Here is a 51,248-nt window from a genome sequence, read left to right on the forward strand (position 1 = left end):
AGGCGCCCGTCGGCGTCGCCCGCGTAAGTGCCCGTCGGCATCGCCCGCGTAAGTGCCCGTCGGCCCCGCCCGCGAGATTGAATCTATGCAGGGTGCTTCTCGCTCTTTTCCTGCATATTTTCACTTTCGCGGCGGCGCCGACGGGTGCTTTCGCGGGCGATGCCGACGGGCACTTACGCGGGCGATGCCGACGGGCACTTACGCGGGCGACGCCGACGGGCGCCTTCGCGGCGGTGCCGACGGGTCACCGCATTCGCGCGGGACCCGCTGAAACGCAAGATCCCCGCACCGAAGTGCGGGGATCTCAGCGTCGGCCGGTGGCTACAGCTCGGTGGCGGTACCGCCGGCGGCGGTGATCTTCTCCCGCGCGCTGCCGCTGAACTTGTGTGCGGTGACGTCGACCTTGACGGTGAGCTTGCCGTCGCCGAGCACCTTGACCAGCGTGTTCTTGCGGACGGCGCCCTTGGCGACGAGTTCGTCGACACCGATGGTGCCGCCCTCGGGGAACAGCCGGTTCAGGTCGCCGACGTTGACCGGGGCGTACTCGGTGCGGAACCGGTTGCGGAACCCCTTCAGCTTGGGCAGCCGCATGTGGATCGGCATCTGGCCACCCTCGAAGGTGACCGGCACGTTCTTGCGGGCCTTGGTGCCCTTGGTGCCGCGACCCGCGGTCTTGCCCCGGTTGGAGCCGTCACCGCGGCCGACACGGGTCCGGGCGGTCTTGGAACCGGGCGCCGGGCTCAGGTCATGCAGTTTGATGGTCATCAGGCATCCTCCACCTGGACGAGATGGTGCACGGTCGCGATGAGCCCCCGGGTCTGCGGGGTGTCATCGCGGATCACCGACTGCCGGATCTTGCGCAGCCCGAGGGTGCGCAGGCTCTCCCGCTGGCGCCACCGGGCGCCGATGGTGCTGCGCACCTGGGTGATCTTGAGCTGGTTCGTCTTCGCTTCGGCCATGGCTACGCGTTTCCTTCGTGCGCGGTGGCGGCCAGGGCTTCACTCTCCCGGCGGGCCTTGAGCATCCGCGCCGGCGCCACATCCTCGATCGGCAGGCCACGGCGCGCGGCGACCTCCTCGGGCCGCTGCAGCATCTTCAGCGCGGTCACCGTGGCGTGCACCACGTTGATCGCGTTGTCGCTGCCCAGCGACTTCGACAGGACGTCGCGCACCCCGGCGCATTCCAGCACGGCACGCACCGCGCCGCCGGCGATCACACCGGTACCGGCGCTGGCCGGGCGCAGCAGCACCACGCCGGCGGCCTCTTCGCCCTGCACCGGGTGGGTGATGGTGCCGCCGATCAGCGGCACCCGGAAGAAGTTCTTGCGGGCCTCCTCGACGCCCTTGGCGATCGCGGCGGGCACCTCCTTGGCCTTGCCGTAGCCGACACCGACCATGCCGTTGCCGTCACCGACGATGACCAGGGCGGTGAAGCTGAACCGCCGACCACCCTTGACCACCTTGGATACCCGGTTGATCGCGACGACGCGCTCCAGGTAGTTGCTCTTGTCGTCGCGGTCCCGGCCACGGCCGCCGTCGCGGCGGCGGCCGCGCGTGTCCGCGCCGCCCTGGGCGGTCGCGCCGCCCGGCTGTTCCGCCATCATGCGGTCCTCTCGTTGCTGTCCGTCATCAGAAGGTCAATCCGTTCTCGCGCGCGGCGTCGGCCAGCGCGGCGATCCGTCCGCCGTAGGTGTAGCCACCGCGGTCGAAGACCACGGTGTCGATCCCGGCGGCCTTGGCCCGCTCGGCGATGAGCTGGCCGACCCGCACACTGTGGGCTTTCTTGTCGCCGTCCACCGCCCGCACGTCGGCTTCGATCGACGACGCCGCGGCCAGGGTGGTGCCGGTGAGGTCGTCGACCAGCTGCACGTGGATGTGCCGCGAGGAGCGGTGCACGACCAGCCGCGGCCGCTCGGCGGTGCCGGAGATGTGCTTGCGCAGCCGGGCGTGCCGACGCTTGCGGGCGATGCGCCGCGCTGCGGAGATGTTCTGCCCCACCGGCTTCCGCTCGGTGGCGGTCGAGGGTGTCTGCGCCATGACTACTTACCTGTCTTTCCGACCTTGCGGCGAATCTGCTCACCCCGGTAGCGCACACCCTTGCCCTTGTAGGGGTCGGGGCGGCGCAGCCGGCGGATGTTCGCCGAGATCTGGCCGACCTTCTGCTTGTCGATGCCCGAGATCGAGAACTTCGTCGGGCTCTCCACCGCGAACGTGATCCCGTCGGGCGGCTCGATCACGACCGGGTGGCTGAAGCCGAGCGCGAACTCCAGGTTCGAGCCCTTCAACTGCACGCGGTAGCCGACGCCGTGGATCTCCATGTTGGTGGTGTAGCCCTCGGTGACACCGGTGATCAGGTTGGCCACCAGGGTGCGGTTCAGCCCGTGCAGCGCCCGGTTGTCCCGGTGGTCGTCGGGCCGGCTGACCACGATCTGACCGTCGTCGTTGCGGCTGACCCCGAGCGGCTCGGAGACCAGGAGCTCAAGGGTGCCCTTGGGGCCCTTGACCGACACGTGGCGGCCGTCGATGTTGACGTCCACCCCGTTCGGGACGGGGACCGGGTCTTTACCAATTCGTGACATTGTTCTCCGCCCCTCTCACCACACGTACGCGAGGACTTCGCCGCCCACGCGCTGTCTGGCGGCCTGCCGGTCGGTGACCAGGCCCGAGGACGTGGAGATGATCGCCACCCCTAGGCCGCCGAGCACCCGCGGCAGCTTGGTCGATTTCGCATACACCCGCAGCCCCGGCTTGGAGATACGGCGCAGCCCGGCGAGGCTGCGCTCCCGGTTCGGGCCGTACTTCAGCTCGACCACCAGCGTCTTGCCCACCCGGGCGTCCTCGACGTGGAAGTCGGTGATGTAGCCCTCCTGCTTGAGGATCTCGGCGATGTTCGCCTTGAGCTTCGAGTGCGGCAGGCTCACCTCGTCGTGGTACGCCGAGTTGGCGTTGCGCAGACGGGTGAGAAAGTCTGCGATCGGATCCGACATCGTCATGACAGCCGGTTCCCCTTCCTTGCGACGGTTCCCGGTCGGGCCTGCCGCAGCTGTGCGGTACGGGTCGTGGGGGCGTGGGTCATCGGATCACCAGCTGCTCTTCTGCACGCCGGGCAGCTCGCCGGCGTGCGCCATGTCGCGCAGGCAGATCCGGCACAGCCCGAACTTGCGGTAGACCGAACGCGGCCGGCCGCACTTGTTGCAGCGGGTGTAACCGCGCACCGCGAACTTGGGCTTGCGGCGCGCCTTGTTGACCAGTGCTTTCTTCGCCATCTGTTCAGTTCTCCTTGAACGGAAAGCCGAGGGCCCGCAGCAGCGCTCGTCCTTCTTCATCGGTTGTCGCCGAGGTGACGACGGAAATGTTCATGCCGCGGGGACGGTCGATGGAGTCGACGTCGATCTCGTGGAACACCGACTGCTCGGAGAGCCCGAAGGTGTAGTTGCCGGTGCCGTCGAACTGCTTGGGCGACAGGCCGCGGAAGTCGCGGATACGCGGCAGCGCGATCGAGGTGAGCCGGTCGAGGAACTCCCACATCCGGTCGCCGCGCAGGGTGACCCGCGCACCGATCGGCATGCCCTCGCGCAGCTTGAACTGGGCGATCGACTTGCGCGCCCGGCGGATCTCCGGCCGCTGGCCGGTGATCAGCGACAGGTCGTTGACCGCACCGTTGATCAGTTTGCCGTCGCGGGCCGCGTCGCCGACGCCCATGTTCACCACGACCTTGACCACGGTCGGGATCTGCATGACGTTGGCGTAGGCGAACTCGGTGTTCAGCGCGTCGCGGATCTCCTCGCGGTAGCGCACCTTCAACCGGGGCTGCACCTTGGTGGTCTCGGTAGTGGTCATCAGATGTCCTCGCCGTTGCGCTTGGAGACCCGCACCTTCTTGCCGCTCTCCTCGTCGATGCGGTAGCCGACGCGGGTCGGGTTGCCGTCGGAGTCGACGACCATCACGTTGGAGACGTGGATGGAGGCCTCCTGGGTGACGATGCCGCCGGACTGGGCACCGCGCTCGTTGGTCGAGACCGCGGTGTGCTTCTTGATCCGGTTGACACCCTCGACCAGGACCCGGTTGCGGGTCGGGTAGGCCTGGATGACCTTGCCCTTGGCGCCCTTGTCCTTGCCGGCGATCACCAGCACCGTGTCGCCCTTGTGCACCTTCATTTACAGCACCTCCGGGGCCAGCGAGATGATCTTCATGAAGCGCTTCTCCCGCAGCTCGCGCCCGACCGGGCCGAAGATGCGGGTACCGCGCGGGTCGTTGTCGGGCTTGATGATGACCGCGGCGTTCTCGTCGAACTTGATGTAGCTGCCGTCGGGCCGGCGGCGCTCCTTGGCGGTCCGCACGATCACCGCCTTGACGACATCGCCGCGGCTGACGTTGCCGCCGGGGATGGCGTCTTTGACGGTGGCGACGATGACGTCACCGATGCCGGCGTAGCGCCGCCCGGAGCCGCCCAGCACGCGGATGCACAAGATCTCCTTGGCGCCGGTGTTGTCGGCAACCTTGAGCCGCGATTCCTGCTGAATCACTCGATCTCCTGACCTGGTTTTACGGGCACGCCAGATACCGACCTGGTCGTGCACGGTCTTCGTTGTCCGGGGGCACGCGGGGCCGACGCGGACGCCGGCCGAGGTCTGCCCTAGGCAACCCCTACATACTAGGTGAGCACCGGCAGCAGACCAAATTAGCGACGGTCACCGCCCCCGGGCCCGCGGCCGGGGGCGCGTCACGAGCCGGGGCCTTACGAGTCGTAGCCCTCCTCGGCCGCCAGCGGCGGCGGCAGCGGGGTCGACGGGGTGGGGGTGTCGGCGGGGGTGGCCGCCGGGGTCGCGGCGGTCTCCGGGGCGGTGTCGTGGACGTCGACCAGCGGTTCCTCGCGCAGCACGGTGTCGCCGTCGCTGACCCGCAGCGCCGAGGCGGACACCGTGTAGGTGACCCCGTCGTTGGTGGCGACGTAGGCGCCGTTCTTCGCGGTGGCCGGCAGCCTCAGCGCGGCACCGTCGGACAGCCGCACCCCGCGGTACTCGTAGTCGCCGTCGCCGTCGCGGCAGATGGCCACCCGCGATGAGGAGGTGCTGCCGAACAGCACCGCGGTGCCGTCGCAGCGCGCCGAGGAGTGCAGGTAGCCCCGCTCGTCAGCGGCCGGGGCGGCGCCCACCGACGCGGTTTCGGACAGGAGCGGCAGTGCCACCGCGATGGCGATGGCCGGCATCCAGAACATGACGCGGTTCATCGTCCCCACCTGACCATGCCTGGCCGGCGGCGGCCAGGCCGCCACGCCGCGGCGCCGGAATCGTTAGGGATCCGAGACGACCCCGAACGCACACATCGCACCGGACCGGTCTCGGACGGTGCGATGTGAGTGCGGCGGTGACGCGTCGGCTACTTGGCCTTCTGCAGGATCTCGACCAGCCGCCAGCGCTTGGTGGCCGACAGCGGACGGGTCTCCATCAGCGACACCCGGTCGCCGACGCCCGCGGTGCTGTTCTCGTCGTGCGCCTTCACCTTGGTGGTGGTGCGGATGATCTTGCCGTAGAGCGGGTGCCGCACCCGGTCCTCGAGCTCGACCACGATGGTCTTCTGCATCTTGTCGCTGACGACGTAGCCGATGCGGGTCTTGCGCCGGCCGCGCGGCTTCTCGGTGCGCGGGGTGTGCTTGGGCCCCTTGGCCTTCTGGTCCTGCTTCGCGTCTGCCATTACGACTCCTCACCATCCGGGCCGGAAGCCAGACCCAGCTCACGTTCCTGTAGCACGGTGTGGACCCGCGCGATCTCCCGACGCACGACCCGAAGCCGGCGGTTGTTGCTCAGCTGCCCGGTGGCGAGCTGGAAGCGGAGGTTGAACAGCTCCTCCTTGGCCTCCCGCAGCCGCTCGGTTAGTTCCTCGTCGGTGAGTTCACGCAGTTCACCGGCGGAGACTCCCACTGCCATCAGAACTGCTCCTCTCGGGTGACGATGCGCGCCTTGAGCGGCAGCTTGTGCATCGCCCTGGTCAGCGCGGCCCGGGCGACCGCCTCGTTGGGGTAGCTGAGCTCGAACAGCACCCGGCCCGGCTTGACGTTGGCGACCCACCATTCCGGCGAGCCCTTACCGGACCCCATCCGGGTCTCGGCGGGCTTCTTGGTCAGCGGACGGTCCGGGAAGATGTTGATCCAGACCTTGCCGCCACGCTTGATGTGCCGGTTGATCGCGATACGCGCCGACTCGATCTGGCGGTTGGTCACGTAGGCGTGGGTCAGCGCCTGGATGCCGTAGTCACCGAAGGTCACCTCGGTGCCGCCGCTGGCGATGCCGCGCTGGCGGGGGTGGTGCTGCTTGCGGTGTTTGACCCTGCGGGGAAACAACATGGTTTCAGCTCTCCGTGCTCTGCGGTTCGGCCGCCGGTTCGGTGGCCGTCGCGGTGGCCGGCGCCTCCTCGGCGCCGGTGGCGGCGCGACCGGCGTCGGTGCTGGTCGCCGTGGTGCCCGAGGCGCCGCTGCGCCGCGGCCGGGTGCCCGACGGACCCCGGCGGGGCCGGTCGGCGCCGGCCGGTGCGGCGGCCAGCTCGCGCTTGCCCCCGACGACGTCGCCCTTGTAGATCCAGACCTTCACGCCGATCCGGCCGAAGGTGGTCCGGGCCTCGTAGAGGCCGTAGTCGATGTCGGCGCGCAGCGTGTGCAGCGGGACCCGGCCCTCGCGGTAGAACTCCGAGCGGCTCATCTCGGCGCCGCCCAGCCGGCCCGAGCACTGCACCCGGATGCCCTTGACGTTGGGCTGGCGCATCGCGGACTGGATGGCCTTGCGCATGGCGCGACGGAACGCGACGCGGTTGCTGAGCTGCTCGGCGACGCCCTGCGCCACCAGCTGGGCGCGCGACTCGGGGTTCTTGACCTCGAGGATGTTCAGCTGCACCTGCTTGCCGGTGAGCTTCTCCAGGTCACCGCGGATGCGCTCGGCCTCGGTGCCGCGACGGCCGATGACGATGCCCGGGCGCGCGGTGTGGATGTCGACCCGGACCCGGTCGCGGGTGCGCTCGATCTCGACGTCGGCGATCCCGGCGCGCTCGAGCCCGGTGGACAGCAGCCGCCGGATCGCCACGTCCTCCTTGACGTAGTCGGCGTACTGCTTGTCGGCGTACCAGCGGGACTTCCAGTCGGTGGTGATGCCCAGCCGGAAACCGTGCGGGTTGATCTTCTGGCCCACTACTGCGAGCCTCCCTTCGCGTCAGGGGTCTCGGAGGTTTCGGCCTGCCCCGAATCGGCCTTGCTCGCCGCCTTCTTCGCAGGCGCCTTCTTCGCGGCGTCCTTGCTGGCCTGCGCGCGGCGGGCCCGCGCGCTGCTGGCGGACTGCCCGCCGCGGCCCTTCTGGCTCGGCCGACTCTCCACCAGGACCGTGATGTGGCTGGTGCGACGACGGATCCGGAAGGCCCGGCCCTGCGCGCGCGGACGGATCCGCTTGGCGGTGGGGCCCTCGTCGGCGTAGATCTCGGCCACCACGAGGGTGTCGGGGTCCAGGCCGTCGTTGTTCTGCGCGTTGGCCGCGGCGCTGGCGATGACCTTGGCCACCGGCTCGCTGGCCTGCTGCGGCGCCCAGCGCAGGATGTCCAGCGCCTCGGCCACCGACTTGCCGCGCACCAGGTCGATCACCCGGCGGGCCTTGGTCGCCGACACCCGCACGAAGCGGGCCTTGGCGACCGCGGAGGGATATTCAGTGGAAACACTCATCGGCGCTTGCTCTTCCGGTCGTCCTTGATGTGGCCCTTGAACGTGCGGGTCGGCGCGAACTCACCGAGTTTGTGACCCACCATCGACTCGGTGACGAACACCGGGATGTGCTTGCGGCCGTCGTGCACGGCGAAGGTGTGGCCGATGAAGTCCGGGATGATCGTCGATCGGCGCGACCAGGTCTTGATGACCTGTTTGGTGTTCTTCTCGTTCTGGACGTCCACCTTCTTGAGCAGGTGGTCGTCGACGAACGGACCCTTTTTCAGGCTGCGTGGCATCGCTTTCTCTCCGCTTCCTAGCGCTTCTTGCCGGTGCGCCGGCGTCGGACGATGAGCTTGTCGCTCGGCTTGTTGGGTTTACGGGTGCGGCCTTCGAGCTTGCCCCACGGGCTCACCGGGTGGCGGCCACCGGAGGTCTTGCCCTCACCACCACCGTGCGGGTGGTCGACCGGGTTCATCACCACACCGCGCACGCTGGGGCGCTTGCCCTTCCAGCGCATGCGGCCGGCCTTGCCCCAGTTGATGTTGATCTGCTCGGCGTTGCCGACCTCGCCGACGGTGGCGCGGCAGCGCACGTCGACGCGCCGGATCTCCCCCGACGGCATGCGCAGTGAGGCGTAGGCGCCTTCCTTGCCCAGCAGCTGGATGCTCGATCCGGCCGAGCGGGCCAGCTTGGCACCGCCGCCGGGCCGCAGCTCCACGGCGTGCACGACGGTACCGGCCGGGATGTTGCGCAGCGGCAGGTTGTTGCCGGGCTTGATGTCGGCGTTGGGACCGGACTCGATCACCGCGCCCTGCTTGAGGCCCTGCGGGGCGATGATGTACCGCTTCTCGCCGTCCAGGTAGTGCAGCAGCGCGATGTTCGCGGTGCGGTTCGGGTCGTACTCGATGTGCGCGACCTTGGCGTTGACGCCGTCCTTGTCGTGGCGACGGAAGTCGATCACGCGGTAGGCCCGCTTGTGGCCACCGCCCTTGTGGCGGGTGGTGATACGGCCGTGCGCGTTGCGCCCGCCGGTGCTGTGCAGCGGACGGATCAGCGACTTCTCCGGGTACGAGCGGGTGATCTCGGCGAAGTCCGAGACGCTCGAGCCCCGGCGACCGGGGGTCGTCGGCTTGTACTTGCGAATTGCCATAACTGTGGTCTTCCTCTATCCGCGGCTAGGCCGGCGCTCCGAACAGGTCGATCGGCTTGCTGCCCGCGGCCAGCGTGACGATCGCACGTTTGGTGTTCTTGCGTTTGCCGAACCCGGCCCGGGTGCGCTTGCGCTTGCCCTGTCGGTTGGCGGTGTTCACCGAGGCCACCTTGACGTCGAAGATCTTCTCGACCGCGATCTTGATCTGCGTCTTGTTGGAGTCCGGGTGCACCACGAAGGTGTACACGTTGTCGTCGATGAGGCCGTAGGCCTTCTCCGAGATGACCGGCGCGACGATGATGTCGCGGGGGTCGCTGACGGTTGCCATCAGGCCGAGACCTCCTCGGAGTTGGCGCCCTGCGCGGTGTGGCTTGCGATGTAGGCGTTCAGCGCCTCCACCGAGAACACCACGTCATCGGAGCGCAGCACGTCGTAGGTGTTGAGCTGGTCGGCGGCGAGGATGTGCACGCCGGGCAGGTTGCGGACGCTCTTGGTGCCGACCTCGTCGGCGCGACCGATGACCACCAGGACCCGCTTGCGCTCGGTCAGGGTGGCCAGGAACGCCTTGGCGCTCTTGGTCGACGGGGTCTGGCCGCTGACCAGTTCGGTGATCGCGTGGATGCGGCCGTTGCGCGCCCGGTCGCTGAGCGCCCCGCGCAGCGCGGCGGCGATCATCTTCTTCGGGGTGCGCTGGCTGTAGTCGCGCGGCTTGGGACCGTGCACCACGCCACCGCCGGTGAACTGCGGCGCCCGGATCGAGCCCTGCCGGGCCCGGCCGGTGCCCTTCTGCCGGTACGGTTTGCGGCCACCGCCGCGGACCTCGCCACGACTCTTGGTCGAGTGGGTGCCCTGCCGTGCGGCGGCCCGCTGCGCGGTGACCACCTGGTGCATCAGCGCGATGTTGGCGGGCGCGTCGAACAGCTCGGCAGGCAGCTCGACGGTGCCTTCCTTCTTGCCGGCCGGCGAGTGGACGTCAATCTTCAACGAGGCCATTACTTCTCACCCTTTTTGATCGCGGTGCGGACCATGACCAGCCCACCGGCGCGGCCGGGGACCGCGCCTTTGATCAGCAGCACGCCGTTCTCAGCGTCCACCTGGTGGACCAACAGGTTCTGCGTGGTCACCCGGTCGTTGCCCATCCGGCCCGCCATCCGGGTGCCCTTGAAGACCCGGCCCGGGGTGGCGCAGCCGCCGATGGAGCCGGGGCGGCGGTGCACCGCCTGGGTGCCGTGGCTGGCGCCCTGGCCGGCGAAGCCGTGCCGCTTCATGACGCCGGCGAAGCCCTTGCCCTTGGAGGTGCCGGTGACGTCGACGTAGCTGCCCGGCTCGAAGATCTCCGCGGTCAGTTCCTGACCGACCTCGAAGTCGCCGGCGGCCTCCTCGTCGAGCCGCAGCTCGGCCAGGTGGCGGCGCGGGTTGACCCCGGCGGCGGCGTACTGGCCGGTGACCGGCTTGTTGACCTTGCGGGGGCTGATCTCGCCGTACGCCAGCTGCACGGCGGTGTAGCCGTCGCGTTCGGGCGTGCGGATGCGGGTCACGACGTTCGGACCGGCTTTGACCACGGTCACCGGAACGACCCGGTTGTTCTCGTCGAACACCTGCGTCATTCCCAGCTTGGTGCCCAGAATGCCTTTGCGTGCCATAGTTCTTCGGAGCTCCTACCGGGTGCCTATTGGATGTTGACGTCGACGCTGGCCGGCAGGTCGATACGCATTAGCGCGTCAACCGTTTTCGGGGTCGGGTCGAGGATGTCGATCAGCCGCTTGTGCGTGCGCATCTCGAAGTGCTCCCGCGAGTCCTTGTACTTGTGCGGGGAGCGGATGACGCAGTAGATGTTCTTCTCGGTCGGCAGCGGCACCGGGCCAACCACGTTGGCTCCCGTACGGGTGACCGTCTCGACGATCTTGCGCGCCGAAGCATCAATGGCCTCATGGTCGTAGGCCTTGAGCCTGATGCGGATCTTCTGTCCCGCCACGCTGTTCCTACCTCACTCCTCGAACGTCCCGGGTGTCCCCCACGCCTACGTGGGGCCGTTGCCGCCGCTGTTTACCTGTCCTGGTACACCGATCCCGCGGTCGGGCGCGTCATGCGCGCCCGGGCGTGGCACGCGCCGGAAGGACCGTCGCGTTCCGAGGTGGGACCGGAGGCGCCCTGGTGGGCGCCGGTCGGATGCCCGGCCGGACGGGGTCCGACGCAAGGCAACCTGAACAGTATGCCCCAGATCGGGGTGTGCGCCAAATCCTGGCGGTCACCGCCACCTACCCGCCTGACCGGCCGGTTTCCCGACGGTACCCGGGTCCGCGACGGGGCCGCGGCACCGCCGGTGCGCAACGTCACACCGGGCGCCGCCCGGCTGACCTTACTCTGGAGTAAGGTGTGCGGTCATGACCGGTTCGACCAGCACCTATAAGACCTGGCAACGACTCGCCGGCCGGCCCGGCGGCACACTACTGTTCTCCGCGGCCGCGATGGCCCGGGTGCCCTACTTCGCCTCGGTGTTGCCCCACGTGGTGCGCATGGAGCCGGGGCTGGCCGAGGTGACCGTGCCGAAATGGTTCTTCGTCCACAACCATCTGCACACCGTGCACGCGATCGCGTCCTGCAACGCCGCCGAGATGGCGATGGGGATGCTGATGGAGGCCACCGTGCCGCGCAGCCACCGCTGGATCCCGAAGGCGATGACCGTGCAGTACCTGGCCAAGGCGACCACGTCGCTGCGGGCCCGGGCACAGCTTGCCGAGCTGCCGGATTTCGCCGCGATCACCGCGGGAACGGATCTGGTGGTGCCGGTGAGCGTCACCGACCGCGCCGGGGTCGAGGTGGTGCACGCCGAGATCACCACCTGGGTGTCGTCGGCGTAAGCCGGGTCAGCGACCGGCGCGCCCGGAACCGCGCAGCGTCGTCCAGAACCCGCAGCGGTGGCTCTCGGCGAAATCGGTGATCACCCGGCTGCCGTCCGGGCGCAGCGACAGCCACCGACCGTCGCCGAAGGTCGGCCAGTCCGGCTGGCCGGCGACGACCGGGGCGCCGGTGGTGGCGAACGCGCTCCAGTAGTCGATCATCTGGTCGGAGAGCCGCTGCTGGGCGGCGGTGAACGGGGGCGCGCCGCCGACCGCGAACAGGTAGCGCACCTCGAGAGCGTGGGTGGCGCCCAGCGGGAACGGGGCGGCGGTGAGGTTCTCCGGCGCGGGGGCGTGCGGATCGTCGAACTCGTAGGCGTAGACCGCGGGTGCGTGCTCGGCCAGCGCGGTCGCCATCTCATCGGCCGGGCAGGAGAAGACGTGGTCGCCGATCGCGGCGGAGAACGCCAGCGAGACGCTGCCGCCGAAATGTCCGGGCGGGTACTGCGCGCGGACCGCGGCCGCGTCGGCGCCCAGGGTGCGCGCCAGCCGCGCCGGGTACTCCGCGGCGGTCAGTTCCGCGCCGGTGCGCAGGTAGGTCAACGCGGCGAACATGGTGAACTCGTTGCGGTTGCTGCCGAGCAGCACCGGCACCGGGGCGGCGCGGCCGGCGGCGAACGCGCGCAGCGGGTCGGTCGGCAACACCGCGGTGCCGGTGACCGGTCCGGTCAGGGCGTGGGTGTCGATGTGGACGTACCAGGGCGCACCGGCGACCGCCGCGGTGGGCAGGCCGCGCAGGCAGCGTGCGGTGGCGGCCGGGTCCGGGTCGGCGCAGCCGACCTCAGTGGCGTAGGCCTCGCTGACCCGTTGCGCGGTGGGCAGGTCGACCTGGGCCTGGCACGGCCCGCTCTGGATGACGGCGGCGCGGAACAGTCCCGCCGAGGCAGGCGCGACGAGGTGGTCGCAGACCGACATGCCGCCGGCCGATTCCCCGGCGATGGTGACCTTGGTCGGGTCGCCGCCGAAGCCGGCGATGTTGTCGCGGACCCAGCGCAGCGCGGCCTGCTGGTCGATGAAGCCGTAGTTGCCGACCCGGCCGAACTGCCCGAGCGCGGGGTGGGCCAGAAAACCCAGCGCCCCGAGCCGGTAGTTCAGCGTGACGACCACGACGTCGCCGCGGGTGGCCAGCCGGTGGGCGTCGTACATGTCGCCGTGGCCGTTGATGAACCCGCCGCCGTGGATCCACACCAGCACCGGCCGCTTGCCGACCCCGCCCGCCGGCGTCCACACGTTGAGGGTCAGACAGTCCTCGCTGCCCACACCGCGCGCGGTCTCCTGCACGCACGGCGGCCCGGGCCGGGTGGTGTCGCGGACCCCGGTCCAGGGCGCCACCGGCTGCGGCGGCTGCCAGCGCAACGCGCCGAGCGGCGGTGCGGCATAGGGGATGCCGGCGAACAGTCGGTGATCGGGGGCCACCACGCCGCGCACCGGGCCGGCGGTCGTGTCGACGACGGCGGCGTTGGGGGCCGCGGCCCGGCTGATCACGCCGGACTCGGGGTGATGGCCGCACCCGGTGATCGACAGCAGCGTCGCCGCCAGGAGCACGCCGAGGCGACGGAAGAGGGACCCGGGGGGCACGGGGCCTGAGCCTACTGCGCCCGTCCGCGCCGAAAGCGTCCCCCGGGCGCGTCCGATCGGCGAGACTGGTGTTGACACCTGTCAGGAGGATCGATGAGTTCACCCGTTGTCGACGAGGCGGCGAAGGTGCTCGCCGACCCGGCCGCGTTCACCGACGAGCCCCACCTGCACGCCGCGTTGCGCCATCTGCGCGCCCACGCCCCGGTCTCCCTGGTGGACCGGCCGCCGTATCGGCCGTTCTGGGCGATCACCAGGCACGCCGACATCATCGAGATCGAACGCGACAACCAACTGTGGATCAACGCGCCGCGGTCGGTGCTGGCGACCGCGGAGCTCGACGACATGCAGCAGGCCCAGCTGGCCGCGGGGATGGGGTTGCGGACGCTGATCCACCTCGACGACCCCGAGCACCACAAGATGCGGGCGATCGCCGCGGACTGGTTCCGGCCCAAGGCGATGCGGGCGATGAAGGCGCGTGTCGAGGAGCTCGCGAAGATCTACGTCGACAAGATGGCCGCGATCGGCCCGGAGTGCGATTTCGTGCAGGAGGTCGCGGTCAATTACCCGCTGTACGTGATCATGTCGCTGCTGGGGCTGCCGGAGTCGGATTTCCCGCGCATGCTCAAACTCACCCAGGAGCTGTTCGGCGGGGACGACGACGAATATCGCCGCGGCTTCACCCCCGAGGAGCAGCTGCCGGTGCTGTTCGATTTCTTCAACTACTTCAACGCGCTCACCGCGGAGCGCCGCGCCCACCCCACCGAGGACCTGGCGTCGACGATCGCCAATGCGCGCATCGACGGGCAGCCGCTGTCCGACGTGGACACCGCCTCCTACTACGTGATCCTGGCGACCGCCGGGCACGACACCACCAGCGCGGCGATCAGCGGCGGGCTGCAGGCGCTCATCGAGCATCCCGACCAGCTGGCCCGGTTGCGCGCGGATCCGGCGCTGCTGCCGACCGCCGTGGAGGAGATCATCCGCTGGGTCACCCCGGTCAAGGAGTTCATGCGCACCGCGACGGCCGACACCGAGGTGCGCGGCGTACCGATCCGGGCCGGCGAGTCGGTGTATCTGTCCTACGTGTCGGCGAACCGGGACGAGGAGGTCTTCGACGACCCGTTCCGGTTCGATGTGGGCCGCGACCCGAACAAACACCTGTCCTTCGGATTCGGGGTGCACTTCTGTGTCGCCTCGGCGCTGGCTCGGATGGAGATCGCCAGCTTCTTCGCGGAGTTGGTGCCGCGGTTGAGGTCAGCGGAGTTGGCCGGCGAGCCGAAGCTGACCGCGACGACGTTCGTCGGCGGCCTCAAGCACCTGCCGATCCGCTACGCGCTGGACTGAGCCGCGCCGTCCGCGGCGACGAATCCGGCCGCGCGGTGGGCGATCATCGCGATCGTCGCGTGCGGCCCGCGGCTCAGCGGACCGGCCGGCACCGAGCCGTCGATCACCCACAGCCCGTCGACGCCGTAGACCCGGCAGCGTTCGTCGACCACCTGCCCCATCGGGGCGCTGCCGCACAGGTGCTGCGAGGTCGCCCACGCCGGCTCCGGTAGCGCTGTTCCGGTCAGCTCGGCCAGCAACTCCGCTCCCCCGGCCAGTTCCGCCAGGTCCGCCGGGTGCTGGTCGTAGCGGTGCTCGATCACCGGTGGCGCCGCCGGATCGGCGGAGTCCAAGCCGATGCGCGCCCGAGAGCGTGGGCGCATCAAGGCGACCCCGACGTGCGCAGGGTCCCGGCCCGACGATGCGATGAACCGGTCGTCGCCGGTCATGGTGGCGAAACCTACTGTGTAGGGCCTTATCTCGATTCCCTCGGCGGTGCTGAGCACCGCTTCGAGCACCGCCCTGCCGGGCGTTCCGGGCTGATCGGTCGGAAACAGCCATTCTGGGTGATCGGTGCATGCCCGACCCACCGGCAGAACGGTTTTCACTGCAACCCCGGCGCTTCGGAGCACCTTTTCATCGCCGATCCCGGAGAGCATCAACAGATGGGCTGTTTCGATCGTACCGGCGCACAACACGATTCGTTTCGCTCGGAGCGTTACGGGGCCGTTCGGACCGATGGCGTGCACGGCAGTGACACGGTTACGTTCGATCCGGAGTTGCGTGGCCTTGGTTCCGGTGTGCAGCGTGAGGTTCGGGCGGTCCAGTGCCGCTTGGAGATACGCATATCCGGGGTCGATCCTCCGGCCGTCGACGATGTTCTGCGGCACCGCTCCGACCCCGGTCGGCAACTCAGGCCCGGCGTCGTTGAGGTCGTCCAGCCATCGATACCCGCACTTATCAGCTTGGCTGATGAATCGAGTTGTCTCATCGCAGAATTCGCGTTCACGACGGACCTTGATCGGGCCGCAGTCGCCGTGGGCGGGCCCGCTGTAGTCGAGGTCGGTTTCGATCGCGCGGTAGTGCTGGAGGATCTCCTCCCATCGCCAGCCCGGTAACGCGCCGGCGGTGAAGTCGTCGCGGACGGATCGGCCGAAATAGCCGCCGTTGACCGCACCGGAGCCACCGAGGGTGGCCCCGCGCATGATCGTGGCCCACCGGACCGGATCGTCGGTGAGCCGGGTCCGGTAGCGGTGCACCAGCTCGCTGTCGGCTCCCACCGGCAACCGGTGCGCCGCGCGCGGGGCGCGCCGGGTTCCGGCCTCCAGGACCGTGACCGCACAATCGGGGTCGGCCGAGAGCAGCGCAGCGACGACCGACCCGGCGCTGCCCGCACCGACGATCAGCACGTCACAGGCAGGGAATGCGTCGACCAACGGCCTAAATCCGTAGCTGGGGGGCCAGCGGGCGCAGGGTCTGCTCACGGGCCATCCCGCGCCAGACGCCGGCGCCGTAGGCCAGGTCGTCGAGGCGTTTGAGCAGCAGGTAGCCGATCAAGCCGATCGGTTCGGCGTTACCGTCGATGTCGCGACCGCGGCGCAGCCAGTCCCACACCCCGTCGAGCACCGCGGCGAGCAGCACCGCCCGGCGGCATCGCCGCGACAGCATCGCCGCCAACAGGGCCAGCGGCCAGTACTCGCGGCAGAGCACCGCCAGGAACTGCAGGGTGGCCGCCGCCATCCCGCGCGCGGCCACCCGGATCACCTCCCGGGGTTCGGCGCCGCGCATCGCGCGGGCGACCCGGCCACCGGTGAGCAGCGCCCCGAGCAGGGCGGCCAGATAGCCCAGCCGGGATCCGATGGCGAACGCCAGGCACAACGTCATGGTCCACCCGGAGATCATCACCGGAGCCGTTTTGTCGGGGTGGCGCACGGTCAGGGGCGCGGCGGAGGAACCGTAGAACGCCTTGCGGCCCAACCACTGGGCCAGATCGGAGCGGTGTTCGTGGGCGACGAAGGCGACCGGCTCGTACCGCAGCCGGCCACCGGCCTCGATGAGCCGCCAGCACAGGTCCACATCCTCGCCCGAGCGCAGGGTCTCGTCGAACCCACCGATCTCCTCCAGCGCTGAGCGCCGGCAGATGATCGCCGCACTCGGCACATAAGAGACCGTCCCGTACGGCACCACCGGTGCCTCCGAGGCGCCCAGGTCGAGCGAGGAGCGCACCGCCTCGTACCGAGCGATCAGCCGGTCGTCGGCGGTCAGGCTGACGATCCGCGGTGCGGCCAGCGCGACGGCGGGGTCGCTGAAATGGCCGAGCAGGGCCTCGAGCCAACCGCGTCGCGGGACGACGTCGGAGTCCAGGAACGCGACGTAGTCACTGGTCGCGGCGCGCAGTCCGGTGTTGCGTGCCGCGGCCGGCCCTCGGCTGTGCGGGTGGCGCAGCACCTCGACCGTGCAGTCGGCGCCGTCGAAGTCGCCGGCCTCGATCGGGCGCGAGGAACCGTCGTCGACGACGAGGACACGCAGTCCACGCAACACGGAGACGAGCCGCTGGACACCGCGGAGGTTGTCGCGCACCGGGATGACGACGGTGACCTCGTGGTGCGAGGGCCCGCTGGCCGGCCGCGGGTGGGCGACGGTCGCGTCGAGCAGGGTGCGGGCGAGTTGGGCGCTGACCGCGTCGTTGACGCGTAGCCGGCCGTCGGTGAGCAGCACCTGCGCGGCCGGGGCCAGGCGCAGCAGCCGGGTCGGCGATCCACCGAGCAGTGCCGAGCCGCGGTCCAGAACCCGGACCCGCCGGTCGACCTGGACGGCGAACCCGTCGGGCAGCCGAGGCTGGTTCATGCCAGCATCCCGTCATCACCGGGCATCCAGGCCCGCACCCGGCGGATGCAGTCGTCGACCATCGCGGTGAAGATCTCCTCCCCGTCCCGAGCGGTCGCGGTGGTCGGATCGCCGAGTACCCCGACCTCGCTCACCGCGGCGACCCCGCCGCGGCGCATCGCCCCGATCAGCTGCCCGAGTGGCGCGCTGTTCCCCGGCTGCCACCGCTCGGTCATGACGTCGGCCGGTGCCAGGTGCAGCATCACCGAGGTTTCGGTGTGTCCGGCGTGGGCGTCGCCACCTACCGTAACGCAGGGCGACCACCCCACCTCACGGCTTTCGAACCGCATCCGCCGCACCGCCGCCCGCAGGGCGTCGACGTTGCCGCCGTGACCGTTGACGAAAACCAGTCGGTGCGCCCAGGTCATCGCGGATCGCCCGTACTCGACCAGCACCCTCTCCAGCACCTCGGTGCCGATGGAGACGGTGCCGGGAAAGCTCTGGTGCTCGCCGCTGGCTCCGTAGGCGATGGCCGGCGCCACCAGCCAGGACTCCGTCGAACGACCGGCGAGCCCGGCCGCGGTGGCGCGGGCGACCGCGGCGGCGATGCGGGTGTCGGTGTCCAGCGGCAGGTGCGGCCCGTGCTGTTCGGTGGAGCCGACCGGGACAAGCAGCGACGGGTAGCCATCACGTAGCTGCCCGGACGTCGATCCAGCGAGTTCGACGGGGAGAGCCACCCGCCGATGGTAGGCCCAATTGACCTGTGGCGCGCAACTTTCTGCGGATTCGACTCTGATTCGGGATGGATTCTTCGGCCGCACGCAACCGGCCTGTCACGCCCGTCCCGCGTGTATCGCCAGTATCAGGCTCGCTACCGGGCCGGCGGCACGCCGAGCACCCGCTCGAATCCGTCCGGGATCAGCACGTGCTCGCGGTTCAGGTCGTGCACCGAGGCACAGCCCAACCCCATCAGCGCGGAGTCGATACCGGCACGCAGCAGATCCAGGACGTTCTCCACCCCCGGCTGGCCGGCGGCGGCCAGCCCCCACAAGTAGGCGCGACCGATCATGACCGCCCGCGCCCCCAGGGCGAGCGCCTTGACCACGTCGCTCCCGCGGCGGATGCCGCCGTCGAACAGCACCTCGATCTGGTCGCCGACGGCGTCGGCGATCGCGGGCAGAGCACGCACCGATGCGGGCGTCCCGTCCAGGTTGTTGCCCCCGTGGTTGGAGACCGAGATCGCCGAAACACCAGCGTCCACAGCTCTTTTCGCGTCGTCGACCCGCATCACGCCCTTGAGCATGAACGGCCCGCCCCACAGCTCCCGCAACCAGGCGATGTCCTCCCAGGTCGGCGGCGGGGTGCCCATCCACTCGCCGTAGGCGTGGAAGAACGGCGGTCCGGGCTCGCCGCGCCGCCCCTGGTTGGGCACTCGCAGGTTCGGCGGCTGCAGCGTCTTGGCGAACTGCAGGAACCAGCGGGGCCTGCTCAGGCCCTCGGGCATCATCCGCAGCATCGTGCGCAGATCCATCTTTTCGGGGATCTTCGGGCTGCCCCAGTCCCGCCCGTGCGAGAACGACCAGTCGGTGGTGACGATCAGTCCGGCCGCCCCCGCGGCCCGAGCCCGCTCCACTCGCGCGGCGATGGCGTCGCGGTCGCCGAGCCAGTAGATCTGGAAGAACAGCTGCGGATTGGCCTCGATGACCTCTTCGATGGGTTTGCTCGCGAACGAGGACAGTCCCATCGCGGTCCCGCGCGCGGCGGCCGCGCGAGCCACCGCGACCTCACCCTCGGGGACGACGGCCTGAACACCGGTGGGTGAGATGACCACCGGCATCGAGATGTCTTGGCCCAGAACGCTGGTCGCCATGTCTCGTTTAGCCGGTGCGCCGATGACGTGCGGCGCGAACCCGAGTTCGCTGAACGCCGCCACGTTGTCGGCGACGGTGACACCCTTCTCGCTGGCTGAGATCAGCGAGGAATACACCGATTTCGGTAACCGCTTCTTGGCGCGCTGCTGTGCGATCGCAACGGTTTCGAACCAGAGGTCACGGGCCACAATCAAACCGGGCTTTCGTCACAGAGCCGCTTCGGCGGCGCTGGTGGGGACAGGGTCAGCGGCACGCTCTTGCGGGACCGGTGGGACTGGTCGACGCTGGGCCGCGGTTTCTCTCCGGCGTTCTCCAGCGCCTCGGCGCCGTAGCCCTTGACGCACTCCGGGTCTGGGCCGTCCAGCGGCAAGCCGGTGAAGAATTTCGCGGCCATGCAGCCGCCCCGGCAACTGTCGAAGAACTCGCAGGTTGCGCACGCACCGGCGGACTGCGGTTCGCGCAATTCCACGAAGAGCGGCGCATTCTTCCAGACGTTGTCGAAACCGCCGTCGGACAACACGTTTCCGGCCAGGAACCGGTCGTGGATGGCGAACGGGCAGGCGTAGACGTCACCGATCGGGTCGATCAGGCAGACCACCCGGCCGGCGCCGCACAGGTTGAGACCGGCCAGCGCGCCGGGCTGTCCCAATCCGGACAGGTGGAAGAACGAGTCGCCGGTGAGCACCCCGTCGCCCTTGGCGACCAGCCAGTCGTAGAGCTGTTGCTGTTGCGCGGCGGTCGGGTGCAGCTCGTCCCAGACGTCCACCGCACGACCCGACGGGCGCAGCCGGGTGATCCGCAGGGTCGCGCCGTACCGGTCTGCGAGCACGGCGAAGTCGTCGAGCTGGTCGATGTTGTGGCGGGTAGCGACGACGGAGATCTTGGCGTCCTTGAAGCCCGCGGCGGCAAGGTTTTCCAGCGCCCGGATGGCCATCTCGTAGGAGCCCCGCCCGCGGATCGCATCGTTGACCTCGGCGGTGGCGCCGTCGAGGGAGATCTGCACGTCGACGTAATCGCTGGCCGCCAGGCGCTCGGCCACCTCCGGGGTGATGCGCAGTCCGTTGGTGGAGAACTTCACCCCGACGTGGTGCGCGGTGGCGTAGTCGACCAGCTCCCAGAAGTCGGGCCGCACGGTGGGTTCGCCGCCGCCGATGTTGACGTAGAACACCTGCATGCGTTCCAGCTCGTCGATGATGTCCTTGCATTGCTGCGTGGACAGTTCGCGCGGGTCGCGCCGGCCCGACGACGACAGGCAGTGCACACACGCCAGGTTGCACGCGTAGGTCAGTTCCCAGGTGAGACAGATCGGCGCGTCGAGACCGCTTTCGAACTGGTCCACCAGCCGTGGTACCGGGGCTACCGAAGTCATGTGTCCTCCCCTGCGATGAGCATGTTGGATCGGGCCAGTACGCCAAGGGCGTGCAGATAGGGCTCGCACTTCTCGTCGTCGACTCCGGCGGCCCGGCACGCCGAACGGGCGTCCGGATGCTCGTCGAGCGACTTGACGATGTCGACGATGGTGCGGTTCTTCAGAAACGAGAGTTTGCGGGTGCCGAAGTGGTAGAGCAGCGCGCCGAACGGTTCCGGGCGGACCGACACCTGAGGGTGCAACCGCCAGCGGGCGTCGGGGTCGAAAGCCGGCTCGGCGGTTGCCGCCACGCTCAGTAGACCCCGCACATCCCGTCGATGGAGACCTCTTCCACCAGGCTCTCGGTGACGAGTTCGGTGTTCTCGGTCTGCTGGTCCTGGTCCATCTCGATGGCCTTTCGTCGCCGGGGGCTCGACAGTGCTGTCGAATCGGTCACAGTCGGCCATAATATGGCATCGGGTGCCACAAGTGAAGGCGGGTGATCGGATGCGGCAGGGCCCGGCACGGCCACGGGCGGGACGCCGCCGTTCCACCACGCCGCATCAGATCAGCGACGTGGCCATCGACTTGTTCACCGAGCACGGTTTCGACGAGGTCAGTGTCGAGGACGTGGCCCAGGCCGCCGGCATCGCCCGACGCACCCTGTTCCGCTACTACGTGTCGAAGAACGCCATCCCGTGGGGCGAGTTCGACACCCACCTGCAGCAGTTGCGCGAGCTCCTCGACTCCGTCGAGCCCGACGTCCCGCTGCGCGATGCACTGCGCGATGCACTGTTGACGTTCAACACCTTTGAGGAGCCCGAGGCGTTGCGGCACCGCCGTCGCATGCGAGTCATCCTGCAGACCGCGGAACTCCAAGCGTATTCGATGACGATGTACGCCGGGTGGCGTGAGGTGATCGCGGCGTTCGTGGCCCGCCGCTGCGGGCTGGCGGTCACCGACCTGCGCCCGCAGACGGTCGCGTGGACGATGCTCGGGGTGGCGTTGAGCGCCTACGAGCGGTGGCTGGCCGACGAGTCGGTGGCCTTGCCGCAGGCACTCGGCGAGGCGTTCGACGTCGTGTGCGGCGGCTTCGACGGCCTCGACGCCGCCGGGCCGGACTAGGCAGCGCCGCGTCGGACTGAGCAGCGCCGCGTCGGACTAGGCGTCGTCGCGTCGGACTAGGCGTCGTCGCCGAGCACGTCGGCGATCGGTGCGCCGGCGGCGATCTTGGCCCGGGTCTTCATCACCGGGCCGGGCATGCCGGCCCCGACCACGCCGATTACCGCACCGTCGCGCTCGTAGTAGGCGAGGAATCTGCGGCCGTCGTCCTCGACCAGGTGCACGGTGTCGTCGGCTGCCGGCTCCCCCAGGCACTGGAACTTGATGTCGTACTGGTCGCTCCAGAAGTAGGGAACGACCACGGTGGCAGGCTTGTCGCCGCCGAGCAGCGCAGGCACCACGACCCGCGCCTGGTCGGCGACATTGCTCCAATGCTCCACCCGCACTTGGTGCCCGGACTTGTCCCGCCAGGACGCCACATCGCCGAGCGCCCACACGTCCGGAGCGCTGGTTCGGCCGACCTCGTCGCAGAGCACCCCGTTGTCGAGATCGATGCCGCTATCGGCGAGCCATTCGGTGGCCGGCCTCGAACCGATGCCGACCACGACCAGGTCGGTGTCGATCTCGCTGTCGTCGCTGAGCACCACCGACTCCACCCGGCCGTGCCCGCGCACCCGCGCGACCCCGACGCCGGTGCGCACGTCGACCCCCTCGGCGCGGTGCAACCGGGCCACCAGTTCGCCGATGCGCCAACCGAGCACCGAGGCCAGCGGTGCGGGCTGCGGTTCGACCAACACGACCTCGACGCCCAGCCCGCGTAGGCTGGCCGCCACCTCGCAGCCGATGAAGCCGGCACCGATGACCACCGCGTGCCGCGCCGAGCCGGCTGCCTGGCGCAACGCCAGGCTCTCCTCGAACGAACGCAGCACCCGGATGCCCTCCAGGTCCGGCATGTCCGGGATGCGGCGCGGCACCAGCCCGGTGGCGATGATCAGCTGGTCATAGGCCACCGTGGTGCCGTCGGCGAGTGCCACGGTGTGCGCGGCGGTGTCCACCCCGGTCGCGCGGGCGCCCAGGCGCACCGTGATCTCGCGTTCGTCGTAGAACTCCTGCGGCTTGAGGGTGACGTCGTCGACCTCACCACGCAACAGGTCCTTGGACAGCGGCGGGCGGTCGTAGGGCAGGTGGTCCTCTTCGCTGAGGATCGTGATGGCGCCGTCGTACTCGGCGCGGCGCAGCTGCTCGGCGGTGCGCACGGCGGCCAGTCCGCCGCCGACGATCACGATCCCGGCACTCCCGGTGCTTGTGCTCATCAGATGTTCATACCCGATCGGCAGGCCGATCGCGCACCCACCGGGGCGGAACCGGCGCAAAAAGTGTGCGACCCCTCCCCCGGCGCGGGATAAAAATAATCGGGTATACCGCAAACCCGCCGAAAGGGCCGACGATGAACCCGATTCCCCCGCCGCGCGCGGACGACAGGACAACCACCGGCGTGGTCGCGGCGGGTCAGCCGCAAACCTGGGGTCGCGCACTGGCCCGCCCCACCGGCGCCACCCTCGCCCAACACGCCATCTCGGTCTTCGGGCTCGGTGCCGGACTGGCGGTGGCGCGCTGGCTGGTCGGCGGCGACTCGGGCGGCAACGCGGTGGCCGCAGGCACCCGGTTCTTCGTGGCCTGGATGGTGCTGGGCACCGTGGTGCTGGCGCTGGTCGCCGCGGTCAAATGGGTCGTTGTCCCGGCGAGTTTCGCGAAGAAGATGCCGGTCGGCTCCGCGATGACCGCGTGGCTTGGGCAGGAAAGCATCGCCGTGCAGATCGGCGATTACCGCCATCACGCGGAGTTGGGGCCCAAATCGCGGGTGGCGATGCGCGACGGGGTGATGGTGGTCGTGGCCGGCACGGAGAAGAAGCCGACCGTGTTCATCGTCCCGCGCGAGTTGGTGCCGGCGCAGCTCGCCGAACACTACCTGCACCGGTACGGGCCGGATAAGGGCTAGGCAGGCGGCGGCAGTTCACCCGGCTGGGGCTGTTCACCCGGCGGCGGCAGTTCACCCGGCTGGGGCTGTTCACCCGGGGGTGGCTGTTCACCGGGCGGCGGCGCCGGTTCGCCGGGGATCGCCCCGTCGCAGCCACCGGGCGGGGGCGGCGCCGGGAACAGGTTGTTGCCGCTGTCGCCCACGCAGTCGTAGTGGTAGGTCACGCCGATCCCGATGAAGCCGTTGTCGACCCACTGGTGCCAGTAGGATCCGTCGGGGTATTTCGCGCCGTCACAGACGCCCATCGCGCCGCCCAGACCGGCGCCGCCGGCACCGAATTGTCCACCCGGACAGAAGTTCCTGGTGATGTCCGGCTGGTGCGGGTCTGGCGGGTCGGCCACCGCGGCTGGTGCCGCCAGCGTCATCGCCGCCGCGGCCAAACCGCCGACCAACGCTCCGATCACGGCGAATTTCGCCATCGCCCTGCTCCTTTCGTTCCCCTCAGTGGCGGGGACACCGGCACCGTTGCGCACACGGTGACAGGTCAGTACTTCAGCGATCCCTTGTCGACCGGGATCTGCGCGCCCGACAGTGTTCCGGAGCCGTCGCCGGCCAGCCACACCACCACGTCGGCGATGTCGTCGGGGGACATGAACCCGTTGTTGCGCACCGGCATCGGCGGATAGCTGTGCAGGAACGCCGGGTGTTCGCCGAAGATCTTCGCCATCGCCTCGGGTTCGATCATCGGGGTGTCCACCGAGTAGGGGTGGATCGAGTTGACCCGGATGCCGTACTCGCCGGCCTCCACCGCGAGGGTATTGGTCAACGCGACCAGTCCGTGCTTGGAGGCGGCGTAGTGGCCGTTGGCGGGGGTGGCCTTCAACCCGGCCGAGGAACTGACCACCACGATCGAGCCGCCGTTGCCGGCCTCGATCATCGCCGGGACGGTGGCGCGCAGAGTGCGCCAGGTGCCGGTCAGGTTGACGTCGATGATCGTGTTCCACTGCTCATCGCTGAGCTCCCACAGCCGGCCCCAGGTGAGCACGCCGGCGTTGGCGACCACCACGTCGAGGCGGCCGAATTGTTCGACGGTGTCGGCCACCAGCGTCTGGAGCGCCGCGTCGTCGCGGACGTCGACCTGACGCGCCAGCGCCTTGCGGCCCTCGGACTCCACCAGCCGGGCGGTCTCGGTGAGCTCCTCGGGGGTGGCAGGCGGGTAGGTGATGCAGTCGGCGACCGGGCCGCAGATGTCGGAGACCACGACGTCGGCGCCTTCGCGGGCCAACCGCACCGCGTGGGCGCGGCCCTGACCGCGCGCGGCGCCGGTTACGAACGCCACCCGACCCTGCATCGCCCCGTCGCCCACCGTGGCTCCCTTCACCGGTTCTGCCTCGAGGTTAACAGTCCGATGAGAACGTGTTCTCGTTGCGGGGGGCGGTAAACGCCGCAGCGCCCACCCCCGTTTCGGGGATGGGCGCTGCGGGCGGTTGTCTCAGCCGAGAATCACCGGGTCACTTGATGATCTTGGTGACCTGGCCGGCGCCGACGGTGCGGCCGCCCTCGCGGATCGCGAAGCGCAGACCCTCTTCCATGGCGACCGGCTGGATCAGCTTCACGCTCATCTCGGTGTTGTCACCGGGCATCACCATCTCGGTGCCCTCCGGCAGGCTCACCACACCGGTCACGTCGGTGGTGCGGAAGTAGAACTGCGGGCGGTAGTTGGTGAAGAACGGCGTGTGCCGGCCACCCTCGTCCTTGGACAGGATGTAGGCCTGGCCCTCGAACTCGGTGTGCGGGGTGGTGGTGCCGGGCTTGACCACGACCTGGCCGCGCTCGACGTCCTCACGCTTGATACCGCGGATCAGCAGACCCACGTTGTCACCGGCCTGCCCCTGGTCGAGCAGCTTGCGGAACATCTCCACACCGGTGACCGTGGTCTTGGTGGTCTCCGGGCGGATGCCGACGATCTCGACGTCCTCGTTGACGTTGACCACACCACGCTCGATGCGGCCGGTCACCACGGTGCCACGACCGGTGATGGTGAACACGTCCTCGACCGGCATCAGGAACGGCTTGTCGGTGTCACGCACCGGGTCCGGGATGGACGCGTCGACGGCCTCCATCAGGTCCTCGACGGACTTGACCCACTTCGGGTCACCCTCGAGGGCCTTCAGCGCCGAGATCCGGATGACCGGAGCCTCCTCGTCGAAGTCCTGGTCGGCCAGCAGCTCGCGCACCTCCATCTCGACGAGCTCCAGCAGCTCCTCGTCGTCGACCATGTCGGACTTGTTCAGCGCGACCAGGATGTAGGGCACACCGACCTGGCGGGCGAGCAGCACGTGCTCGCGGGTCTGCGGCATCGGGCCGTCGGTGGCGGCGACCACCAGGATCGCGCCGTCCATCTGGGCGGCACCGGTGATCATGTTCTTGATGTAGTCGGCGTGGCCCGGGGCGTCGACGTGGGCGTAGTGCCGCTTGTCGGTCTGGTACTCCACGTGGGAGATGTTGATCGTGATGCCGCGCTGCTTCTCTTCGGGAGCATTGTCGATCTGGTCGAACGCGCGGGACTCGTTCAACTCCGGGAACTTGTCGTGCAGAACCTTGGTGATCGCTGCCGTCGTGGTGGTCTTGCCGTGGTCAACGTGACCGATGGTCCCGATGTTGACGTGCGGCTTGTTCCGCTCGAACTTCGCCTTCGCCACTTCTGTGTCCTCCTGGACTAATCGATGCCTGTTACAGCAGGGTTGATGTTTTCAGTTGTGCCGCGGTGGTGACCGGGCAAGGTTACTCCGGGTGGGTCGGCTACGCTTACTCGCCCGTCGCCTTCGCCGTGCTCACCGGCCGGTTCCGGACTCGCAAGCCTCGCTTACTCGCCCGTCGCCTTCGCCGTGCTCGCTGCTCGGCTCCGCGCTCGTTCGCATGCTCACTCGCCCGTCGCCTTCGCGATGATCTCCTTGGACACCTGCGCCGGAACCTCGGCGTAGGAGTCGAACACCATCGTGTAGTTAGCCCGGCCCTGAGACTTCGACCGCAGGTCGCCGACGTAGCCGAACATCTCCGACAGCGGGACCTGTGCCTTGACGACACGGGCGCCGCTACGCTCCTCCATGGCCTGGATCTGGCCGCGGCGGGAGTTCAAATCACCGATCACGTCGCCCATGTACTCCTCGGGCGTGGTGACCTCGACGGCCATGATCGGTTCCAGGATCACCGGCTGCGCGGCCGCAGCGGCCTTCTTCAGCACCTGCGACCCGGCGATCTTGAACGCCATCTCCGAGGAGTCGACGTCGTGGTACTGACCGTCGAGCAGGGTGAGCTTCAGGTTCACCAGCGGGTAGCCGGCCAGCACGCCGTAGGCCATGGCGTCCTGCGCCCCGGCGTCCACCGACGGGATGTACTCCCGCGGGATGCGACCGCCGGTGACCTTGTTCTCGAATTCGTAGGTCGCGCCGTCCTCGCCGACAAAAGGCGCCACGGTGACGATGACCTTCGCGAACTGCCCCGAGCCACCGGTCTGCTTCTTGTGGGTGAACTCCACGTTCTCCACCGTGCGTTTGATGGTCTCGCGGTAGGCCACCTGCGGCTTGCCGACGTTGGCCTCGACCTTGAACTCGCGGCGCATCCGGTCCACCAGGATGTCCAGGTGCAGCTCGCCCATCCCGCCGATCACGGTCTGGCCGGTCTCCTGGTCCAGGTGCACCTTGAAGGTCGGGTCCTCCTCGGCGAGCTTCTGGATCGCCAGCGACAGTTTCTCCTGGTCGCTCTTGGTCTTCGGCTCGATGGCCACCTCGATGACCGGATCCGGGAACGTCATCGACTCCAGAACGATCTGCTTGTTGGAGTCGCACAGCGTGTCGCCGGTGGTGGTGTCCTTCAGCCCGATCACCGCGTAGATGTGGCCGGCAGACGCCGATTCCACCGGGTTCTCCTTGTTGGAGTGCATCTGGAACAGCTTGCCCAGCCGCTCCTTCTTGCCCTTGGTGGAGTTGACGATCTGCGCGCCGGACTCGACCTTGCCGGAGTAGACCCGCACGTAGGTGAGCCGGCCGAAGAACGGGTGCACGGCGATCTTGAACGCCAGCGCGGCGAACGGCTCGTCGACCGACGGCTTGCGGAAGATCTCCTCGGACTCGTCGCCGGGGACGTGCCCGCGCACCGACTCGACATCCAGCGGGGACGGCAGGTAGTCGATGACCGCGTCGAGCATGGGCTGCACGCCCTTGTTCTTGAACGCGCTGCCGCACAGCACCGGGTACATCTCGCTGGAGACGGTGAGCTTGCGGATGGCGCCCTTGATCTCCTCGACCGTGAGGTCCTCACCGCCGAGGTACTTCTCCAGCAGCGCCTCATCGGTCTCGGCGACCGACTCCAGCAGTTCCCCGCGGTACTGCTCGACCTTGTCGGCGAGGTCGGCGGGGATCTCCACCGTCTCGTAGGTCTCGCCCATCTTGGTCTCGCCGCGCCACACCTTGGCGGTCATCTCGACCAGGTCGACGATGCCCTCGAAGTCGTTCTCCGCACCGATCGGCAGCTGGATGACCAGCGGCTTGGCGCCGAGGCGGTCCCGGATGGTGCCGACGGTGAAGTAGAAGTCCGCGCCGAGCTTGTCCATCTTGTTGACGAAGCAGATCCGCGGCACGTCGTACTTGTCGGCCTGACGCCACACCTGCTCGGACTGCGGCTCCACGCCCTCCTTGCCGTCGAAGACGGCCACCGCACCGTCGAGCACCCGCAGGCTGCGCTCCACCTCGACGGTGAAGTCGACGTGGCCGGGGGTGTCGATGATGTTGATCTGGTTGTCGTTCCAGAAACAGGTCACCGCGGCGGAGGTGATGGTGATGCCGCGCTCCTGCTCCTGTTCCATCCAGTCGGTGGTGGAGGCGCCGTCGTGGGTCTCGCCCATCTTGTAGTTGACGCCGGTGTAGAACAGGATCCGCTCGGTCGTCGTCGTCTTGCCGGCGTCGATGTGCGCCATGATGCCGATGTTGCGGACCTTGTTCAGGTCGGTCAGCACGTCCTTCTGTGCCACAGAAGTCTTCCTTCGATTAGTTGACGATCGTCTTCGTGTGCGCCGGCCCGCGGGCGGCGCGGCCGGTCACCAGCGGTAGTGCGCGAACGCCCGGTTGGCCTCGGCCATCTTGTGGGTGTCCTCACGGCGTTTGACGGCCGCCCCCAGACCGTTGCTGGCGTCGAGGATCTCGTTGGCCAGCCGCTCGATCATGGTCTTCTCGCGGCGCTGCCGGGAGAAGTCCACCAGCCAGCGCAGCGCCAGCGTGGTGGACCGGTCGGGGCGAACCTCGACCGGAACCTGGTAGGTGGCACCACCGACGCGGCGGCTGCGCACCTCCAGCGACGGCTTGACGTTGTCCAGTGCCCGCTTGAGGGTGATCACCGGGTCGGTGCCGGTCTTGTCGCGGGCCTGCTCCAGCGCCGCGTAGACGATGCGCTCGGCCAGGGACTTCTTACCGCGCACCAGCACCTTGTTCACCAGCTGGGTGACCAGCTGCGACCCGTAGACCGGGTCACTGACCAGGGGACGCTTGGGAGCGGGACCCTTGCGCGGCATCAGCTCTTCTCCTTCTTGGCGCCGTAGCGGCTGCGAGCCTGCTTGCGGTTCTTGACGCCCTGGGTGTCCAGGGAGCCGCGGATGATCTTGTAGCGCACACCGGGCAGGTCCTTCACCCGGCCGCCCCGCACCAGCACCATCGAGTGCTCCTGCAGGTTGTGGCCTTCGCCGGGGATGTAGGCGGTGACCTCGACGCCGGTGGTCAGCTTCACACGCGCCACCTTGCGCAGCGCCGAGTTCGGCTTCTTCGGGGTGGTCGTGTACACGCGGGTGCACACGCCGCGGCGCTGCGGGCTGCCCTTGAGCGCCGCAGTCTTGACCTTGGCGGGCTTGTCGCGGCGCCCCTTACGGACCAGCTGCTGAATGGTTGGCATCTACCGGCTTCCTGTGTCGCTCCGTTGTTCCTGAAGTATGTTGTCCTGCAGTTATCCCCGCCGCAGTCGCCTGTGACCGGGTGCGTCGCATGCACCGGCCGCGGAATTCATCCGTTGCGCAATGGACACACGAATCGGCCCGGCAGCGCACCTTGCGGCGACCCGAGGCGCCGAAAGCGGCCAGGCACGAAGTCCTACGATACCCGCCGCTGGTCGGGCAGGTCAAAGCAGCAGGGAGCGCTCCCCTACCGGCGGTGGCCGTCACCGCGGGAGCGGCCGGCGTCGGAACCCACCAGTTCGCTCCACTCGTCGGCTTCGGACTCCTGCACCCGGTAGCGCGGCAGCGCGCCCGGGTGGTTGCGCTGCAGCCAGTCGATCAGGCCCTCACGCACGTCGCAACGCAGCACGAACAGCGCATCGGCGTCGGCGGCGCTGACCATCGGACGCACCCGCAGAAACCCGCCCACGGCGTTGGTCACCCGCAACGAACTGGCCCGACCGTCCCACAGGTCACTCGCGGCGAGCAGCCGGTCCAATTCGGCGCGCATCTCGTCGATCGGCACGGTGAAGTCCACATCCAGTTCCACCGTGCCGAGCAGCTCGGTCGCGTTGCGGGTCCAGTTCTCGAACGGGTTGGTGGTGAAGTAGGTGGTCGGCAGCACCAGGCGGCGCTGATCCCAGATCTCGACCACCACATAGGTCAGGGTGATTTCGTCGATCCGGCCGTACTCCCCCTCCACGACCACGATGTCGCCGACCCGGATGGCGTCGGAGAACGAGATCTGCATCCCGGCGAACACCGACCCCAGTGAGGTCTGGGCGGCCAGACCGGCGACCACCGACAGCACCCCGGCGGAGGCGAACAGCGTGGTCCCGATCTGGGTGAAGCCGGGGAACGTCATCAGCGCCGCGGCCGCACCGAGCACGACGATGATGACGATCGCCAACCGGCGCAGCGTCATCACCTGCGTTTGAATCCGGCGTTTCCGGCGGTGCCCGCCGGTGAACTGGTCATCAACGACGGTGAAGCGGGCCACGGTGCGCCGCTCGGCGACCATCACCAGGCTGGCCACCAGCCAGGTGATCGCCGCGATGATCAGGATGTGCAGCACGTGGTCGATGCGGGGACGCCACGGGCTCTCGCCGTCGACGGTGGCGGCCACCGCGATGTTCGCGGCGATCAGCATCAGCGTCGCACGAAACGGGTGCCGGGTGAAGGTCGCGAGATCATGGACGATCCCGCGGTCGCGGCCGAACCGTCGCAGCAGCCAGGAGACCGCCCACCCCAGTAGGTAAGCGACGGCGACCGCGCCGGCCACCCAGCCCAGCACGACGGCGAGCCGGGTGGCGGAGTGCAGGTTGGCGCTGGTCGTTTCGGAGTCCACGGCGAACGCGTGCAAGGGGAAAAGCGAAGTCAGCTCGACACCATCGAGCACGAATATCAGCTCCCGCGAGTCGGGGTCGGTCGGTCGCCTCCGCGAGTCTAGGTGAGCTGCCCCGATCCGTCACGCGTGCCGGACAGCCCGTCAGGCGCTGCGCAGTTCCATCCCGGCGGCCAGCCGCACCACCATGTCGGTGAACACCGCGTCGGTGTCGATGCCGTCCATGGCACCGGTCATCTCCAGCAGCACGAACCCGTGCATCGCCGACCAGAACTCCAGCGCGGCGTGGAACGCCTCCTCGCCGTCGAGCCCGTAGGACGCCAGCACCGCGATCACCGGGGCGGCCGCGGCCCGGGTCGCGGCAGTGAACTCCGGGTCGTCCCCGCCGAACGGCATCCGGGTGAACGCCGAGTACCGGCCCGGGTGGTGGTGGGCGTAGCTGCGGTAGGCGCCGGCCATCGCCAGCACCGCGTCGTCACGGGCGCGGCCACCGCCGGCCCGGTTGAGCATCGCGATGATGTCGTCGACGACGTGCATGCGCACGCTGCGCCGCAGGTCTTCGAGGCTGTCGAGGTGGTTGTACAGCGATGGGCCCTTGGTGCCCAGTTGGATGGCGAGCGCGTTGATCGTCAATGCGTCCCAGCCCTCGCGGTCCAGGAAGGTCAGCGCGGCCGAAACGATGCTGTCGCGGCTCAGCTTGGTCGACCGCGCTGCCATGACACTCACTCTCCGGTTGCGGCGCCGGGGGCGGGTCACCGCGTTCAGCCCCGAACTCTAGTGGACGCCGTTCTCCGACCGGTTGACCAAGTCGACCACGGCCGCGGCGCGGGGACGTAAGCTCACAGACGATTCGGGCAACGCGATCGGGCGACGTGGCGGAGGTGTGCGGCGGTGAAACGGGTTCGAGCGGGAGTGACCGCGGTCGGTGTCACCGCGGCCGCGGCCGCCGCGCTGGTCGGCCCGATGGTCACCGCGCCGGCCGCGCACGCGATCTACGGCGACACCCACATCGTCGGGCAGGGCATCCGCCAGACCGTCGACTGCAACGACGCCACCCTCTACGTGCTCGGCTCGCAGAACATCATCAACGTGGTGGGCAGCTGCTGGGCGATCACGGTGCAGGGGTCGTCGAACACGATCATCGCCGACACCGTCGTCAACGACATCACCGTCTACGGCATCGACCAGACGGTGTTCTTCCACAACGGCGAGCCGGCGCTGATCGACCGGGGGCGCGAGTTGGGTATGGCCAACCGGCTGCAGCGCGTGCCCGCCTGATCCGGGCGCAGCGGTGCGCACGCTTCGGCTGATTCCCCTCGTCGCCGCCGCGACGGTGGCGCTGGCCGGCTGCGGCGGCTCCGAGTCACGGACCGACGGCTCCGGGCCGGCGACCACGGCGGTCTACGACTCGGTGGGCACCACCGCCGAATTGGATTGCGGTGACGGCGGTTCATTGCGCGTCACCGGCTCCAACAACATGCTGACGGTGACCGGGGTGTGCGCCACCGTGTCGGTCGGCGGCGCCGACAACCGAGTCCGCCTCGATCGGGTCGAGCGCGAAATCTCCGTCGAGGGACTCAACAACACCGTCACCTACCACTCCGGCGACCCGGCGGTGGAACACCTCGGTGCCGGCAACACCGTCGCCGCGGACTGAGTCGGGGCGCTCGGGTTTCAGCCGGGACCGTCAGCCGGGTGCGCCGTGTCGGCCCGCGCCGTCCGCGAACCGGCCCGCCCCCGCCGCGGCCTCCGCGGCGACCTCGGCGAACGACCCGAACTCCTCGGCCATCGCCTCCGGTTCGGGCCGGCCCCACTGGTTCAGCGCGGAGCGCCGGTCCGCGCGCAGGCACCCCTGCGGCAGCGCCGCCAGTTCCGCGGCGAGGGTCTCCGCGGCGCCCCTGGCCTGCCCGGCCGGCACCACCCGGTTGGCCAACCCGATCGCCTGCGCTTCGGCGGCACCGACTGCCCGCCCGGTGAGGATGAGGTCCATGGCCCGGCTGTGCCCGATGAGGCGGGGCAGCCGCACGGTGCCGCCGTCGATGAGCGGCACCCCCCAGCGCCGGCAGAACACCCCGAACACGGCGTCGTCATCGGCGACCCGCAGGTCACACCAGAGCGCGAGTTCCAGCCCGCCGGCCACCGCGTAGCCGCTGACCGCGGCGATCACCGGTTTGGACAGGGTCATCCGGGTGGGCCCCATCGGACCGGGTCCGTCGGGTCGCACCCGGTTGCTGTCTGCGGTGCCGAACGCTTTGAGATCGGCTCCGGCGCAGAAGGTCCCGCCGGCGCCGCAGAGCACCGCGACCGCGGCGTCGTCGTCGCGATCGAAGTCGTCGAAGGCGGCGTGCAGCTGTTCAGCCATCGGCCCGTCGACCGCGTTGCGCGCCGACGGGCGGTTCATGATGACGGTGGTGACCGGACCGTGCCGCTCCACCAGGACCGCGTCGGTGCTCATGGCGTCTCCAGGGCCAGGGGGCGGTGTTCGCCGAGTTCCGCGGCGAATTCACGGTAGGCGACGCGCAGTTCGGGGCCCGGCCAGTGCGGCGGCTGCAGTTCCTCGGGAAGCACGGGGTCGGTGAGGAGGTGGCGCACCGCGGCGGCCGCCGCGGTGAACCGGGCGGCCAGATCGGTCGCGTCGGTGAGCGCCGAGAGGATCTGCGCGCCCTGCCGGGCCCAGGCGGGTAGATCCCACAACCGGCCGGCGAGGTCGACGGGGTCGTCGTCGCGGGTGGTCAGTATCCGCAGTTGGCGCAGCGTCGCGGCGTCGAGCGCGACCGGCAGGTTGTTCGGCCGTAGCCAGACGCCTTCGCGTAGTTCACCGAAGCGGTTGTGCTGCAGCGCGGTCCGCAGCGTCGCGCGGGTGCGAGCGCCGTTGCCGACGCTGGTGATCACCGGGGTGATCCACTCGCCGCGCCACGGCCGCACATCGGGGTCGAGGGCTTCGTCCTGGCGGCGTTGGCGGGCCAGCAGCCTGGCCGAGAGCCGGTAGCCGTCGGCGGAGCGGATCAGATCACCGGCGCCGACCATGCGGGTCAGCGCCACCCGCAGCGTGGTCTCCTTGATACCGAACTCGGCGGCCAGCCGGACCAGTTCGGCCGACCCGGCCCACGCCGGGTGCGCCCCGAGCAGCATCGACAGCACGACGGAACGCGCGGTGAGCCGGGCGGGGGTGTAGGCCATCGAGGCGGTGGCGCTCATCCCTTGACCATGACCCGCTCCAGGATCGGGGCGAGGTCCAGGCCCGGCGGCAGGGTGCCGTAGGCGTGGCCGCGGTCCCGGCCGAGCCGGGTGGCCAGGAATGCTTCGCTGACCGCGGGGTGGCCGTGGCGGAGTAGCAGGGCGGCCTGCAGGGCGAGGCAGATGTCCTCGGCGATGCGGCGGGCCGCGAACTGCGCCTCGGTCGGGTCGCCGAGGTGGTGCAGCCGGCTCTTCAGGGAGCTGACGTGCTCATCGAGGCGCGGGTCCTGGCCGGCGGACTTGTCGATGTCGTCGAAGAGCACGTCGACCGACTTCGGCTGGGTCGCAATGGCGCGCAGGGTGTCCAGCGCACTGACGTTGCCCGAGCCCTCCCAGATGCCCATCAGCGGAGCCTCGCGGAACAGTCGCGGCATGCCCGAGTCCTCGATGTAGCCGTTGCCGCCAAGGCATTCCATCGCCTCGGCCGCGTGCGGAGTGGCTTGTTTGCACACCCAGTACTTGGTCGCGGCCAGGCCGATGCGCCGCAACAGTCCGTCGTATTCGTCACCGCGGACCGCGTTGTCGGTGGCCCCGGCCATCCGCATCGCCACCATGGTGGCCGCCTCGGCCTCGACGGCCAGGTCGGCGAGGACGTTGCGCATCAGCGGCTGGTCGATCAGGTAGGCGCCGAAGGCCTTGCGGTGCTGGGCGTGGTGGACCGCACGGGTCAGTCCGGAACGCATGCTGGTGGCACTGGCCAGGGCGCAGTCGAGGCGGGTGAGGTTGACCATCTCGATGATCACCGCGACACCACGCCCCTCCTCCCCGATCAGCCAGGCGGTGGCGCCGTCGTACTCGACCTCCGAGGAGGCGTTGGCGTGGTCGCCGAGTTTGTCCTTCAGCCGTTGCAGCCGCATGCGGTTGCGGGTGCCGTCGGGTAGCACCCGGGGCAACAGGAAGCAGCTCAACCCGCCGGGAGCCTGGGCGAGCACCAGGAAGATGTCGCCCATCGGCGCGGAGGTGAACCATTTGTGGCCGGTGAGGGTGTAGCTGCCGTCGCTGTTCGGGGTGGCGGCGGTGGTGCCGGCCCGGACGTCCGAGCCACCCTGCTTCTCGGTCATCGACATGCCCGCCGTGATGCCGGTCTTGGCGGTGGCCACCTTGGTCGGATCCGGATCGTAGTCGCGGGTGGTGAGCAGCGGTTCGTAGCGTTCGGCCAGCTCCTGGTTGTAACGCAGGGCAGGAACCGCCGCGTAGGTCATCGAGATCGGACAGAGGTGACCGGGCTCGACCGTCCAGACCCCCATCTTGGCGGCGCGCACCACGTGAGCGCCGGGGCGGGGGTCGGCCCACGGCGCGGCGTGCAGCCCGTGGCCGATCGCGGTGCGCATCAGCTCGTGGTAGGCGGGGTCGTATTCGACGCGGTCGATGCGATGGCCCACGGCGTCGTGGGTGTGCAGGATCGGGCGGTTTCGGTCGGCGAGCTCCCCCCAGCGCCGGGCCTCGGCGGTTCCGGCGAGCGCGCCGAGTTCGGTGACCTCGTCGACCCCCCAGTCGCCGCCCTCGCGGATCAGGGCTTCGACCAGCATCGGGGCGGTGGCCGGGTTATAGCCCTCCAGCGGCGGGACCTGGTTGGTGACGGTGTGCGTGTCGCTCATCACTCCAGTGTTACAGAATTCCCACAATCGAACAAGGACTGTAATAATCGGGGTCGCGCGGCAGTAGTCGGGGTCGCGCGCCAATAGTCGGGGCCGCGGCGGAATGCGCAGGCCGGCTCATCCCTGAAATCGACACCGCAGCGGCGACATAGGCCTCCAGACGCCGGATTTGCGCGGTTTTGATGTCGATTTCAGGGCTGCCGGGCCGCGGTCAACCGCCCAATTGTTCACGCAGGAATGCGATGTCGTCCTTGCGGCCCTCTTCGGCGGTTTCGCAGATCACCGGGGCGCCTGCGGCTTTGACCACCGCGACCAGCAACTGCGGATCGATCTCGCCGGTGCCGAAGTTGGCGTGGCGGTCCCGGCCGGAGCCCGGCGCGTCCTTGGAGTCGTTGCAGTGCACCAGGTCGATGCGTCCGGTGATCGCCTTGATCCGGTCGACGGCGTCCAGCAACGACTCCCCGGCCGCCCAGGTGTGGCAGGTGTCCAGGCAGAACCCGACGCCGGTGTCACCGATGTGGTCCCACAGGCCGGCGATGGTGTCGAACCGCCGGGCCATCGCGTTCTGCCCGCCCGCGGTGTTCTCCACGTACACCGGGACGTCGGATTCCAGCTGGTCGAGTGCTTTGCGCCAGCGGGTGAACCCGTCGACCGGGTCCTCGTCGGCGGCGAGGTGGCCGCCGTGGACGATGACCGCCTTGGCCCCGATGTCGGCGGCGGCATCGCAAGTCTGCTGCAGGATCTTGCGGGACGGGATGCGCACCCGGTTGTTGGCCGAGGCGACGTTGATCAGGTACGGCGCGTGGACGTAAATGGGCAGGCCGGAGTCGCGCAGCGCGGCGGCGTCGTCGCGCGGTTTGGGCGCCTTCCAGCTTTGCGGATTGCCGAGGAAGATCTGCACCGTGTCGGCGCCGTCGGCCGCAGCCGCGCCGATCGGGTCCTTCGGGCTGACATGAGAACCGATGAGCACGCGGCCAGTCTAGTGACCGGCCGAACCGTGCCACCCCGCCGAACCGTGCCCCGCCCTCCGGAACCGTGCCCCGCCCGCCGGCCGAGCGTGCGCACAGTTGCGCGCTCGGCGCCGAACGTGAACCTGTGCGCACGTTCGGCGCGCGGCGGGTACTCAAGCGCGGCGCGGTACTCAAGCGCGGTGAAAACGAGGAAAGCCCCGGGCGCACCCGGGGCTTTCCTCGTCGTGGGACTACCGGTAGTCGGAGTAGCCGTAGTCGTCCAGCGGCACCGCGGCACCGGTGCCGGTGCCGAAGTCCGGGCTGTAGTACTGATCCTCATACGACGGGATCGTGTACGCCGCGGCCCGGGCCTCCTCGGTGGGCTGCACCTGGATGTTGCGGTAGCGGTTGATGCCGGTACCGGCCGGGATCAACTTACCGATGATCACGTTCTCCTTCAGACCCTCGAGGCGGTCACTGCGGCAGTTGATCGCCGCGTCGGTGAGCACCCGGGTGGTCTCCTGGAAGGACGCCGCGGACAGCCACGAGTCGGTGGCCAGGGACGCCTTGGTGATCCCCATCAGCACCGGACGGCCGGCGGCGGGCTCGCCGCCCTCGGCCATCACCCGACGGTTCTCCGACTCGAACTCGGCGCGCTCGGTGAGCGAGCCGGGCAGGAACTCGGTGGAACCGGAGTCGATGATCGTGACCCGGCGCAGCATCTGCCGGACGATCACCTCGATGTGCTTGTCGTGGATGGACACACCCTGGGCGCGGTAGACCTCCTGGACCTCCTTGACCAGGTGGATCTGCACCTCGCGGGGGCCCTGCACGCGCAGCACCTCGTGCGGGTCGGCGGAGCCCTCCAGCAACTGCTGGCCCACCTCGACGTGGTCGCCGTCGGCCAGCAGCCGCTCCTCGCCGTCGGCGTGCTTGAACACCTTCAGCCGCTGACGCTTGGAGAGCTTGTCGTAGACCAGCTCCTCACCACCGTCGTCCGGGATGATCGTGATCTTGTAGAACCGCTCGTCCTCCTCCAGCCGGATGCGACCGGAGACGTCGGCGATCGGCGCCTTACCGCGCGGCACCCGGGCCTCGAACAGCTCCTGCACCCGCGGCAGACCGCCGGTGATGTCCTCACCGACACCACCCTGGTGGAAGGTGCGCATGGTCAGCTGGGTACCGGGCTCACCGATGGACTGGGCGGCCACGATGCCGACGGCCTCGCCGATGTCGACCAGCTTGCCGGTCGCCATCGAGCGCCCGTAGCACAGCGCGCACACCCCGGTGCCGGTGGCACAGGTGAGCACCGACCGGACCCGCACCGCGGTGATCCCGGCGGCCAGCGCCGCCTCGATCGCCGGGTCGCCGAGGTCGTGACCGGCCTCGACCACCACGTTGCCCTTCTCGTCGAGGGCGTCGGTGGCCAGCGTGCGAGCGTAGGCCGACGTCTCGATGTGCGGGTCGCGGATCAGGGTGCCGTCCGGCTGACGCTCGGCCAGCTCCACGGTGATGCCCCGCTCGGTGCCGCAGTCGTGCTCGCGGACGATGACGTCCTGGGAGACGTCGACCAGACGACGGGTCAGGTAACCCGAGTCGGCGGTCCGCAACGCGGTGTCCGCCAGACCCTTACGGGCACCGTGGGTGTTGATGAAGTACTCCAGCACGGTCAGACCCTCGCGGAACGAGGACTTGATCGGACGCGGGATGAACTCACCCTTGGGGTTGGTCACCAGGCCCTTCATCCCCGCCAGCGTGCGGGTCTGGGTGAAGTTACCGGTGGCGCCGGATTCCACGATCGTGATGATCGGGTTGTCGGCCGGGTAGTGGTCGCGCAGCGCCTCACCGACCTCGTCGGTGGCTTCCTTCCAGATCTCCACCAGCGCCTCGGTGCGCTCGTCGCGGTTGAGGGCACCGCGCTGGAACTGCTTTTCCACCTTGTCCGCCCGCGCCTCGTAGGCGTCGAGGATCTCCTTCTTGCGCGGGGGCACCAGCACGTCGGCCATCGACACGGTGACCCCGGAACGCGTGGCCCAGTAGAAGCCGGCGTCCTTGAGCTTGTCGACGGTCTGGGCGACGACGATCATCGGGTAGCGCTCGGCCAGATCGTTGATGATCGCGGCCTGCACCTTCTTGTGCATCTGCTTGTTCACGAACGGGTAGCCCACCGGCAACAGCTCGTTGAACATCACCCGGCCCAGCGTCGTCTCGGTCGACCAGGCGTCGCCCGGGCGCCAGCCGTTCTCACCGAACAGCTCGGTCTCGACGTCGGCGGGTGGCCGCTGATCGCTCAGCCGCACCTTGATCCGGGCCCGCACGCTCAGCGCACCGCGGTCGGCGGCCATGATGGCCTCCGCCGGCGAGGAGTACACGCCCGACTCCGGGGTGTCCTTGGCCGCCGGCGTGTATTCGCCGGTCTCGCCCTCGATCTCGGTGGTCAGGTAGTACAGACCGGTCACCATGTCCAGCCGCGGCATGGCCAGCGGACGGCCCGACGCCGGGGACAGGATGTTGTTGCTCGACAGCATCAGGATGCGCGCCTCGGCCTGCGCCTCGGCGGACAGCGGCAGGTGCACCGCCATCTGGTCACCGTCGAAGTCGGCGTTGAACGCCTCACACACCAGCGGGTGCAGCTGAATCGCCTTGCCCTCCACCAGCTGCGGCTCGAAGGCCTGGATGCCCAGGCGGTGCAGCGTCGGTGCGCGGTTGAGCAGCACCGGGTGCTCGGCGATGACCTCTTCGAGGACGTCCCACACCTGCGGACGCTGACGCTCCACCATCCGCTTGGCGCTCTTGATGTTCTGCGCGTGGTTCAGGTCGACCAGGCGCTTCATCACGAACGGCTTGAACAGCTCGAGTGCCATCAGCTTCGGCAGGCCGCACTGGTGCAGCTTGAGCTGCGGACCGACCACGATCACCGAACGACCGGAGTAGTCGACACGCTTACCGAGCAGGTTCTGCCGGAACCGGCCCTGCTTGCCCTTGAGCAGATCGGACAGCGACTTCAGCGGGCGGTTGCCCGGGCCGGTGACCGGCCGGCCGCGACGGCCGTTGTCGAACAGCGCGTCGACCGACTCCTGCAGCATCCGCTTCTCGTTGTTGACGATGATCTCGGGCGCACCCAGATCCATCAGCCGCTTGAGGCGGTTGTTGCGGTTGATCACCCGGCGGTACAGGTCGTTGAGGTCGCTGGTGGCGAACCGGCCACCGTCGAGCTGCACCATGGGGCGCAGTTCCGGCGGGATCACCGGGACGGCGTCGAGCACCATGCCCATCGGCGAGTTGCCGGACTGCTGGAACGCCGCGACCACCTTGAGCCGCTTGAGGGCGCGAAGTTTCTTCTGCCCCTTGCCGTTCTTGATGGTGTCGCGCAGCGAGTCGGCTTCGGCGTCGATGTCGAAGTTCTCGATCAGCTTCTGGATCGCCTCGGCACCCATCGCACCGGTGAAGTACTCGCCGTAGCGGTCGATGAGCTCGCGGTAGAGGTTCTCGTCGACGATCAGCTGCTTGATGGCCAGCTTGGTGAAGGTGGTCCAGATCTCGTCGAGCCGGTCCAGCTCCCGCTGGGCCCGGTCGCGCAGCTGACGCATCTCGCGCTCGCCGCCGTCGCGCACCTTGCGGCGGGCGTCGGCCTTGGCACCCTCGGCCTCGAGCTCGGCCAGGTCGGCCTCCAGCTTCTGCGCGCGGGCCTCCAGGTCCGCGTCGCGCTGGTCCTCGACGGCCTTCTTCTCCACCACCATCTCGGCTTCGAGGGTGGACAGCTCGTTGTGCCGCATCTCCTCGTCGACGCCGGTGATCACGTAGGCGGCGAAGTAGATGATCTTCTCGAGGTCCTTCGGCGCCAGGTCCAGCAGGTACCCCAGCCGCGACGGCACGCCCTTGAAGTACCAGATGTGGGTGACCGGGGCGGCCAGCTCGATGTGGCCCATCCGCTCGCGGCGCACCTTGGCGCGAGTGACCTCCACACCGCAGCGTTCACAGATGATGCCCTTGAAGCGCACCCGCTTGTACTTGCCGCAGTAGCACTCCCAGTCGCGAGTCGGCCCGAAGATCTTCTCGCAGAACAGGCCGTCCTTCTCGGGTTTGAGCGTGCGGTAGTTGATGGTCTCCGGCTTCTTCACCTCACCGTAGGACCATTGCCGGATGTCGTCGGCGGTGGCCAGACCGATCCGGAGTTCGTCGAAGAAGTTGACGTCGAGCACGTAACGCCCTTTCCCCTTGCGGGTTTTGGTAACGAATAACTAAGCGAGGTCCTCAACCGAGGCGGATTCGTTGCGGGACAGGTTGATACCCAGGTTCGCTGCAGCGCGCTCCAGGTCGTCGTCCTCGCCTTCGCGCAGCTCGATGGCCGCACCGTCGCTGGAGAGCACCTCGACGTTGAGGCACAGCGACTGCAGCTCCTTGAGCAGCACCTTGAACGATTCCGGGATGCCGGGCTCGGGGATGTTCTCCCCCTTGACGATGGCCTCGTAGACCTTGACCCGCCCGACCGTGTCGTCGGACTTGATCGTCAGCAGCTCCTGCAGCGTGTAGGCCGCGCCGTAGGCCTGCATCGCCCAGCACTCCATCTCACCGAACCGCTGACCACCGAACTGCGCCTTACCGCCCAGCGGCTGCTGGGTGATCATCGAGTACGGGCCGGTGGAGCGGGCGTGGATCTTGTCGTCCACCAGGTGGTGCAGCTTCATGATGTACATGTAGCCGACGGTCACCGGGTACGGGAACGGCTCACCGGAGCGCCCGTCGTAGAGCACCGCCTTGCCGTCGCCGTTGACCAGCACGTTGCCGTCCCGGTCGGGCAGCGTGGAGGCCAGCAGACCCTGCAGCTCCTCCTCCTGGGCACCGTCGAACACCGGGGTGGCGGTCTTGGTGTCCGGCTGCGCGGACAGCAGCTCCTCGGGCAGCTTGGTCGCCCAGTCCGGGGTGCCCGCGGCGACGTCGATGTTCCAGCCGGCCTTGGCCACCCACCCCAGGTGGGTCTCCAGAATCTGACCGATGTTCATCCGTCGCGGCACACCGTGGGTGTTCAGGATGATGTCGACCGGGGTCCCGTCCGGCAGGAACGGCATGTCCTCGGTCGCGAGGATCTTGCCGATCACACCCTTGTTGCCGTGCCGGCCGGCGAGCTTGTCACCGTCGGAGATCTTGCGCTTCTGGGCGACGTAGACCCGGACCAACTCGTTGACGCCGGCGGGCAGTTCGTCGTCGTCCTCGCGGGAGAACACCCGGATGCCGATCACCTTGCCGGACTCCCCGTGCGGCACCTTCAGCGAGGTGTCGCGCACCTCGCGGGCCTTCTCGCCGAAGATCGCGCGCAGCAGCCGCTCCTCCGGGGTCAGCTCGGTCTCCCCCTTCGGGGTGACCTTGCCGACCAGGATGTCGCCGTCGCGGACCTCCGCACCGATGCGCACGATGCCGCGCTCGTCGAGGTCGGCGAGCACCTCGTCGGAGATGTTCGGGATGTCCCGGGTGATCTCCTCGGCGCCCAGCTTGGTGTCGCGGGCGTCGATCTCGTGCTCCTCGATGTGGATCGAGGTGAGCACGTCCTCCTCAACCAGACGGTTGGACAGGATGATCGCGTCCTCGTAGTTGTGGCCCTCCCACGGCATGATCGCCACGAGCAGGTTCTTGCCCAGGGCCATCTCACCGTTCTCGGTGCACGGCCCGTCTGCGATGACCTGACCGTCCTCGACCCGCTGGCCGGCGTCCACGATCGGACGCTGGTTGGCGCAGGTGCCGTGGTTGGAGCGGTTGAATTTCCGCATCATGTAGGTCTGGCGGCTGCCGTCGTCGGCCATCACCGTGACGTAGTCGGCCGAGACCTCCTCGATGACGCCGGCCTTCTCGGCGACGACGACCTCACCGGCGTCGATCGCGGCCCGCAACTCCATGCCGGTCCCCACCAGCGGCGACTCGCTGCGCACCAGCGGCACCGCCTGACGCTGCATGTTCGCCCCCATCAGGGCGCGGTTGGCATCGTCGTGCTCCAGGAACGGGATCATCGCGGTGGCCACCGACACCATCTGGCGCGGCGAGACGTCCATGTATTCCACCTGCGCGGACGAGACGTACTCGACCTCGCCGCCCTTACGGCGCACCAGCACGCGGCTCTCGCTGAACCGGCCGTCGTCGTCCAGCGGCGAGTTGGCCTGCGCCACCACGTAACGGTCTTCCTCGTCGGCGGTCAGGTACTGCACCTCGTCGGTGACCACGCCGTCGACGACCTTGCGGTAGGGCGTCTCGATGAACCCGAACGGGTTGACCCGGGCGTACACCGACAGCGATCCGATCAGACCGATGTTGGGGCCTTCCGGGGTCTCGATCGGGCACATCCGGCCGTAGTGGCTGGGGTGCACGTCGCGGACCTCCAGCCCGGCCCGCTCCCGGGAGAGCCCGCCGGGCCCCAGCGCCGACAGCCGGCGCTTGTGGGTCAGCCCGGACAGCGGGTTGTTCTGGTCCATGAACTGCGACAGCTGGCTGGTGCCGAAGAACTCCTTGATCGCGGCGACCACCGGGCGGATGTTGATCAGGGTCTGCGGCGTGATCGCCTCGACATCCTGGGTGGTCATCCGCTCGCGCACCACCCGCTCCATCCGGGACAGCCCGACCCGGATCTGGTTCTGGATCAACTCCCCGACGGTGCGCAGGCGACGGTTACCGAAGTGGTCGATGTCGTCGACCTCGACCGGCACCTCGAAACCGCCGGGCGCGGTCATCGTGACCTGACCCTCGTGCAGGCGCACCAGGTACTCGATGGTGGCGACGACGTCCTCTTCGGTCAGCGTGCTGACCGAGGAGTCGATGTTGAGGCCCAGCTTCTTGTTGACCTTGTAGCGGCCCACCCGGGCCAGGTCGTAGCGCTTGTCCTTGAAGAACAGGTTCTCCAGCAGGGCCTGCGCGGACTCCTTGGTCGGCGGTTCGCCCGGACGCAGCTTGCGGTAGATCTCCAGCAGCGCCTCGTCGGGGCCTGCGGTGGAGTCCTTCTCCAGCGTGGACATCATGATCTCGGAGAAGCCGAACCGCTCGCGGACCTGCTCGTTGGTCCAGCCGAGCGCCTTGAGCAGCACGGTGACCGACTGGCGGCGCTTGCGGTCGATGCGCACTCCGACGGTGTCGCGCTTGTCGACGTCGAACTCCAGCCACGCACCGCGGCTGGGGATCACCTTCACCGAGTGCAGGGTCTTCTCGGTCGACTTGTCGATGCTCTCGTCGAAGTACACGCCCGGCGAGCGGACCAACTGGGAGACGACGACACGCTCGGTGCCGTTGATGATGAAGGTGCCCTTCTCGGTCATGATCGGGAAGTCACCCATGAACACCGTCTGGCTCTTGATCTCGCCGGTGTTGTTGTTCATGAACTCGGCCGTGACGAACAGCGGGGCCGCGTAGGTCATGTCCTTGTCTTTGCACTCCTCGACCGGCGCCTTGACGTCGTCGAAGCGCGGGTCGGAGAAGGACAGCGACATCGTGCCGGAGAAGTCCTCGATCGGGGACAGCTCGTCGAGCACCTCCTCCAGGCCGCCCTTGGCGGCGCCGTCGCCGCGCGCGGCGGCCTTCTCCCGCCACGTGTCGGCACCGATCAGCCACTGGAACGAGTCGGTCTGCACGTCGAGCAGGCCCGGGACCTCCAGCGGCTCGCGCAGCTTGGCGAAGGAAACGCGGTTAGGGGCTCCGGGAACGGAGTCGTTGGTCGTACTCGAGGGGTTCGTCTTGCTCTGGCGGGAGACTGCCAAGATGCGTCCTTCCAGCACCTCATGCGACCTGCGGGCCGGGTTGGCCCGATCGTCGCGAATTCTGCGTCGGTTCGGCTGGCAGACGTACTGTCCGGACCTCACGCACGGGGCCGGAAACCTGAGCGTGAAACGAGCTCAGACCGAGGCCACGATGTCAGGCGAGTGTGAGGTGGGCAGGGGGCAGCCAGCGCAACGACCAAGGATAGCGCAGCATCGGCTATTCCTCAACCGCGGCGTCACGGTGAGCTATCGACGCTGGCTGACGTCGTCTGAGTTCGGTGTGTCCACACGCTGACCACAAGATTGACCTGTTTGGCGCCGTCCGTCAAGCATTTCGGGAAGCCGAGTTGCGCGGCGGCCGGGTGGTCGGGTCGGCGTGAGGTTCCTCACTCGAGCCCGCCGCTACGCCTTCTGCGGAGGGATGGCCGCGGTGGGCGCCTCGTCCGGGTACTCGACGACGTCGCCGGAGTCGTTGGCGTGGTAGCGCCCGTTGTCCTCCATCGACTCCCGGATGGCCTGCTGGGCGGCCTCGGGCAGCGTGTGCATGATCGAGCGGACCCGCTCCTGGCGCCGGTGCACGGCCTGGCGGTCGGGCATTCCCGGCGAGGCCGACAGCTGCGGGGGCACGCCCTCGATCTCCTCGACCCCGCCGTGGTGCTGGCCGGCGTCGAGCATGGCCTGCTCCTCGGCCATGGTCGACTCGTCCTTCTCCTCCGACATCCCGATCGGGCCGATCCGTCGACCGTTGAGGAACTGCTTGACCACCGGCTCGTCGCTGGTCAACAGCACCTCGCGCGGGCCGAACATGACCAGTTCCTTGCGGAACAGCATGCCCATGTTGTCCGGCACGGTACGCGCGATGTTGATGTTGTGGGTCACGATCAGGATCGTGGCGTCGATCTGGGCGTTGATGTCGATCAGCAGCTGGCTCAGGTAGGCGGTACGCACCGGGTCCAGACCGGAGTCCGGCTCGTCACAGAGGATGATCTCCGGGTCGAGCACCAGGGCGCGGGCCAGCCCGGCACGCTTGCGCATACCACCGGAGATCTCGCCGGGAAACTTCATCTCGTCGCCGGTCAGACCGACCAGGGAGAGCTTCTCCATGACGATGTCACGGATCTCGCTCTCCTTCTTCTTGGTGTGCTCGCGCAGCGGGAAGGCGGTGTTGTCGAACAGGTTCATCGAGCCGAACAGCGCGCCGTCCTGGAACAGCACCCCGAACAGGGTCCGGATGTCGTAGAGCTCCTTAGCCGAGCACTGGATGATGTCGGTGCCCTCGATCTTGATCGAGCCGCGCTCCGGGCGCAGCAGACCGATCAGGGACTTCAGGAACACCGATTTGCCGGTACCCGACGGGCCCAGCAAGACGCTGACCTCCCCCGCGGGGATGGTCATCGACACGTCTTCCCAGATGCGCGACGAGCCGAAAGACTTGGTCAGCCCCTCGACCTCGATTGCTACGCCCACGCGAGTTCCTTCCGCTTTACGCCTCTACTACGCCTGTCGACCGGCCGTTCCGACCGCTGTGGCATCCGTCACTGTAGCTCACGGCTGCCCGTCAGATCATATTTCGGACCAGACGTCCCGGCCCGCTTGCCGGAGCACACTACCGACCCCCCGCCCTGCGGCGGCGCCCAGGATCGCCATCGGATACCCATGGGATGGCGAAGGGCCCCCGGACCGCGGTCCCGGGGGCCCTTCGACGAAACCTACTTGAGGGTGACGGTGGCGCCGGCAGCCTCGAGCTTGGTCTTGGCCTCCTCGGCGACGTCCTTGGCAACGCCCTCGAGCAGCGGCTTGGGAGCGCCGTCGACCAGGTCCTTGGCCTCCTTGAGGCCCAGACCGGAGACGACCTCGCGCACCACCTTGATGACGCCGATCTTCTTGTCGCCGGCGGCCTCGAGGACGACGTCGAACTCCGACTGCTCCTCGGCGGCCTCGGCGGCCGGGGCGGCACCGCCGGGAGCGGCGGCGACAGCGGCGACCGGGGCGGCGGCGGTGACGTCGAAGGTCTCCTCGAACGCCTTGACGAAGTCGGACAGCTCCAGCAGCGTCATCTCTTTGAAGACGTCGAGCAGTTCGTCGGTGGACAGCTTGGCCATGGTGGGGTCCTTTCCTTAGTCCCGGGTGGTTGTCCGGATGGGGGGTTGGGTTAGTCGGCGGCTTCGGCCGGGGTTTCGGCTTCGGCGGGTGCCTCGGCTTCGGGTTCGGCAGGAGCGGCGGCCTCGGCGGGCTTCTTCTCCTGCAGTGCGGCGGCGAGACGGGCCACCTGCGACGCCGGGGCGCTGAACAGCCCGGCCGCCTTGGACAGGTTGGCCTTCATCGCGCCGGCCATCTTCGACAGCAGCACCTCGCGCGACTCGAGGTCCGCGATGCGCTCGATCTCATCGACGCTCAGCGGGTGGCCGTCCATGTAGCCACCCTTGATGACCAGCGCCTTGTGGTCCTTGGCGAACTTCTTGATCGCCTTGGCCGCGTCGACGGTCTCACCGGTGACGAACGCGATCGCGGTCGGACCGACGAACAGCTCGTCGAGCCCCTCCACGCCCGCCTCGGCGGCGGCCCGCTTCACCAGCGTGTTCTTGGCGACCGAGTAGGTCGCCGTCCCGCTGAGCGAGCGGCGCAGCTCGGCGAGGTTGCTCACCGACAGGCCGCGGTACTCGGTGATGACGGTGGCGGTCGACGCCTTGAACTGCTCGGCGATGTCCGCGACGGCGGCGGCTTTGTCAGCCCTCGCCATGCATACCTCCTGGGTTCGGTGGTCTTCGGTCGCCGGCCGACCCGGGAGAACACGAACGCCCCGACGCAGGACGCGGTCGGGGCGTGAATTACGTCGGGAAACGACGTGGTGCCTCGTCCTCCTGCGTGGGCCGCCGGGATGCTCCCGGACCTTCAACCGATTGCTCGGTGACCGACGGTCTTGGGTGGATCGCGGTCAACGATAGCGCGGACGGGGCCGATCAGCCAAAACGGCGCCCGGCCGTCGTCGACTCTGCGTAGAGCACACTGTCTACTCGCACTTTTCCGTAGTGGACGCAGAGTCGATGGGTAGTCGATGGGTAGTCGACGGGTGCGGCCGGTGCGCGCTCGACGCGTCCCACCGTGAGCGCGCTCACGTTCGTCACCGTTCCTTCGGCGCTGAGCGGCGCGTTTGGCACACTACGGGAATGGGTTCGGGCATGAATTCGACGGGTACCGGTTCGACTGAGAACCGCGAAAACGCCAAGTTGGCTCGGGTGCCGCTGCCGGTCGAGGCCGCGCGGATCGGCGCGACCGGCTGGCAGCTGACCCGCACCGGCGCCCGGGTGCTGGTCAGCCTGCCCGGCCGTGGCGGCCTCCAGCAGAAGATCATCAAGCAGATCCCGCAGACGTTCTCCGATCTCGGCCCCACCTATGTGAAGTTCGGCCAGATCATCGCCTCGTCCCCCGGGGCGTTCGGTGAGCCGCTGTCGAAGGAGTTCCGCGGACTGCTCGACGCGGTCCCGCCGGCCGACCCCGCCGAGGTGCACAAGCTGATCGTCGAGGAGCTGGGCGCCGAACCGTCCGAGCTGTTCGCCGCCTTCGACGACACCCCGATCGCGTCGGCCTCGATCGCGCAGGTGCATTTCGCGACTCTGAAAACCGGCGAGGAGGTGGTGGTCAAGATCCAGCGACCCGGCATCCGCCGCCGGGTGGCCGCCGACCTGCAGATCCTCAAGCGCTTCGCCCAACTCGTCGAGGTCGCCAAGCTGGGTCGGCGGCTGTCCGCGCAGGATGTGGTGGCCGACTTCGCCGACAACCTCGCCGAGGAACTCGACTTCCGCATCGAGGCGCAGTCCATGCAGACCTGGGTGAGCCATCTGCACGCCTCGCCGCTGGGCAAGAACATCAAGGTGCCCGACGTGCACTGGGACTTCACCACCCGGCGGGTGCTGACCATGGAGCGGGTCGCCGGCATCCGCATCGACAACGCCGCCGAGATCCGCAAGGCCGGTTTCGACGGGGTCGAGCTGGTCAAGGCGCTGCTGTTCTCGACCTTCGAGGGCGGGTTGCGCCACGGGTTGTTCCACGGCGACCTGCACGCAGGCAACCTGCTGGTCGACGATCAGGGCAAGGTGATCTTCCTCGACTTCGGGATCATGGGCCGTATCGACCCGCGCACCCGCTGGCTGCTTCGCGAACTGGTGTACGCGCTGCTGGTCAAGAAGGACCACGCCGCGGCGGGCAAGATCGTCGTGCTGATGGGCGCGGTGGGCACCATGAAACCGGAGGGCGAGGCCGCCAAGGACCTGGAGGCGTTCGCCACCCCGCTGACGATGAAGTCCCTCGGCGACATGTCCTACGCCGAGATCGGCAGGCAGCTCTCCGCCCTGGCCGACGCCTACGACGTGAAGCTGCCCCGCGAGCTGGTGTTGATCGGCAAACAGTTCCTCTACGTGGAGCGCTACATGAAACTGCTGGCGCCGCGGTGGCAAATGATGTCCGATCCGGAGCTCACCGGCTACTTCGCCAACTTCATGGTCGACGTCAGCCGGGAGCACAACGCCGGCGGTCAGGAGGCGTGAACGTGCAGGTCCGCACCGGCATCGCGTCCTCCGGCGGCCTGGACATCGCCTATGAGGACATGGGCGATCCGGCCGACCCGCCGGTGCTGCTGATCATGGGGCTCGGCGCGCAGCTGCTGCTGTGGCGGACCGGGTTCTGCGAGAAGCTGGTCGCGCAGGGGCTGCGAGTGATCCGCTACGACAACCGCGACGTGGGGCTGTCGACCAAGCTGACCGGTCGGCACGTCGACGGCCCGGTGCCGGTGCGGATGGCGCGGTCCTTCTTCGGGCTGCGCAGCGCGGCGCCCTACACGCTCGAGGACATGGCCGACGACGCCGCCGCCGTCCTGGACCACCTCGGCATCGACCGGGCCCACGTCGTCGGCGCCTCGATGGGCGGGATGATCGCCCAGGTCGTCGCCGCCCGGTTCGCCGCACGCACCCGATCGCTGGGAGTGATCTTCTCCAGCAACAACCGGGCCTGCCTGCCGCCGCCGGCACCCAAAGCGCTGCTGTCACTGCTCACCGGTCCGTCCCCGAGTTCGCCGCGCGAGGTCATCGTCGACAACGCGGTGCGGGTCAGCCAGATCATCGGCAGCCCCGGCTACCGGACCCCCGAAGACCAGCTCCGCGCCGACGCGATCGCGAGCTACGAGCGCAGTTTCTACCCGTGGGGCATCGCGCGGCAGTTCGCGGCGATCCTGGGCAGCGGCAGCCTGGCCGGCTACGACCGGCAGATCACCGCGCCGACGGTGGTCATCCACGGCCTGGCCGACAAGCTGATGCGGCCGTCGGGGGGGCGCGCGATAGCGCGGGCCATCCGAGGCGCCCGGCTGGTGCTGATCGAGGGCATGGGACACGATCTGCCCGAGCCGCTGTGGGACCGGGTGATCAGCGAACTGACCGCCACGTTCGCGGTCGCCCGCTAACCGGGCGAGCGCCCCCTCGGTTTGAGCACGCCCAGGTCGGGCGGGTAGTGTTTGGCGTTGGTCTTACGCCGCGTTGAGCGAGCAGCGCCGGCACACTTGCCCCCTGGGCGGCAAACGGGTTTGGAGAATTCCCTCATGGCGAAGTTAGAGCCGAAGTACGAAGAACTTCAGTCGATCTATGACATCTCCGACGAGTTCTACGAGCTGTTCCTCGGCCCGACCATGGGGTACACCTGCGGGTACTTCGAGCGCGAGGACATGACCACCAGCGAGGCGCAGAACGCCAAGTTCGACCTGGCGCTGGGCAAACTGGGCCTGGAGCCGGGCATGACCCTGCTCGACATCGGCTGCGGCTGGGGCGGTGGCCTGCAGCGCGCGCTGGAGACCTATGACATCAACGTGATCGGCCTGACGATCAGCAAAAACCAGCAGAAGGCCGCGCAGGCCCGGCTGGCCAAGATCCCGACCGAGCGCAACGTCGAGGTGCGGCTGCAGGGCTGGGAGGAGTTCGACGGCAAGGTCGACCGGATCGTGTCGATCGGTGCGTTCGAGCACTTCGGCTTCGAGCGCTACGAGCCGTTCTTCGAGATGGCCTACAACGCCCTGCCCGCCGACGGCCGGATGCTGCTGCACACCATCTGCGTGCACGACTTCAGCGACCCGAACGGCGAGCACCCGCCGGTGACGATCACCACCGCCAAGTTCACCAAGTTCATCATGGACGAGATCTTCCCGGGTGGGCGGCTGCCGAGCATCGCGATGGTCGAGGACCACGCCGAGCGGGCCGGGTTCACCCTGACCCGGCGGCACTCGCTGCAGCAGCACTACGTGCGCACCCTGGAGCTGTGGGCCGAGGCGCTGCACGCCAACAAGGAGCGTGCGCTGGAGGTGCAGGGCCAGGTCGCCTACGACCGGTTCGACAAGTACCTGGTCGGTTGCGCGGACCTGTTCCGCAACGGCTACACCGACATCAACCAGTTCACCCTGCAGAAGTAGGCAGGCCCCCAAAACGGACCGCGGCGCGGTGCCCGTCCTCGGTGACGGGTCCCGCGCCGCAGTGCTTTCCCGGCCCGGCGCCGCGCAACGCAGAACGGCCCCACACCGGCGCGATGCCGGGTGGGGCCGTTCTGCGGCGTCTGCGGGCCTTTTCTGCTGCGCCTAGGTGTTGTGACCTGAGAGGTTGTTGACGGCGTGCCTGCTTGAAATGGGGAGGACCTCCTGACGGAGTGGATGTGTCTGG

General features: G+C 68.8%; 57 protein-coding genes. 9 read left to right on the top strand and 48 right to left on the bottom strand.

Annotated elements, in window-relative coordinates; genetic code table 11:
- Window positions 1–321: 321 nt before the first annotated feature.
- The 22 genes from rplO to rpsJ all read right to left on the bottom strand — a co-directional run bounded on the left by rplO (window position 322) and on the right by rpsJ (window position 10,805).
- A complete protein-coding gene (rplO, locus tag AWC30_RS09040; protein WP_085109874.1) occupies window positions 322–765 on the bottom strand; it encodes a 50S ribosomal protein L15 in 444 nt (147 codons plus the stop codon).
- Window positions 765–959: a 50S ribosomal protein L30 gene (gene rpmD / locus AWC30_RS09045; protein WP_085109875.1), complete on the bottom strand. Its 195-nt coding sequence runs from the start codon at window positions 957–959 to the stop codon at window positions 765–767. The genes rplO and rpmD overlap by 1 nt, the downstream gene beginning before the upstream one ends.
- A gap of 2 nt (window positions 960–961) precedes the next feature.
- Window positions 962–1,600, bottom strand: coding sequence for a 30S ribosomal protein S5 (gene rpsE, locus AWC30_RS09050; RefSeq protein ID WP_085109918.1), 639 nt, complete (start codon window positions 1,598–1,600; stop codon window positions 962–964).
- A 28-nt stretch (window positions 1,601–1,628) separates the two neighbouring features.
- Window positions 1,629–2,036 carry a 50S ribosomal protein L18 gene (gene rplR, locus AWC30_RS09055; RefSeq protein WP_085109876.1) on the bottom strand — a complete coding sequence of 136 codons (408 nt, stop codon included), beginning with the start codon at window positions 2,034–2,036 and terminating at the stop codon, window positions 1,629–1,631.
- A 2-nt stretch (window positions 2,037–2,038) separates the two neighbouring features.
- Window positions 2,039–2,578: a 50S ribosomal protein L6 gene (gene rplF, locus AWC30_RS09060; RefSeq protein WP_085109877.1), complete on the bottom strand. Its 540-nt coding sequence runs from the start codon at window positions 2,576–2,578 to the stop codon at window positions 2,039–2,041.
- A gap of 15 nt (window positions 2,579–2,593) precedes the next feature.
- A complete protein-coding gene (rpsH, locus tag AWC30_RS09065) occupies window positions 2,594–2,992 on the bottom strand; it encodes a 30S ribosomal protein S8 (protein WP_085109878.1) in 399 nt (132 codons plus the stop codon).
- 87 nt (window positions 2,993–3,079) lie between these two features.
- The gene (locus tag AWC30_RS09070) at window positions 3,080–3,265 is read right to left on the bottom strand and encodes a type Z 30S ribosomal protein S14 (RefSeq protein WP_085109879.1); all 186 of its coding nucleotides are present in this window, start codon (window positions 3,263–3,265) and stop codon (window positions 3,080–3,082) included.
- A gap of 4 nt (window positions 3,266–3,269) precedes the next feature.
- Window positions 3,270–3,839, bottom strand: a complete 570-nt coding sequence (gene rplE / locus AWC30_RS09075) for a 50S ribosomal protein L5 (RefSeq protein WP_085109880.1) — start codon at window positions 3,837–3,839, stop codon at window positions 3,270–3,272.
- Window positions 3,839–4,156, bottom strand: a complete 318-nt coding sequence (gene rplX / locus AWC30_RS09080; RefSeq protein ID WP_085109881.1) for a 50S ribosomal protein L24 — start codon at window positions 4,154–4,156, stop codon at window positions 3,839–3,841. The genes rplE and rplX overlap by 1 nt, the downstream gene beginning before the upstream one ends.
- The gene (rplN, locus tag AWC30_RS09085; protein WP_085109882.1) at window positions 4,157–4,525 is read right to left on the bottom strand and encodes a 50S ribosomal protein L14; all 369 of its coding nucleotides are present in this window, start codon (window positions 4,523–4,525) and stop codon (window positions 4,157–4,159) included.
- A gap of 212 nt (window positions 4,526–4,737) precedes the next feature.
- A complete protein-coding gene (locus AWC30_RS09090; protein WP_085109883.1) occupies window positions 4,738–5,229 on the bottom strand; it encodes a hypothetical protein in 492 nt (163 codons plus the stop codon).
- 149 nt (window positions 5,230–5,378) lie between these two features.
- Window positions 5,379–5,693 (bottom strand): 30S ribosomal protein S17, encoded by a 315-nt coding sequence (gene rpsQ / locus AWC30_RS09095; RefSeq protein ID WP_085109884.1) that lies wholly within the window; start codon window positions 5,691–5,693, stop codon window positions 5,379–5,381.
- Window positions 5,693–5,926, bottom strand: coding sequence for a 50S ribosomal protein L29 (gene rpmC, locus AWC30_RS09100; RefSeq protein WP_085109885.1), 234 nt, complete (start codon window positions 5,924–5,926; stop codon window positions 5,693–5,695). Before rpmC ends, rpsQ begins: the two co-directional genes overlap by 1 nt.
- Window positions 5,926–6,342, bottom strand: coding sequence for a 50S ribosomal protein L16 (rplP, locus tag AWC30_RS09105; protein WP_085109886.1), 417 nt, complete (start codon window positions 6,340–6,342; stop codon window positions 5,926–5,928). Before rplP ends, rpmC begins: the two co-directional genes overlap by 1 nt.
- Window positions 6,343–6,346: 4 nt before the next feature.
- A complete protein-coding gene (gene rpsC, locus AWC30_RS09110; protein WP_085109887.1) occupies window positions 6,347–7,177 on the bottom strand; it encodes a 30S ribosomal protein S3 in 831 nt (276 codons plus the stop codon).
- Window positions 7,177–7,698, bottom strand: a complete 522-nt coding sequence (gene rplV, locus AWC30_RS09115; protein WP_085109888.1) for a 50S ribosomal protein L22 — start codon at window positions 7,696–7,698, stop codon at window positions 7,177–7,179. The genes rpsC and rplV overlap by 1 nt, the downstream gene beginning before the upstream one ends.
- A complete protein-coding gene (gene rpsS / locus AWC30_RS09120) occupies window positions 7,695–7,976 on the bottom strand; it encodes a 30S ribosomal protein S19 (RefSeq protein ID WP_066855294.1) in 282 nt (93 codons plus the stop codon). Before rpsS ends, rplV begins: the two co-directional genes overlap by 4 nt.
- 17 nt (window positions 7,977–7,993) lie before the next feature.
- The gene (gene rplB, locus AWC30_RS09125; protein WP_085109889.1) at window positions 7,994–8,830 is read right to left on the bottom strand and encodes a 50S ribosomal protein L2; all 837 of its coding nucleotides are present in this window, start codon (window positions 8,828–8,830) and stop codon (window positions 7,994–7,996) included.
- Between the two features lie 25 nt (window positions 8,831–8,855).
- Window positions 8,856–9,158 (bottom strand): 50S ribosomal protein L23, encoded by a 303-nt coding sequence (gene rplW, locus AWC30_RS09130; protein ID WP_085109890.1) that lies wholly within the window; start codon window positions 9,156–9,158, stop codon window positions 8,856–8,858.
- Window positions 9,158–9,823: a 50S ribosomal protein L4 gene (rplD, locus tag AWC30_RS09135; RefSeq protein WP_085109891.1), complete on the bottom strand. Its 666-nt coding sequence runs from the start codon at window positions 9,821–9,823 to the stop codon at window positions 9,158–9,160. Before rplD ends, rplW begins: the two co-directional genes overlap by 1 nt.
- Entirely contained in the window at window positions 9,823–10,473 is a 651-nt protein-coding gene (rplC, locus tag AWC30_RS09140) for a 50S ribosomal protein L3 (RefSeq protein WP_085109892.1), read from the bottom strand. Before rplC ends, rplD begins: the two co-directional genes overlap by 1 nt.
- Window positions 10,474–10,499: 26 nt before the next feature.
- A complete protein-coding gene (gene rpsJ / locus AWC30_RS09145) occupies window positions 10,500–10,805 on the bottom strand; it encodes a 30S ribosomal protein S10 (RefSeq protein WP_066855310.1) in 306 nt (101 codons plus the stop codon).
- A gap of 409 nt (window positions 10,806–11,214) precedes the next feature.
- On the opposite strand from rpsJ, the gene AWC30_RS09150 reads away from it, so the two are divergent.
- The gene (locus AWC30_RS09150; protein WP_085109893.1) at window positions 11,215–11,691 is read left to right on the top strand and encodes a hotdog fold domain-containing protein; all 477 of its coding nucleotides are present in this window, start codon (window positions 11,215–11,217) and stop codon (window positions 11,689–11,691) included.
- Window positions 11,692–11,697: 6 nt separating this feature from the next.
- Here the strand turns inward: AWC30_RS09150 and AWC30_RS09155 are convergent, their stop codons facing one another.
- Window positions 11,698–13,308, bottom strand: a complete 1,611-nt coding sequence (locus AWC30_RS09155; protein WP_085109894.1) for a carboxylesterase/lipase family protein — start codon at window positions 13,306–13,308, stop codon at window positions 11,698–11,700.
- Window positions 13,309–13,401: 93 nt separating this feature from the next.
- Between AWC30_RS09155 and AWC30_RS09160 the strand changes: the two genes are divergently transcribed.
- Window positions 13,402–14,652 (top strand): cytochrome P450, encoded by a 1,251-nt coding sequence (locus tag AWC30_RS09160; protein ID WP_085109895.1) that lies wholly within the window; start codon window positions 13,402–13,404, stop codon window positions 14,650–14,652.
- On the opposite strand, the gene mftG is transcribed toward AWC30_RS09160, so the two are convergent.
- The 7 genes from mftG to mftA form a co-directional block, all read right to left on the bottom strand.
- The gene (mftG, locus tag AWC30_RS09165) at window positions 14,637–16,067 is read right to left on the bottom strand and encodes a mycofactocin dehydrogenase MftG (RefSeq protein WP_207568421.1); all 1,431 of its coding nucleotides are present in this window, start codon (window positions 16,065–16,067) and stop codon (window positions 14,637–14,639) included. The two genes, AWC30_RS09160 and mftG, sit on opposite strands and share 16 nt — an antisense overlap.
- A 4-nt stretch (window positions 16,068–16,071) precedes the next feature.
- Entirely contained in the window at window positions 16,072–17,478 is a 1,407-nt protein-coding gene (gene mftF / locus AWC30_RS09170; protein WP_085109897.1) for a mycofactocin biosynthesis glycosyltransferase MftF, read from the bottom strand.
- Window positions 17,475–18,254: a mycofactocin biosynthesis peptidyl-dipeptidase MftE gene (gene mftE / locus AWC30_RS09175; protein ID WP_085109919.1), complete on the bottom strand. Its 780-nt coding sequence runs from the start codon at window positions 18,252–18,254 to the stop codon at window positions 17,475–17,477. Before mftE ends, mftF begins: the two co-directional genes overlap by 4 nt.
- 74 nt (window positions 18,255–18,328) lie before the next feature.
- Window positions 18,329–19,516 (bottom strand): pre-mycofactocin synthase MftD, encoded by a 1,188-nt coding sequence (gene mftD, locus AWC30_RS09180; protein ID WP_085109898.1) that lies wholly within the window; start codon window positions 19,514–19,516, stop codon window positions 18,329–18,331.
- Window positions 19,517–19,518: 2 nt separating this feature from the next.
- The gene (mftC, locus tag AWC30_RS09185; protein WP_085109899.1) at window positions 19,519–20,697 is read right to left on the bottom strand and encodes a mycofactocin radical SAM maturase; all 1,179 of its coding nucleotides are present in this window, start codon (window positions 20,695–20,697) and stop codon (window positions 19,519–19,521) included.
- On the bottom strand, window positions 20,694–20,987 hold the full coding sequence (mftB, locus tag AWC30_RS09190) for a mycofactocin biosynthesis chaperone MftB (RefSeq protein WP_109562001.1): 294 nt from the start codon (window positions 20,985–20,987) through the stop codon (window positions 20,694–20,696). Before mftB ends, mftC begins: the two co-directional genes overlap by 4 nt.
- A gap of 2 nt (window positions 20,988–20,989) precedes the next feature.
- Entirely contained in the window at window positions 20,990–21,133 is a 144-nt protein-coding gene (gene mftA / locus AWC30_RS18050) for a mycofactocin precursor MftA (RefSeq protein WP_234808011.1), read from the bottom strand.
- Window positions 21,134–21,183: 50 nt separating this feature from the next.
- Here mftA and mftR point away from each other — a divergent pair, with 50 nt between their 5' ends.
- Complete coding sequence (gene mftR / locus AWC30_RS09195) at window positions 21,184–21,801, top strand: mycofactocin system transcriptional regulator MftR (RefSeq protein WP_085109920.1); 618 nt, start codon at window positions 21,184–21,186, stop codon at window positions 21,799–21,801.
- A gap of 56 nt (window positions 21,802–21,857) precedes the next feature.
- Here mftR and AWC30_RS09200 read toward each other — a convergent pair whose 3' ends face one another.
- A complete protein-coding gene (locus tag AWC30_RS09200; RefSeq protein ID WP_085109901.1) occupies window positions 21,858–23,051 on the bottom strand; it encodes an NAD(P)/FAD-dependent oxidoreductase in 1,194 nt (397 codons plus the stop codon).
- A 134-nt stretch (window positions 23,052–23,185) separates the two neighbouring features.
- Between AWC30_RS09200 and AWC30_RS09205 the strand changes: the two genes are divergently transcribed.
- Window positions 23,186–23,737 (top strand): hypothetical protein, encoded by a 552-nt coding sequence (locus tag AWC30_RS09205; protein ID WP_133053677.1) that lies wholly within the window; start codon window positions 23,186–23,188, stop codon window positions 23,735–23,737.
- On the opposite strand, the gene AWC30_RS09210 is transcribed toward AWC30_RS09205, so the two are convergent.
- The 8 genes from AWC30_RS09210 to AWC30_RS09245 all read right to left on the bottom strand — a co-directional run bounded on the left by AWC30_RS09210 (window position 23,734) and on the right by AWC30_RS09245 (window position 31,755).
- Window positions 23,734–24,195, bottom strand: a complete 462-nt coding sequence (locus AWC30_RS09210; protein WP_234808012.1) for a hypothetical protein — start codon at window positions 24,193–24,195, stop codon at window positions 23,734–23,736. The genes AWC30_RS09205 and AWC30_RS09210 overlap by 4 nt on opposite strands.
- A 65-nt stretch (window positions 24,196–24,260) precedes the next feature.
- Entirely contained in the window at window positions 24,261–25,067 is an 807-nt protein-coding gene (locus AWC30_RS09215) for a mycofactocin-coupled SDR family oxidoreductase (RefSeq protein WP_085109921.1), read from the bottom strand.
- Between the two features lie 160 nt (window positions 25,068–25,227).
- On the bottom strand, window positions 25,228–26,418 hold the full coding sequence (gene tuf / locus AWC30_RS09220; protein WP_085109903.1) for an elongation factor Tu: 1,191 nt from the start codon (window positions 26,416–26,418) through the stop codon (window positions 25,228–25,230).
- A 221-nt stretch (window positions 26,419–26,639) separates the two neighbouring features.
- Entirely contained in the window at window positions 26,640–28,745 is a 2,106-nt protein-coding gene (gene fusA, locus AWC30_RS09225) for an elongation factor G (protein ID WP_085109904.1), read from the bottom strand.
- A gap of 66 nt (window positions 28,746–28,811) precedes the next feature.
- Complete coding sequence (rpsG, locus tag AWC30_RS09230; protein WP_085109905.1) at window positions 28,812–29,282, bottom strand: 30S ribosomal protein S7; 471 nt, start codon at window positions 29,280–29,282, stop codon at window positions 28,812–28,814.
- On the bottom strand, window positions 29,282–29,656 hold the full coding sequence (gene rpsL, locus AWC30_RS09235) for a 30S ribosomal protein S12 (protein WP_066853635.1): 375 nt from the start codon (window positions 29,654–29,656) through the stop codon (window positions 29,282–29,284). Before rpsL ends, rpsG begins: the two co-directional genes overlap by 1 nt.
- A gap of 245 nt (window positions 29,657–29,901) precedes the next feature.
- Complete coding sequence (locus AWC30_RS09240) at window positions 29,902–31,056, bottom strand: mechanosensitive ion channel family protein (protein WP_234808013.1); 1,155 nt, start codon at window positions 31,054–31,056, stop codon at window positions 29,902–29,904.
- 126 nt (window positions 31,057–31,182) lie between these two features.
- Window positions 31,183–31,755: a TetR/AcrR family transcriptional regulator gene (locus AWC30_RS09245; protein WP_085109906.1), complete on the bottom strand. Its 573-nt coding sequence runs from the start codon at window positions 31,753–31,755 to the stop codon at window positions 31,183–31,185.
- Window positions 31,756–32,001: 246 nt separating this feature from the next.
- Here AWC30_RS09245 and AWC30_RS09250 point away from each other — a divergent pair, with 246 nt between their 5' ends.
- Both AWC30_RS09250 and AWC30_RS09255 read left to right on the top strand, forming a co-directional pair.
- On the top strand, window positions 32,002–32,316 hold the full coding sequence (locus AWC30_RS09250; protein WP_085109923.1) for a DUF3060 domain-containing protein: 315 nt from the start codon (window positions 32,002–32,004) through the stop codon (window positions 32,314–32,316).
- Between the two features lie 13 nt (window positions 32,317–32,329).
- Window positions 32,330–32,695 carry a DUF3060 domain-containing protein gene (locus AWC30_RS09255; RefSeq protein ID WP_085109907.1) on the top strand — a complete coding sequence of 122 codons (366 nt, stop codon included), beginning with the start codon at window positions 32,330–32,332 and terminating at the stop codon, window positions 32,693–32,695.
- Window positions 32,696–32,725: 30 nt separating this feature from the next.
- Here AWC30_RS09255 and AWC30_RS09260 read toward each other — a convergent pair whose 3' ends face one another.
- The 9 genes from AWC30_RS09260 to rplJ form a co-directional block, all read right to left on the bottom strand.
- Complete coding sequence (locus AWC30_RS09260; RefSeq protein WP_085109908.1) at window positions 32,726–33,493, bottom strand: crotonase/enoyl-CoA hydratase family protein; 768 nt, start codon at window positions 33,491–33,493, stop codon at window positions 32,726–32,728.
- Window positions 33,490–34,236, bottom strand: a complete 747-nt coding sequence (locus AWC30_RS09265) for a PaaX family transcriptional regulator C-terminal domain-containing protein (protein ID WP_234808014.1) — start codon at window positions 34,234–34,236, stop codon at window positions 33,490–33,492. Before AWC30_RS09265 ends, AWC30_RS09260 begins: the two co-directional genes overlap by 4 nt.
- Window positions 34,233–35,873: an acyl-CoA dehydrogenase family protein gene (locus tag AWC30_RS09270; protein ID WP_085109909.1), complete on the bottom strand. Its 1,641-nt coding sequence runs from the start codon at window positions 35,871–35,873 to the stop codon at window positions 34,233–34,235. Before AWC30_RS09270 ends, AWC30_RS09265 begins: the two co-directional genes overlap by 4 nt.
- Before the next feature lie 211 nt (window positions 35,874–36,084).
- Window positions 36,085–36,843, bottom strand: a complete 759-nt coding sequence (locus AWC30_RS09275) for a deoxyribonuclease IV (RefSeq protein ID WP_085109910.1) — start codon at window positions 36,841–36,843, stop codon at window positions 36,085–36,087.
- Between the two features lie 231 nt (window positions 36,844–37,074).
- Window positions 37,075–41,025: a DNA-directed RNA polymerase subunit beta' gene (locus AWC30_RS09280; RefSeq protein WP_085109911.1), complete on the bottom strand. Its 3,951-nt coding sequence runs from the start codon at window positions 41,023–41,025 to the stop codon at window positions 37,075–37,077.
- A 39-nt stretch (window positions 41,026–41,064) separates the two neighbouring features.
- Window positions 41,065–44,574 carry a DNA-directed RNA polymerase subunit beta gene (rpoB, locus tag AWC30_RS09285; protein ID WP_085109912.1) on the bottom strand — a complete coding sequence of 1,170 codons (3,510 nt, stop codon included), beginning with the start codon at window positions 44,572–44,574 and terminating at the stop codon, window positions 41,065–41,067.
- A gap of 384 nt (window positions 44,575–44,958) precedes the next feature.
- Entirely contained in the window at window positions 44,959–46,023 is a 1,065-nt protein-coding gene (locus tag AWC30_RS09290; RefSeq protein WP_085109913.1) for an ABC transporter ATP-binding protein, read from the bottom strand.
- A 242-nt stretch (window positions 46,024–46,265) separates the two neighbouring features.
- Window positions 46,266–46,658 (bottom strand): 50S ribosomal protein L7/L12, encoded by a 393-nt coding sequence (rplL, locus tag AWC30_RS09295; RefSeq protein WP_085109914.1) that lies wholly within the window; start codon window positions 46,656–46,658, stop codon window positions 46,266–46,268.
- A gap of 50 nt (window positions 46,659–46,708) precedes the next feature.
- Window positions 46,709–47,296: a 50S ribosomal protein L10 gene (gene rplJ, locus AWC30_RS09300; RefSeq protein ID WP_085109915.1), complete on the bottom strand. Its 588-nt coding sequence runs from the start codon at window positions 47,294–47,296 to the stop codon at window positions 46,709–46,711.
- A gap of 439 nt (window positions 47,297–47,735) precedes the next feature.
- Here rplJ and AWC30_RS09305 point away from each other — a divergent pair, with 439 nt between their 5' ends.
- The 3 genes from AWC30_RS09305 (at window position 47,736) to AWC30_RS09315 (ending at window position 51,004) form a co-directional block, all read left to right on the top strand.
- A complete protein-coding gene (locus tag AWC30_RS09305; protein WP_207568422.1) occupies window positions 47,736–49,100 on the top strand; it encodes an ABC1 kinase family protein in 1,365 nt (454 codons plus the stop codon).
- Window positions 49,101–49,102: 2 nt separating this feature from the next.
- On the top strand, window positions 49,103–50,008 hold the full coding sequence (locus AWC30_RS09310; protein ID WP_085109925.1) for an alpha/beta fold hydrolase: 906 nt from the start codon (window positions 49,103–49,105) through the stop codon (window positions 50,006–50,008).
- Between the two features lie 135 nt (window positions 50,009–50,143).
- A complete protein-coding gene (locus AWC30_RS09315; protein ID WP_085109917.1) occupies window positions 50,144–51,004 on the top strand; it encodes a cyclopropane mycolic acid synthase family methyltransferase in 861 nt (286 codons plus the stop codon).
- Window positions 51,005–51,248 lie beyond the last annotated feature (244 nt).

This window comes from Mycolicibacillus trivialis (genome assembly GCF_002102395.1).
Classification (GTDB): Bacteria; Actinomycetota; Actinomycetes; order Mycobacteriales; family Mycobacteriaceae; genus Mycobacterium; species Mycobacterium triviale.

Excerpts from the sequence above, each read along its gene's own strand:
- AWC30_RS09260 (WP_085109908.1), bottom strand. The coding sequence starts at position 33,493 with ATGAGCACCGACGCGGTCCTGGTGGAGCGGCACGGTCCGGTCACCACC.
- AWC30_RS09090 (WP_085109883.1), bottom strand. The coding sequence starts at position 5,229 with ATGAACCGCGTCATGTTCTGGATGCCGGCCATCGCCATCGCGGTGGCA.
- rplR (WP_085109876.1), bottom strand. The coding sequence starts at position 2,036 with ATGGCGCAGACACCCTCGACCGCCACCGAGCGGAAGCCGGTGGGGCAG.
- rplB (WP_085109889.1), bottom strand. The coding sequence starts at position 8,830 with ATGGCAATTCGCAAGTACAAGCCGACGACCCCCGGTCGCCGGGGCTCG.
- rpmD (WP_085109875.1), bottom strand. The coding sequence starts at position 959 with ATGGCCGAAGCGAAGACGAACCAGCTCAAGATCACCCAGGTGCGCAGC.
- AWC30_RS09210 (WP_234808012.1), bottom strand. The coding sequence starts at position 24,195 with ATGGCGAAATTCGCCGTGATCGGAGCGTTGGTCGGCGGTTTGGCCGCG.
- rplF (WP_085109877.1), bottom strand. The coding sequence starts at position 2,578 with ATGTCACGAATTGGTAAAGACCCGGTCCCCGTCCCGAACGGGGTGGAC.
- rplC (WP_085109892.1), bottom strand. The coding sequence starts at position 10,473 with ATGGCACGCAAAGGCATTCTGGGCACCAAGCTGGGAATGACGCAGGTG.
- mftF (WP_085109897.1), bottom strand. The coding sequence starts at position 17,478 with ATGAACCAGCCTCGGCTGCCCGACGGGTTCGCCGTCCAGGTCGACCGG.
- AWC30_RS09215 (WP_085109921.1), bottom strand. The coding sequence starts at position 25,067 with ATGCAGGGTCGGGTGGCGTTCGTAACCGGCGCCGCGCGCGGTCAGGGC.
- AWC30_RS09265 (WP_234808014.1), bottom strand. The coding sequence starts at position 34,236 with ATGAGCGCCACCGCCTCGATGGCCTACACCCCCGCCCGGCTCACCGCG.
- AWC30_RS09070 (WP_085109879.1), bottom strand. The coding sequence starts at position 3,265 with ATGGCGAAGAAAGCACTGGTCAACAAGGCGCGCCGCAAGCCCAAGTTC.
- rpsQ (WP_085109884.1), bottom strand. The coding sequence starts at position 5,693 with ATGGCAGACGCGAAGCAGGACCAGAAGGCCAAGGGGCCCAAGCACACC.
- rpmC (WP_085109885.1), bottom strand. The coding sequence starts at position 5,926 with ATGGCAGTGGGAGTCTCCGCCGGTGAACTGCGTGAACTCACCGACGAG.
- rplL (WP_085109914.1), bottom strand. The coding sequence starts at position 46,658 with ATGGCCAAGCTGTCCACCGACGAACTGCTCGACGTCTTCAAAGAGATG.
- AWC30_RS09200 (WP_085109901.1), bottom strand. The coding sequence starts at position 23,051 with ATGAGCACAAGCACCGGGAGTGCCGGGATCGTGATCGTCGGCGGCGGA.
- AWC30_RS09150 (WP_085109893.1), top strand. The coding sequence starts at position 11,215 with ATGACCGGTTCGACCAGCACCTATAAGACCTGGCAACGACTCGCCGGC.
- AWC30_RS09160 (WP_085109895.1), top strand. The coding sequence starts at position 13,402 with ATGAGTTCACCCGTTGTCGACGAGGCGGCGAAGGTGCTCGCCGACCCG.
- rpsS (WP_066855294.1), bottom strand. The coding sequence starts at position 7,976 with ATGCCACGCAGCCTGAAAAAGGGTCCGTTCGTCGACGACCACCTGCTC.
- rpsE (WP_085109918.1), bottom strand. The coding sequence starts at position 1,600 with ATGGCGGAACAGCCGGGCGGCGCGACCGCCCAGGGCGGCGCGGACACG.
- rplJ (WP_085109915.1), bottom strand. The coding sequence starts at position 47,296 with ATGGCGAGGGCTGACAAAGCCGCCGCCGTCGCGGACATCGCCGAGCAG.
- rplE (WP_085109880.1), bottom strand. The coding sequence starts at position 3,839 with ATGACCACTACCGAGACCACCAAGGTGCAGCCCCGGTTGAAGGTGCGC.
- AWC30_RS09270 (WP_085109909.1), bottom strand. The coding sequence starts at position 35,873 with ATGAGCGACACGCACACCGTCACCAACCAGGTCCCGCCGCTGGAGGGC.
- AWC30_RS09250 (WP_085109923.1), top strand. The coding sequence starts at position 32,002 with ATGGTCACCGCGCCGGCCGCGCACGCGATCTACGGCGACACCCACATC.
- mftR (WP_085109920.1), top strand. The coding sequence starts at position 21,184 with ATGCGGCAGGGCCCGGCACGGCCACGGGCGGGACGCCGCCGTTCCACC.
- rplX (WP_085109881.1), bottom strand. The coding sequence starts at position 4,156 with ATGAAGGTGCACAAGGGCGACACGGTGCTGGTGATCGCCGGCAAGGAC.
- rplP (WP_085109886.1), bottom strand. The coding sequence starts at position 6,342 with ATGTTGTTTCCCCGCAGGGTCAAACACCGCAAGCAGCACCACCCCCGC.
- rplD (WP_085109891.1), bottom strand. The coding sequence starts at position 9,823 with ATGGCCTCGTTGAAGATTGACGTCCACTCGCCGGCCGGCAAGAAGGAA.
- rplW (WP_085109890.1), bottom strand. The coding sequence starts at position 9,158 with ATGGCAACCGTCAGCGACCCCCGCGACATCATCGTCGCGCCGGTCATC.
- rplO (WP_085109874.1), bottom strand. The coding sequence starts at position 765 with ATGACCATCAAACTGCATGACCTGAGCCCGGCGCCCGGTTCCAAGACC.
- rpsG (WP_085109905.1), bottom strand. The coding sequence starts at position 29,282 with ATGCCGCGCAAGGGTCCCGCTCCCAAGCGTCCCCTGGTCAGTGACCCG.
- rpsH (WP_085109878.1), bottom strand. The coding sequence starts at position 2,992 with ATGACGATGTCGGATCCGATCGCAGACTTTCTCACCCGTCTGCGCAAC.
- AWC30_RS09245 (WP_085109906.1), bottom strand. The coding sequence starts at position 31,755 with ATGGCAGCGCGGTCGACCAAGCTGAGCCGCGACAGCATCGTTTCGGCC.
- AWC30_RS09315 (WP_085109917.1), top strand. The coding sequence starts at position 50,144 with ATGGCGAAGTTAGAGCCGAAGTACGAAGAACTTCAGTCGATCTATGAC.
- rplV (WP_085109888.1), bottom strand. The coding sequence starts at position 7,698 with ATGAGTGTTTCCACTGAATATCCCTCCGCGGTCGCCAAGGCCCGCTTC.
- AWC30_RS09205 (WP_133053677.1), top strand. The coding sequence starts at position 23,186 with ATGAACCCGATTCCCCCGCCGCGCGCGGACGACAGGACAACCACCGGC.
- mftC (WP_085109899.1), bottom strand. The coding sequence starts at position 20,697 with ATGACTTCGGTAGCCCCGGTACCACGGCTGGTGGACCAGTTCGAAAGC.
- AWC30_RS09305 (WP_207568422.1), top strand. The coding sequence starts at position 47,736 with ATGAATTCGACGGGTACCGGTTCGACTGAGAACCGCGAAAACGCCAAG.
- rpsL (WP_066853635.1), bottom strand. The coding sequence starts at position 29,656 with ATGCCAACCATTCAGCAGCTGGTCCGTAAGGGGCGCCGCGACAAGCCC.